Annotated in this window: 46 protein-coding genes and 1 pseudogene; 28 read left to right on the forward strand and 19 right to left on the reverse strand. The window is 62.6% G+C overall.

Features of this window, described 5'->3' with window-relative positions:
• Positions 1–277: 277 nt before the first annotated feature.
• The 6 genes from NKH57_RS20200 to NKH57_RS20225 all read right to left on the reverse strand — a co-directional run bounded on the left by NKH57_RS20200 (position 278) and on the right by NKH57_RS20225 (position 7939).
• Positions 278–1297 (reverse strand): zinc-binding alcohol dehydrogenase family protein, encoded by a 1020-nt coding sequence (locus tag NKH57_RS20200; RefSeq protein ID WP_352946583.1) that lies wholly within the window; start codon positions 1295–1297, stop codon positions 278–280.
• Positions 1298–1365: 68 nt separating this feature from the next.
• A complete protein-coding gene (locus tag NKH57_RS20205) occupies positions 1366–2331 on the reverse strand; it encodes an ABC transporter permease (RefSeq protein WP_352608746.1) in 966 nt (321 codons plus the stop codon).
• The gene (locus tag NKH57_RS20210; RefSeq protein WP_352608745.1) at positions 2328–3881 is read right to left on the reverse strand and encodes a sugar ABC transporter ATP-binding protein; all 1554 of its coding nucleotides are present in this window, start codon (positions 3879–3881) and stop codon (positions 2328–2330) included. Before NKH57_RS20210 ends, NKH57_RS20205 begins: the two co-directional genes overlap by 4 nt.
• A gap of 170 nt (positions 3882–4051) precedes the next feature.
• Positions 4052–5044, reverse strand: a complete 993-nt coding sequence (locus NKH57_RS20215; RefSeq protein ID WP_023760801.1) for an ABC transporter substrate-binding protein — start codon at positions 5042–5044, stop codon at positions 4052–4054.
• 329 nt (positions 5045–5373) lie between these two features.
• On the reverse strand, positions 5374–6372 hold the full coding sequence (locus tag NKH57_RS20220) for an aldo/keto reductase (RefSeq protein ID WP_352946588.1): 999 nt from the start codon (positions 6370–6372) through the stop codon (positions 5374–5376).
• A gap of 61 nt (positions 6373–6433) precedes the next feature.
• Positions 6434–7939: a UxaA family hydrolase gene (locus NKH57_RS20225; RefSeq protein ID WP_352608743.1), complete on the reverse strand. Its 1506-nt coding sequence runs from the start codon at positions 7937–7939 to the stop codon at positions 6434–6436.
• A 229-nt stretch (positions 7940–8168) separates the two neighbouring features.
• Between NKH57_RS20225 and NKH57_RS20230 the strand changes: the two genes are divergently transcribed.
• From NKH57_RS20230 to gnd, 6 genes are all read left to right on the forward strand, one after another.
• The gene (locus NKH57_RS20230) at positions 8169–9071 is read left to right on the forward strand and encodes a GntR family transcriptional regulator (RefSeq protein ID WP_352946592.1); all 903 of its coding nucleotides are present in this window, start codon (positions 8169–8171) and stop codon (positions 9069–9071) included.
• Between the two features lie 149 nt (positions 9072–9220).
• Entirely contained in the window at positions 9221–9577 is a 357-nt protein-coding gene (locus tag NKH57_RS20235; RefSeq protein WP_352946656.1) for a DUF2946 family protein, read from the forward strand.
• 97 nt (positions 9578–9674) lie between these two features.
• Positions 9675–10214: a copper chaperone PCu(A)C gene (locus tag NKH57_RS20240; protein WP_352946595.1), complete on the forward strand. Its 540-nt coding sequence runs from the start codon at positions 9675–9677 to the stop codon at positions 10212–10214.
• A 39-nt stretch (positions 10215–10253) separates the two neighbouring features.
• Positions 10254–10772, forward strand: coding sequence for a YcnI family copper-binding membrane protein (locus NKH57_RS20245; protein ID WP_352946598.1), 519 nt, complete (start codon positions 10254–10256; stop codon positions 10770–10772).
• Positions 10773–10826: 54 nt separating this feature from the next.
• Positions 10827–12458, forward strand: a complete 1632-nt coding sequence (locus NKH57_RS20250; protein WP_352946601.1) for a copper resistance CopC/CopD family protein — start codon at positions 10827–10829, stop codon at positions 12456–12458.
• Positions 12459–12600: 142 nt separating this feature from the next.
• Positions 12601–14028 (forward strand): NADP-dependent phosphogluconate dehydrogenase, encoded by a 1428-nt coding sequence (gnd, locus tag NKH57_RS20255; RefSeq protein ID WP_352946604.1) that lies wholly within the window; start codon positions 12601–12603, stop codon positions 14026–14028.
• 9 nt (positions 14029–14037) lie between these two features.
• Here the strand turns inward: gnd and NKH57_RS20260 are convergent, their stop codons facing one another.
• Positions 14038–15093: a LacI family transcriptional regulator gene (locus NKH57_RS20260; protein ID WP_352946607.1), complete on the reverse strand. Its 1056-nt coding sequence runs from the start codon at positions 15091–15093 to the stop codon at positions 14038–14040.
• A gap of 394 nt (positions 15094–15487) precedes the next feature.
• Here NKH57_RS20260 and NKH57_RS20265 point away from each other — a divergent pair, with 394 nt between their 5' ends.
• The 7 genes from NKH57_RS20265 (at position 15488) to mgrA (ending at position 22837) form a co-directional block, all read left to right on the forward strand.
• Positions 15488–16726, forward strand: coding sequence for an ABC transporter substrate-binding protein (locus NKH57_RS20265; protein WP_023760792.1), 1239 nt, complete (start codon positions 15488–15490; stop codon positions 16724–16726).
• A 76-nt stretch (positions 16727–16802) separates the two neighbouring features.
• Positions 16803–17690, forward strand: coding sequence for a carbohydrate ABC transporter permease (locus NKH57_RS20270; protein ID WP_023760791.1), 888 nt, complete (start codon positions 16803–16805; stop codon positions 17688–17690).
• Positions 17687–18625, forward strand: a complete 939-nt coding sequence (locus NKH57_RS20275) for a carbohydrate ABC transporter permease (protein ID WP_031260681.1) — start codon at positions 17687–17689, stop codon at positions 18623–18625. Before NKH57_RS20270 ends, NKH57_RS20275 begins: the two co-directional genes overlap by 4 nt.
• 5 nt (positions 18626–18630) lie before the next feature.
• Positions 18631–19728 (forward strand): ABC transporter ATP-binding protein, encoded by a 1098-nt coding sequence (locus tag NKH57_RS20280; protein WP_352599374.1) that lies wholly within the window; start codon positions 18631–18633, stop codon positions 19726–19728.
• 48 nt (positions 19729–19776) lie between these two features.
• Positions 19777–20523: a sugar phosphate isomerase/epimerase family protein gene (locus tag NKH57_RS20285; protein ID WP_352946612.1), complete on the forward strand. Its 747-nt coding sequence runs from the start codon at positions 19777–19779 to the stop codon at positions 20521–20523.
• A gap of 11 nt (positions 20524–20534) precedes the next feature.
• Positions 20535–21677, forward strand: coding sequence for a Gfo/Idh/MocA family protein (locus NKH57_RS20290; protein ID WP_352599378.1), 1143 nt, complete (start codon positions 20535–20537; stop codon positions 21675–21677).
• Between the two features lie 113 nt (positions 21678–21790).
• Positions 21791–22837 carry an L-glyceraldehyde 3-phosphate reductase gene (gene mgrA / locus NKH57_RS20295; protein ID WP_352725044.1) on the forward strand — a complete coding sequence of 349 codons (1047 nt, stop codon included), beginning with the start codon at positions 21791–21793 and terminating at the stop codon, positions 22835–22837.
• Positions 22838–22914: 77 nt separating this feature from the next.
• On the opposite strand, the gene NKH57_RS20300 is transcribed toward mgrA, so the two are convergent.
• Entirely contained in the window at positions 22915–24015 is a 1101-nt protein-coding gene (locus NKH57_RS20300) for a S1 family serine peptidase (protein ID WP_352725046.1), read from the reverse strand.
• A 349-nt stretch (positions 24016–24364) separates the two neighbouring features.
• On the opposite strand from NKH57_RS20300, the gene NKH57_RS20305 reads away from it, so the two are divergent.
• Both NKH57_RS20305 and NKH57_RS20310 read left to right on the forward strand, forming a co-directional pair.
• On the forward strand, positions 24365–25459 hold the full coding sequence (locus tag NKH57_RS20305) for a trypsin-like serine peptidase (RefSeq protein ID WP_023760785.1): 1095 nt from the start codon (positions 24365–24367) through the stop codon (positions 25457–25459).
• A 145-nt stretch (positions 25460–25604) separates the two neighbouring features.
• The gene (locus NKH57_RS20310) at positions 25605–27437 is read left to right on the forward strand and encodes an MORN repeat-containing protein (RefSeq protein WP_352946617.1); all 1833 of its coding nucleotides are present in this window, start codon (positions 25605–25607) and stop codon (positions 27435–27437) included.
• A 150-nt stretch (positions 27438–27587) separates the two neighbouring features.
• Here the strand turns inward: NKH57_RS20310 and amrB are convergent.
• From amrB to NKH57_RS20335, 5 genes and pseudogenes are all read right to left on the reverse strand, one after another.
• Positions 27588–29431: pseudogene (gene amrB / locus NKH57_RS20315) on the reverse strand (AmmeMemoRadiSam system protein B); the annotation flags it as partial.
• Positions 29432–29455: 24 nt separating this feature from the next.
• Positions 29456–32482: a hypothetical protein gene (locus NKH57_RS20320; protein ID WP_352946620.1), complete on the reverse strand. Its 3027-nt coding sequence runs from the start codon at positions 32480–32482 to the stop codon at positions 29456–29458.
• A gap of 2 nt (positions 32483–32484) precedes the next feature.
• Positions 32485–33186: a DUF4760 domain-containing protein gene (locus tag NKH57_RS20325; RefSeq protein ID WP_352946623.1), complete on the reverse strand. Its 702-nt coding sequence runs from the start codon at positions 33184–33186 to the stop codon at positions 32485–32487.
• Positions 33183–33530, reverse strand: a complete 348-nt coding sequence (locus NKH57_RS20330; RefSeq protein WP_245266778.1) for a hypothetical protein — start codon at positions 33528–33530, stop codon at positions 33183–33185. Before NKH57_RS20330 ends, NKH57_RS20325 begins: the two co-directional genes overlap by 4 nt.
• Before the next feature lie 141 nt (positions 33531–33671).
• Positions 33672–35876: a caspase family protein gene (locus NKH57_RS20335; protein WP_352946626.1), complete on the reverse strand. Its 2205-nt coding sequence runs from the start codon at positions 35874–35876 to the stop codon at positions 33672–33674.
• 264 nt (positions 35877–36140) lie between these two features.
• Here NKH57_RS20335 and NKH57_RS20340 point away from each other — a divergent pair, with 264 nt between their 5' ends.
• Positions 36141–36545: a Fur family transcriptional regulator gene (locus NKH57_RS20340; protein ID WP_023760778.1), complete on the forward strand. Its 405-nt coding sequence runs from the start codon at positions 36141–36143 to the stop codon at positions 36543–36545.
• Between the two features lie 32 nt (positions 36546–36577).
• On the opposite strand, the gene polA is transcribed toward NKH57_RS20340, so the two are convergent.
• Complete coding sequence (gene polA / locus NKH57_RS20345) at positions 36578–39535, reverse strand: DNA polymerase I (protein WP_352946659.1); 2958 nt, start codon at positions 39533–39535, stop codon at positions 36578–36580.
• A 410-nt stretch (positions 39536–39945) separates the two neighbouring features.
• Between polA and NKH57_RS20350 the strand changes: the two genes are divergently transcribed.
• The 5 genes from NKH57_RS20350 to NKH57_RS20370 all read left to right on the forward strand — a co-directional run bounded on the left by NKH57_RS20350 (position 39946) and on the right by NKH57_RS20370 (position 45846).
• Positions 39946–41331 (forward strand): M20/M25/M40 family metallo-hydrolase, encoded by a 1386-nt coding sequence (locus tag NKH57_RS20350; protein ID WP_352946629.1) that lies wholly within the window; start codon positions 39946–39948, stop codon positions 41329–41331.
• A 147-nt stretch (positions 41332–41478) separates the two neighbouring features.
• Positions 41479–42099: a ribonuclease D gene (locus tag NKH57_RS20355; RefSeq protein ID WP_352946632.1), complete on the forward strand. Its 621-nt coding sequence runs from the start codon at positions 41479–41481 to the stop codon at positions 42097–42099.
• Between the two features lie 96 nt (positions 42100–42195).
• Positions 42196–42396 (forward strand): hypothetical protein, encoded by a 201-nt coding sequence (locus NKH57_RS20360; protein WP_023760775.1) that lies wholly within the window; start codon positions 42196–42198, stop codon positions 42394–42396.
• Positions 42397–42766: 370 nt separating this feature from the next.
• Positions 42767–45043, forward strand: a complete 2277-nt coding sequence (locus NKH57_RS20365; protein WP_352946634.1) for a transglycosylase domain-containing protein — start codon at positions 42767–42769, stop codon at positions 45041–45043.
• A 50-nt stretch (positions 45044–45093) separates the two neighbouring features.
• The gene (locus tag NKH57_RS20370; RefSeq protein ID WP_023760772.1) at positions 45094–45846 is read left to right on the forward strand and encodes an SDR family NAD(P)-dependent oxidoreductase; all 753 of its coding nucleotides are present in this window, start codon (positions 45094–45096) and stop codon (positions 45844–45846) included.
• Positions 45847–45859: 13 nt separating this feature from the next.
• Here NKH57_RS20370 and NKH57_RS20375 read toward each other — a convergent pair whose 3' ends face one another.
• On the reverse strand, positions 45860–46780 hold the full coding sequence (locus NKH57_RS20375) for a zinc-binding dehydrogenase (RefSeq protein ID WP_352946637.1): 921 nt from the start codon (positions 46778–46780) through the stop codon (positions 45860–45862).
• Between the two features lie 117 nt (positions 46781–46897).
• Between NKH57_RS20375 and NKH57_RS20380 the strand changes: the two genes are divergently transcribed.
• On the forward strand, positions 46898–47698 hold the full coding sequence (locus NKH57_RS20380) for an AraC family transcriptional regulator (protein ID WP_352946639.1): 801 nt from the start codon (positions 46898–46900) through the stop codon (positions 47696–47698).
• Here the strand turns inward: NKH57_RS20380 and NKH57_RS20385 are convergent.
• Positions 47695–49479 (reverse strand): cation:proton antiporter domain-containing protein, encoded by a 1785-nt coding sequence (locus NKH57_RS20385; protein WP_352946642.1) that lies wholly within the window; start codon positions 49477–49479, stop codon positions 47695–47697. The genes NKH57_RS20380 and NKH57_RS20385 overlap by 4 nt on opposite strands.
• A gap of 225 nt (positions 49480–49704) precedes the next feature.
• Positions 49705–50154, reverse strand: coding sequence for a baeRF12 domain-containing protein (locus NKH57_RS20390; RefSeq protein WP_023760768.1), 450 nt, complete (start codon positions 50152–50154; stop codon positions 49705–49707).
• Between the two features lie 415 nt (positions 50155–50569).
• Between NKH57_RS20390 and cysG the strand changes: the two genes are divergently transcribed.
• From cysG to NKH57_RS20415, 5 genes are all read left to right on the forward strand, one after another.
• Positions 50570–52021 carry a siroheme synthase CysG gene (gene cysG, locus NKH57_RS20395; protein ID WP_352946644.1) on the forward strand — a complete coding sequence of 484 codons (1452 nt, stop codon included), beginning with the start codon at positions 50570–50572 and terminating at the stop codon, positions 52019–52021.
• On the forward strand, positions 52018–52323 hold the full coding sequence (locus NKH57_RS20400; protein ID WP_352946646.1) for a DUF2849 domain-containing protein: 306 nt from the start codon (positions 52018–52020) through the stop codon (positions 52321–52323). Before cysG ends, NKH57_RS20400 begins: the two co-directional genes overlap by 4 nt.
• 42 nt (positions 52324–52365) lie before the next feature.
• A complete protein-coding gene (locus NKH57_RS20405) occupies positions 52366–54036 on the forward strand; it encodes a nitrite/sulfite reductase (protein ID WP_352725078.1) in 1671 nt (556 codons plus the stop codon).
• The gene (locus tag NKH57_RS20410) at positions 54011–54775 is read left to right on the forward strand and encodes a phosphoadenylyl-sulfate reductase (RefSeq protein ID WP_352946648.1); all 765 of its coding nucleotides are present in this window, start codon (positions 54011–54013) and stop codon (positions 54773–54775) included. The genes NKH57_RS20405 and NKH57_RS20410 overlap by 26 nt, the downstream gene beginning before the upstream one ends.
• A 167-nt stretch (positions 54776–54942) precedes the next feature.
• Positions 54943–55476 (forward strand): DUF934 domain-containing protein, encoded by a 534-nt coding sequence (locus tag NKH57_RS20415; protein ID WP_023760763.1) that lies wholly within the window; start codon positions 54943–54945, stop codon positions 55474–55476.
• A gap of 23 nt (positions 55477–55499) precedes the next feature.
• Here the strand turns inward: NKH57_RS20415 and NKH57_RS20420 are convergent, their stop codons facing one another.
• Complete coding sequence (locus tag NKH57_RS20420) at positions 55500–55772, reverse strand: hypothetical protein (protein WP_023760762.1); 273 nt, start codon at positions 55770–55772, stop codon at positions 55500–55502.
• Positions 55773–55886: 114 nt separating this feature from the next.
• On the opposite strand from NKH57_RS20420, the gene NKH57_RS20425 reads away from it, so the two are divergent.
• On the forward strand, positions 55887–56507 hold the full coding sequence (locus tag NKH57_RS20425) for a DJ-1/PfpI family protein (RefSeq protein WP_136618515.1): 621 nt from the start codon (positions 55887–55889) through the stop codon (positions 56505–56507).
• Between the two features lie 131 nt (positions 56508–56638).
• On the opposite strand, the gene NKH57_RS20430 is transcribed toward NKH57_RS20425, so the two are convergent.
• A complete protein-coding gene (locus tag NKH57_RS20430) occupies positions 56639–57661 on the reverse strand; it encodes a fatty acid desaturase (RefSeq protein WP_352599417.1) in 1023 nt (340 codons plus the stop codon).
• Positions 57662–57671 lie beyond the last annotated feature (10 nt).

Raw genomic sequence — 57671 nt, forward strand, 5'->3', positions numbered from 1 at the left:
CCCATCGCCAGCAAGATGCGAAGAGCCAGATGGAACAGAGACTTCCTCTTCCAGCTCTTTACTCATATGCGATAGCCCTGCCCTCCGGAGGGAGAGGAAGGGAGCCCGCTGGCGGCGGGAGAAGGAGGAGTCTGGTTGAGGAGCGTTGCCTGCAATAGGCTCGCAGCTTCCTCTACCCCGTCGATCGGGGGAGAGGTGGCTCGGCGAAGCCGAGACGGAGTGGGGGTCGATCTGCGCTGGGCGCCGTCAATTCGGGCCGGGTTCACCGCCTGCTAAGTTATGCTCCCACCTCGATCACGGCCTTGATCAGTCCTGATTTCTCATGCGCCCAGCGGGCGAGATCGCGCGGCGTGGCCGCGAGCGTGGTGCGGTGGGTGACCAGCTTGGCCAGCGGCACGGCGCCGTTGCTGATCGAGGCGGCGACATGGTCGAAGTCGGCGCGCAAGGCGTTGCGGCTGCCGATCAGCGTCATTTCGCGCTTGTGGAATTCCGGATCGGAAAAGCTGATGTCGTCCTTGACGACGCTGACCAGCACCAATGTTCCGCCATGCGCGACATGGGCGAAGGCCGACTGCACGGACTGGGTGTTGCCGGTGGCGTCGAAGACCACATCGAAACCTTCGCCTGATGTCGCCTCCTTGATCATGTCGGGCACCGCGCCGCGCGAACCGTCGAGGGTCTGGAACCCAAGCTCATTCTCGGCGAAGGCGAGCCTTTCACTGCTCATGTCGAGCAGTGCCACGTCGAGGCCGGCGATGCGGGCGAAGATGGCGGTGCCGAGCCCGATCGGGCCGGCGCCGATGACCAGCGTGCGTCCACCCGGATCGGCCCGTGCACGCCGCACGGCATGCGCGCCGATGGCCAGGAATTCGACGGCAGCGGCGTCGGCCAGCGACAGGCCGTTGGCCGGATAGAGATTTTGTGCCGGAACCAGGATGCGTTCGCACATGGCGCCGTCGCGATGCACGCCGAGCACCTCGATGCTGACGCAGCAATTCGGCTTGCCGTGCCGGCAGGCTATGCACCTGCCGCAAGAAAGATAGGGGTTGATGACGACCGGTTCGCCAACGGCCAGTTCGACACCTTCCCCGGGCTCCACCACGGTACCCGATACTTCATGGCCCATGATGCGGGGATAGGCGAGGAACGGGTGCTTGCCCTCGAAGATGTGATAGTCGGTGCCGCAGATGCCGACATGGCTGACGGACACCAGCGCCCAGCCGGGAGGCGGCGCGCGGGGGGCCGGACGGTCTTCCAGGATAAGATCGCCGGGCGAACGGCAGACGACGGCCTTCATGCTTCAATCCAGTCTGTAATGAATCGCCGGCCCGTCGATCGTGACGGGCCGGCAATTGATCGAGGGGTTTACTTGCCGCGGCGGCGCAGCCCGTCGAAGTAGACGATGATGATGATGAGCGCGCCGGTGATGATGCGCTGCCAGAACGAGTTGACGTTGAGCAGGTTGGCGCCATTGTTGATGGTGGCCAGGATAAAGGCGCCAAGCAGCGGTCCGTGCACCGAGCCGACGGCACCGAACAGCGAGGTGCCGCCGATGACCGACGAGGCGATCGCCTGCAACTCCCAGCCCTCAGCCTGGGTCGGGTTACCGATGCCGATGCGGGCGGCCAGCAGCACGCCAACGAAAGCCGCGCAGAGGCCGGACAGCGTGTAGGCCATGTAGATGGTTCGCTGGACATTGACGCCGGACAGGCGCGAGGCCTCGGCGTTGGAGCCGACCGAGAACAGATACCGGCCCCAGCGGCTGTGATGCAGGAAGATATAGGCCGGAATGCCGACCAGGATCACCATCCAGAACAGGTTGGGTATGCCGATGAAGGAACTGCGCGAGAACGCGGTGAAGGTGTCGCTGTTGATGTTGATCGAATTGCCGTTGGTCATCAAAAGGCCGATGCCGCGCAGCGAGGTCAGCGTCGCCAACGTGATGATGAACGGTGGCAAGCCCATCTTGACGATGCCGAAGCCGTGAAACATGCCGATGGCAACACCGACCAGCAGCGTCACCAGAATGGCGAGCCAGATCGGGAAGCCGGCATTGATCATCATGGCTACGACCACGGTGGCGAAGCCGACCACGGCGCCGACGGACAGGTCGATGCCGCCGGTGATGATGACGAAAGTCTGGCCGACCGCCATAATGGCGATCATCGAACCCTGCCGCAGCAGGTTGGCGATGTTGTTGGAAGAGGCGAAGCTCGGCGTCGCGACCGACAGGACGATCCAGAGCAGAACCAGCAACGCCAGAAGCGTCAGCCCGAACAGGACATTGTAGTTCCGTTTTGGCTTTTCGACAGCAATCGCCTCGGTGCTCATATCTGTCCTCCCTGCTTTTCTTGTTTCTCGGCGAGCGCCTGCGTGAGAATGTCCTCGTGGCTGGCGCCGCGAAAACCATGAGTCGCCACCAGTTTGCCGCGCCGGAACACATGCAGCGTGTCGGCCAGTTCGTAGACTTCCGGCAGATAGGACGAGATCAGGATGATGCCGGCGCCTTTCGACAGCAGCGCGCCGAACAATCGGTAGATCTCGGCCTTGGTGCCGACATCGACGCCGACCGTCGGTTCGTCGAAGATGAACAGCTTGGCGCCGTGCGCCAGCCATTTGCCGATGACGATCTTCTGCTGGTTGCCGCCCGACAGGCTGGACGCCAGAGCGCCGCGCGTCGGTGTCTTGATGCGCAGATCGGCGATCTGGCGATCGGCCTGCGTCTTTTCCTGCGCACTCGAGATCAGCAGATTGTTCGAGATGCGCTTGTAGATCGGCAGGTTGAGATTGAGGCCGACCGGCAGGTTGAGGCAGAGGCCCTGGTCGCGGCGGCTTTCCGGCGCCAGCGCCATGCCGAGCTTGATCGCGTCATGCTCGGATTTGACCTGAACCTCCTTGCCTTCCCAGAGAATCTGGCCGGCCGATTTGCGGTGGCGGCCATAAAGTGTCGTGACGAACTCGCTGCGCCCGGCGCCGATCAGGCCATAGAGCCCGACGATCTCGCCGGCGCGAACCGTCATCGAGACATTTTCAAACCCTTTGCCGGACAGGTTCCGCGCTTCGATGATCGCGGCGCCCGGCGTGAAATGCTCCTTGTGGTAGACCTGCTCGATAGAGCGGTTGATCATCATCTTGACCAGCTCGGCATCGTTGGTCTCGGCGATGTTGCGGGTGCCGACCAGCATGCCGTCGCGCAGCACGGAAACACGATCGGCGAGTTCGAACACTTCCTCCATGCGGTGGCTGATGTAGATGATCGTCACGCCTTCGCCCTTCAGCCGGCGGATCAGGGTGAAAAGCTGGTCGGCCTCCTTGCGGGTGAGATAGGCGGTCGGCTCGTCGAAGATCAGGAATTTGGTACCGCGCACGGTGGCGCGGGCCGCCGCTATCAGCTGTTGTTGGCCGATTGTCAGGTCGCCCAGCGTGACATGCGCCGGCAGGTCGAAGCCGAGATCGTCGATGATCTTCTGCGCTTGCCTGACCATGGAGCGCTGCTGCAGGATGCCGAAGCGCGAATTTTCTTCGCCGAGGAACATGTTGGCGGCGACGGTCAGGTGACGGCACAGCACGACCTCCTGGTGCACGGCATTGATGCCGAGCGCCATCGCCTCATGCGGCGTCGCCAGGGCAGCCGGCTGGCCTTCCCAGATGACCTCTCCGGAGGTGCGCGGCATGACGCCGGTCAAAAGCTTGATGAGGGTCGACTTGCCGGCGCCGTTCTCGCCGACGATGGCGTGGATCTCGCCAGACTTGAAGGCGAGGTTGACCGGCTTGAGCGCGTGGGTGCCGGGATAACGCTTCTCCAGCCCGCGCAATTCGAGGATGGTCCTGCCAGGCTCCAGCACAGGGGCCGGATGCAGTTCCTGCGCCGTCGATGTCATGACAATCCTCCCAGATTGGCCTCCCAGATTGGCCTCACGATTGGCACGCGGCGAGGCAAGGATATGCCGCGAAGACAGCCTAGCTCAGGCTCGTGGATTGCCAAGCCGTTTGTGCCGGCAGCGAATGTTTCCGGGGCGCGAGGCCCCGGAAACGATTTGGATGCGAAGGCTTAGAGCTTCGGATTGAGCAGCGCGTCGATCTTGGGGTCCTTCATGTTGTCCTTGGTCACCAGATTGGCGCCGGTGTCGACATTGGCCTCGACCTTTTCGCCCTTCGAGGCGGCGAGTGCGGTCTTGATGCCGTCATAACCCATCCGGTACGGATCCTGGACGACGAGGGCGGAAATGACGCCGTCGTTGAGGAACTTGATCAGCTTCTCGTCGCTGTCGAAGCCGACCAGCGCCAGCTTGCCGCCAAGGTTGTTTTCGGCGACAGCCTGACCGACGCCCTGCGCCATGATCAGGTTGGAGGCGAAGATGCCCTTGAGATTCGGGTTGGCGGTGATCAGGTCGGTGGCGATGTTGAGGCCGGTGGTGGCCTGGCCGTCGGCATATTTGTCGGCGACCAGCTTCAGGCCCGGATATTTGGCGGCCAGCTGTTCGGTGAAGCCCTGCTTGCGCTGTTCGAGCGAGCCGGCGCCCGGTGCGTTGGTGATCAGGGCGACGTCGCCCTCGATCTTACCGCCGTTGGCGGCGCCGATAGCGGCTGCAAGGCCGTCGGCAGCAACGCGGCCGCCCTGCACATTGTCGGTGGTCAGGAACGATGTGAAGGCCTTGGAGTCGGCGCCGGAGTCGATGCCGATAACCTTGACCTTGGCAGCGGCTTCATCGATCGGCTTGCCAAGCGCCTTGAACTCGGTCGGCGCAATGACGATGGCCCCCGGGTTGCTGGCAACGGCGTTCTCGAGGATCGAGACTTGGCCGTTGACGTCGGTTTCAGCCTGGGCGCCAAGTTCCGGCACGTTGACGCCGAGATCCTTGCCGGCCTTGCGGGCGCCGGCCAGAACGATCTGCCAGTAGAAGGACGTGGTGTCCTTGACGATGATCGGAATGGTCACATCCGCCGCCGAAACCGGCGCCGAATGCATGACGCCGGTGAGCATCGAAGCTGCTGCCAGCGCCATGACAGCGCGGCGGTTGAGAATGCTGGTCACGAATTTCATGAGGTTCCTCCCTAAGTCGCCCGGTGAACGTTACGGAAGCTCCGTTCGGATAGGCGTAGCCCAAACAGAACTTTATCAATAAAAAACAGTTGCCATGTTTTGATAGTGCATCGAACCGGCCGATGCAAGCGGTGTTTGACCAGTTCTCGGGAAGCCTGGCAGAGGCAGAGCCACCGCACTGCTTTCCCTCGCCGTCATCGAATGCTCCCGTTTCCATTCCGTGAGCGTATGGAATATTAATTCCACCCGTTCGTCAATATGGAATGTTCATTCTCATATAAATTGCAAGGGTGTGAAACCGGATCGCCGTTCACCGAGCGGATCGCGTTTCACGCCAGCTCCTGCACGAGGGTATGGGGGCGATATCTGGCGTATTCCGTCTCCGGCACGTCGATGTCGAGCAATTCGAGGTTGCGGGTCAGGTTCGCCAGTTTGGCGGTACCGGTCAGCACGGTAGCGACCATTGGTTCATGCAGCGGGAACTGGAACGCGGCCGCGGCCAGCGGATAACCGCCCTCGGCTGCGATCCTTTCCATCGCACCGACGCGATCGAGCACGTCATGGCTGGCAGGGCGGTAATCGAAATGCGCGCCTTGCACCGGCCCGGTCGCCAGGATGCCGGAGTTGAAGACGCCGCCGATGACCAAGGAGGTCTGTTGCGCACGGCACAGCGGCAGCAATTCCGCTTCGGCGCTTCGGTCGAGCAGGGAATAGCGGCTGGCGAGCAGGATGCAATCGAGCGGCGCCCGGCGCATCACGTCGAGACAGATCTGCACCTCGTTGACGCCGAGCCCATAGGCGGAAATGACACCTGTTCTCTTCAGCTCTTCGAGCGCCTTGAGGCCGCCATCCATCAGATCGCGAAAGTGCAGCTTGGTCTTCTCGGCGCCATGCGTGTAGGCGCCGATATCGTGGACGAACAGGATGTCGATCTTGTTCAGGCCAAGCCGCGCATAGCTGAACTCGACCGAGCGCATGACGCCGTCATAGGAATAGTCGTAGTCGAGCGCGAAGGGCAGTGGATCGACATAGGAGTGATCGGGAACATGATCATCCGGCACTGGGCGGAACAGCCGGCCGACCTTGGTCGACAACACATAGGAATCGCGCGGCTTGTAGCGCAGGAAGTCGCCGAAGCGTCGCTCCGACAGGCCGAAACCATAGAAGGGTGCGGTGTCGAAATAGCGCAGGCCGGCTTCCCAGACGCCTTGCAGCGTCTCCATCGCGGCTTCGCGCGGACAGGCGCGGTAGAGGCCGCCGAGCGCTGCGCCGCCAAAGCTGACCTCGGTGACCTCGAGCGCGGTGCGACCGATGCGGCGCTTGTTCATGTGAAAACCTCCCCGTTCCCGACCATTGTCCGGCCTGGCCATCTTCAGATATCAGTGGAAACTAAAGCGTCGCGCCTAGGTGCCAGGGCACGAACTCGTTGTCGCCGTAGCCGAAATCCTCGCTCTTGGTCTTGCGGCCGGAAGCCGTCTCGACAATCAGTTCGAAGATCTCGCGGCCCATGCCGGCGATGGTCTTTTCACCGGAGGCAATGACGCCGCAATTGACGTCCATGTCCTCTTCCATCTGATGATACATGGTCGAGTTGGTGGCGACCTTGATCGACGGTGTCGGCCGGCAACCGAAGCAGGAGCCGCGGCCCGTGGTGAAGACGATGATGTTGGCGCCGCCCGCCACCTGGCCGGTCGCCGAGACCGGGTCGTAGCCGGGGGTGTCCATGAACACCAAGCCGCTGCCGGTGACCTTTTCGGCATAGCCGAAGACACCATTGAGCGGCGTCTGGCCGCCCTTGGCGACCGCGCCGAGCGATTTCTCCAGGATGGTGGTGAGGCCGCCGCGCTTGTTGCCGGGCGAGGGGTTGTTGTCGATCGAGGCGCCGTGCTTGGCGACGTGATCTTCCCACCACTTCACGAAGCCGTCGAGCTTCTGCGCGATCTCCGGCGTTGCCGCGCGATAGGCTAGCAGATGTTCGGCGCCGTATATTTCCGTGGTCTCGGAGAGGATGCCGATGCCGCCAACGCCGGCCAGGATATCGACGGCAGCACCCAGCGCCGGATTGGCTGTAATGCCCGACATGCCGTCGGAGCCGCCGCATTGCAGGCCGACGACGATCTCGCTGACCGGGATCGGCTCACGCTTCAATTGGCCGACTTCCTCGGCAATCTCAGCCAGCACGCCCATCGCCTTTTCGACCGATTTGCGCGAACCGCCGGCGTCCTGGATGTTGAAATGGCGTTTGCCGGCAGCGACGCCCTTCTGGCCATAGAGCGTGAGCTGGTTGACCTCGCAACCGAGGCCGACCATCAGCACGCCGCCGAAATTCGGGTGGCGGGCATAACCGGCAAGCGTGCGGTGCAGCACCATCATGCCGTCGCCGGTGGCGCTCATGCCGCAGCCTTGGCCGTGAACGATCGGTACGAAGCCGTCAATGCCGGGATATTTCGGCAGCAGGGTTCGGTTGGCGGTGTCGGCGATCGAATGGCAGACGGTGGCCGAGCAATTGACGCTGGCGACGATGCCGATGAAGTTGCGCGTGCCTGCGCGGCCATCGGCGCGGCGATAGCCCATGAAGGTGCGGGCGCGGTCCGCTTCCGTCGCGTGCTCGGCCTCGCTTGGCGGCACGACCGGCAAGCGGCCCGATTCGAAAACCAGATTATGCGAATGAACGTGCTCGCCGGCTGCAATATCCTGTGTCGCACGGCCGATCGCCTGCGCGTATTTGACCACGGCCTCGCCGGCGGCGATCGGCTTGATCGCCACCTTGTGGCCAGGTTCGATCAGAGCAGCGGCGACGGCGCCGCCCGGCAGCACGGTGCCGATCTCGATGCGGCCGTTAGCGACGGCGACATTGTCGGCGGGGGACAGGAGGATGCAGTTGGAGGCGTTCACGGGCGGTTTCCTGGGTGATCCTGGGGTGCGCGGGCGGATTGACACGCGCTTGTTTAGATATAATGTCTTTTATCGTGAAAAAACAATTTTGCGTCAATTGTTTTTTCGCTGGGGAGTTCCGCATGTCCATCGGCGTTCAGGAAAGCGAATTTCGCTTTCAGGGGTCATGGGAACGTCATATTGCGCTTCCGGCCGACGGCCGCAAGCGACGGCGTGCAACGGGTCAGGGATGTCGAAGAGCAACAACGTCTATAAGGATGCCTACAACCGCTGCCTGCGGCTGCTCGACGAGACGCGCAGCCTGCCTTCGGAGCCGGAACTGGGCACCTTGCTTGGCGTCAGCCGCACCACCGTACGATCGATTCTTGCGCGCATGGAAGAGACCGGGCTGATCGCCTGGAACAAACGTGCCAAGACGGTGCTGCGCGAACCGCGTCCCGATGATTTCTTCCCCGAGGAAGAAACCGACACGCTGGCCGAGATCATCGAGCGGTCGTTCATGCGGCGCCTGCTTGCCGGCGGAGCCGAAGCCGGCATGCAGATCAATGAACTCGAACTGGCGCGCGAGATCGGCGTCGGCACCACCAGCGTGCGCGAGTTCCTGATCCGCTTCTCGCGCTTCGGCCTGATCGAGAAGCGCCGCAACAGCCACTGGGTGCTTAAGGGTTTCACGCGCGCTTTCGCGCTGGAGTTGACCGAAATCCGTGAGATGTTCGAGCTGCGCTCGGCGGCAGCCTTCGCCGCTCTGCCGCAGGACAGCGCTGTCTGGGTCAATCTCGAACGTCTGGAAGACGAACATCGTCGGCTGGCAAGCGAGATCGCCACCCGCTTCAACGAGTTCTCCGAACTGGACGAGCGCTTCCACCGGCTCATCCACCGGGCGTCGCATAACCGCTTCATCGTGGATTTCTACGATGTCATCGCCATGATCTTCCACTACCACTACCAATGGAACAAGACGCGAGAACGCGAACGCAACGAAGTCGCGATCAATGAGCATCTGGTCTATATAGAGGCGCTGAAATCACGCGACCTCGGCAAGGTCGACGCCGCCTGCCGCAAGCACCTGAAGTCGGCGCGCCAGACCTTGCTGACCTCGATCCCCGAAATGCGGTCGCCCCAAAAATCATAAGGCGCGTCGCATCTGAAGGGCTGCGACGCGCTTCCTGCCGCGTTGCCGCAGCATCGAATTGGCGATTTTCCACCCGACGGCCTCGTGCTAGGAATGTTGCATTGCTGCGAAGAGGCAGGGTTTTGGGCGTATCGAGGAGACGGTGGAGCATACCGGTCGCGCTTGTCGCGGCCTATCTGCTGTTGCTCCAGTCGACGCTCGGCGCTTTCGCCATCGGAAACGTGCCGAATGCGTCACAACTCGATGCCTTTGGCAACGTCATCTGCACCCATGGGGGTGCCACCCAGCTTCCCGGCGGCAACCAGCCGCCGTCCCATCAGCCGGCATGCTGCGTGCTCGGCTGCGGCATGTTTTCGCCGGCCTTTGCGCCGCCGCCCGATGCCGGGCTTGCGCTGGACAGTCGTTCCTTTGAAACGGTAGCCTTTGTCTTCCGGGCGGCCATCCATCTCGACTTCGTGCGTGAGCGCTCGCCGTCGAACCCGCGCGCGCCGCCGCTGACGGTCTGAGCCTGCTTGCCCGCCGGAACCTTTCGTGGGCGTACCCATCCAAAGATCAAACTGCTCGCGACCGGCAACGGCGCGACCATCACTTCATGGAGCAACCATGTTCAATTTCTTTCCTGACGCCGCGCGTCTTAAGCCCGGCACCATTCTACGCAGCATCGAAGAAGGTGTCGGCATTGCCATGCTGGCTTTTGCGCTGCTGTTCGTCGGCGCCCATACTGTCGTCGCGCATGAGTTCAAGGTCGGCGATATCGAGATCGGCCATCCCTGGTCGCGCGCCACACCGGCCGGCGCCAAGGTCGCCGGCGGCTATTTCACGATCACCAACAATGGCAGCGCGCCGGATCGGCTGGTGTCGATTTCCTCCGATATCTCTGAAAAGGCCGAGCTGCATGAAATGGGCGTCAAGGACGGCGTCATGACCATGCGACCGGTTGCCGGCGGCCTGGAAATTCCGGCCGGCGGCAAGGTGGCATTGGCGCCTGGCGGCTATCATCTGATGTTCTTCGGCTTGAAGCGGCAACCCAAGCAGGGCGAAAAGTTTTCCGCCACGCTGACCTTCGAGAAGGCCGGCGCCGTCAGCATCGATTTCGCCGTCGAAGGCATCGGTGGTGGCGCCACGGACGATCACGCCAATTGATCCGGCCAGCTTCGCCAGTTTGAAATCAGAGGGACCATCATGAACAAGTATCTTTTGTCCGCCGCAGCACTTTTCGTGCTCGGGACAAATGCCGCTTTCGCGCATATCACGCTCGAAACCCAGGAGGCGGCCGTCGGCTCGACCTATAAGGCAATCTTACGCGTGCCGCATGGTTGCGACGGCAAGGCGACGACTGCTCTACGCGTGCAGATCCCGGAAGGGGTGATCGCGGTGAAGCCGATGCCGAAACCCGGCTGGACGCTGCAGACCAAGAAGGGCAAGTACGACAAATCCTACCAGCTCTATGGTCAGGCGGTGACCGATGGGGTCAAGGAAGTCGACTGGAGCGGCGGCAGCCTGCCGGATGAATTCTACGACGAGTTCGTCTTCCGTGCGACGCTGACGGCGGATCTACCGGTGGGCCAGGAGCTTTACTTCCCGGTGGTGCAGGAATGCGACGGCGCCGCTGATCGCTGGATCGAAATCCCCGCAGCCGGCCAGGATGAAGACGCACTCGAAAACCCGGCGCCCGGCATCAAACTGCTGCCGAAGAAATGATCTTTTCGAGCGGCGCGCTCGCAAGAGCGCGCCGCTATCTTTTGTGGCGGTGACATGAGCACGACGTCCTACCTGCAAACGGCTTCCATGGCCGGCCACCGTGCCGGCCGGCTGGTCGTCGGCCTGCTGGCCCTGATCGTGTTTCTCGCCATCATGGCAAATCAGGCTTTCGCCCATGCCGCGCTGATCAAGACAGACCCGGCCGATGGCGCGGTGCTGGAACAGGGGCCGGCACAGTTCTCGCTGACCTTCAGCGAGCCGGTCTCGCCGCTGGTGCTGACCCTGGTGAAACCCGACGGCACGCCGGTTCCGCTGACCGCCTTCCGTCTCAACGACCAGACGGTCGAAATCGACAACCCGCAGGAGCTCGCACCTGGCACGCACGTCTTGAGCTGGCGCGTCATTTCCGCCGACGGCCATCCGGTCGGTGGCTCCCTGCTGTTTTCCATCGGTGCGCCAAGTGCGCCGCCGGCGGTGTCTGAAGCCGTCGACTGGTCGCTGCGATCGGCGATCTGGATCGGCAAGGTCTTTCTCTACATCGGGCTCTTGCTCGGCGTCGGCGGCGCCTTTGCCCTTGCCTGGCTGGCCCGGGATGCCCACGCCGGACAGCGCTTCATTGCGGCTGTAATCCTGTGCGGGTTGGTCGCGGCGCCTTTGTCGCTCGGCTTGCAGGGGCTCGATGCGCTCGGGGCACCGCTCTCCCATCTGGCGCAGCCGGTCATCTGGCGGATCGGGCTCGGCACCAGCTTCGGCTGGACAGTGCTGGTCGCGCTGATCGCGCTGGGGCTCGGCCTGCTGTCGCTGGCCGGACCGCGCGTGGCCGCCAGGCCATTTGCCATGGCCGGCCTGGCCGGGGTGGGTGTCGCACTTGCCGCCAGCGGCCATGCCAGTGCCGCCGAGCCGCAATGGTTGACGCGGCCAATGGTGTTCCTGCACGGCGTTGGCATTGCCTTCTGGGCCGGCGCGCTGGTGCCGCTCGGCCTGGCGCTGAAGGGGCAATCGGCGGAGGCCGCGCCATTCCTGCGTGCGTTTTCTAGGCTGATCGTGCCGGTAGTGGCCGCGCTAGCGGCTGCCGGTGTCGTGCTTGCCGTCATCCAGGTGCAAACGCCCTCGGCGCTGATCAACACGGCCTATGGCTGGCTGCTGTTGGTCAAGCTCGGGCTGCTGGTCTTTCTCTTCACGCTCGCCGCCGTCAATCGCTGGAAACTCACTGCGGCGGCCGAGACCGGATCGACGCAGGTGCAACGCAGGCTCTCCCACTCGATCGGCGTCGAACTGCTGATCGTGCTGGCTATCTTCGGCGTGGCCGCGGGCTGGCGTTTCACGCCGCCGCCACGGGCACTGGCGATCGCTGCGGCGCAACCGGCCTCGGTTCACATCCATGCGCTGCAAGCGATGGCCGATCTCAGCATCACGCCCGGCCATGCCGGACCAGTTGTCGCCTCGATGATCATCATGACCGGCGATTTCGGACCGTTCGACGCCAAGGAGGTGACGCTGGTGCTGTCGAAGCCCGATTCCGGCATCGAGCCGCTGAAGCGCGCGGCGACCAAGCCCGGCGACGGCAGCTGGCGCGTCGACAATCTCGTCATCCCGGTGCCCGGCCGATGGACGGTGCGCATCGACATTCTGGTGTCGGACTTCGAGGTGGTGAAGATCGAGGCGCCAATCGACATCAGGCCCTGAACGCCAGACGCTCTCAAGGCCAAACTCATCATGGTCTGCTGCAACACAATTCGGCAAGGCGGTTGACGCGACCCGAAAGGCCCGTCAATCATCCCGACAAAATTGCGGGCTGCAATCAACAAACCCGAAGGGTAGGAAAACGATGGAAAAAGCCGAAATCGGCCTGATCGGCCTTGGCACGATGGGCTCCAACCTGGCGCTCAACATCGCCGAGCACGGGCATCGTATCGCCGTCTTCAACCGCACCAGGGCGCGCACCGACGCTTTCGTCGAGAATGCCGGCGCGCTCAGGAGTAGGGTTGTGCCCTGCTACAGCCTGGAAGAGCTTGCCGCCGCGATCCGGCCGCCGCGCCCGATCATCATCATGGTGCTGGCCGGCAAGCCGGTCGACGAACAGATCGCCGCCTTGCGCGGCGTGCTGTCGGCCAACGACATCGTCATTGATGCCGGCAACGCCAATTTCCGCGACACGATGCGGCGCTTCTCGGAGCTTTCCGGCTCGGGTCTCACCTTCATCGGCATGGGCGTGTCCGGCGGCGAGGAGGGCGCGCGCCACGGACCGTCGATCATGGTCGGCGGTACTGAGGACTCCTGGAAACGGGCCGAGAAGGTGCTGACCGCGATCTCCGCCAAGTTCAAGGACGAACCCTGCGCGGCATGGCTCGGCACCGACGGCGCTGGCCATTTCGTCAAGACCATCCACAATGGCATCGAATATGCCGACATGCAGATGATCGCCGAGATCTACGGCATCCTGCGTGACGGCTTAGGCATGGGACCGAAGGACATCGGTACGGTGTTTTCCAACTGGAACAAGGGCCGGCTCAATTCCTACCTGATCGAGATCACCGCCAAGGTGCTGGCTGCTGATGATCCCAAGACCGGCAAGCCGGTGGTCGACATCATCCTCGACCGCGCCGGCCAGAAGGGCACCGGCAAATGGTCGGTCATCGAGGCACAGCAGCTCGGCATTCCGGCGACCGCGATCGAGGCGGCGGTGGCAGCACGCGTGCTGTCGTCTATCAAGGACGAGCGGCTGGCGGCGGAAAAGGCCTATGGCAATATCGGCGTGACCAGGATTTCCGGTGACAGGGATGCCTTGTTGAAAGACCTCGAACTGGCGCTGTTCGCCGGCAAGATATCAGCCTATGCGCAAGGTTTCGCTGTGATGAGCGGCGCCTCCAAGGAATTCAACTGGAACCTGCCGATGCCGACCATCGCCAAGATCTGGCGCGCCGGCTGCATCATCCGCTCGCAGATGCTCGACACCATGGCGGAAGCCTTCAGCAATGGCGGCGCCTCGACCAATCTTCTGATGGCGCCGGCCTTCATCTCATTGATGCAGGAGGCGCATCCCTCGCTGCGTCGTGTCGTGGCACGGGCATCGGAGGCCGGTTCGCCGGTGCCGGCGCTGTCTTCGGCACTTGCCTATTTCGACAGTTACCGCCAGGGCCGCGGCACCTCGAACCTGATCCAGGCTCAGCGCGACTTCTTCGGCGCGCACGGTTTTGAACGCATCGACGATGCGGGCGCGTTCCACGGGCCGTGGGGCAGCGGAGCGGCTGGCTAGCATCGCGGGTTAGGCGGGCACTGGCGAGCTGAACGCCTGGACGTCGCCGGCGACGACAAGGCTCTGCAAAGAGCCTGGTGCGGCGCCGCCAATCAAGCCGAGCACCGAGCGGGCAAGTTCGGAGCCAGCCAGCCGGAAATTCTCGTTGACGACCAGCAATTCCCTTCGGAACAGGTGCAGCAGGTCCGACGACTGCTTCGATACGACATCGACATCGCGGCCGAGCTTGAGACCGGCATCTTCGATGCCGGCGACAATGGCCAGCGTCGCCGCGGCGGCGCTGCTGACGAAGCCGTCCGGCCTGACATCACGGCGCATCACCTGAGCCGTCCTCATCCTGATCTGCTCGATCGTATGATCGATGGAAACGGTGTTGAACGGAATTTCGCTGGCGCCGACCTCGCTCAGCGCATCGGCGAAGCCGTTCAACGTATGGCCATAGTAGGTCAGTCCGGGCGGTGGCGACAGAAGTGCCAGCCTTCGCCGACCAATGCTCGCCAACCGGCGCACGGCCGCACTCGCGAACGCATGGTTGTCGAAGTCATGGTAGGGGTGGACGAGGCCCATGTCGGTGCGGCCATGCGTGGCAAAGGGCATGCCGTGCTCCAGCATGTAGCGGGCGCGTGGATCGTTGGGCTGGGTGCGTGAGATGATGACGCCGTCGGCCGAGCCGGTCTCGACCAGATAGCGGATCGGCTCCATCGGATCCTGCGAGCGCGAATAGGGCGTAACGATCAGGTGATAGGGCGTTTCGGCGAGCACTTCCGAAACGCCGTAGATGATATCCGAGACGAAGCTCATGATCTCGCGATCGGTGTTGAGCACAAGGCTGATGACATTGGTCCGGCCGGTGCGCAGGCGCACGCCAGCGCGGTTCGGCCGATAGCCGATCTGCTTGGCAACGAGTTGGACGCGGCGCCTGGTTTCGGCGCCGATTTCCGGGGCATCCTTCAGGGCGCGCGACACGGTGGTGACGCCGAGCCCGGTCATGAAGGCAAGCGTTTTCAGCGTCGGTCGCCCCTGCGCCGACGCTTCCTCGTTCTTTTCCGTACGCCGTCTGTCCATTCGTCCCGCCCGTCAGGCGCATAGCAGCCGTAGGCCGGGCGGGCAATCGTCGTCATTGCGATATGGTATGCGTTCCAGCCCGGCGGGGCTTCAGTATACTGAAACGTTACAGATTGCCAATGTCGAGATGCCGACCACTCGTGGCGAGGTAGACGCCCGCTTTGCGAAACCCACTGGAAATCCAGAAGAAATCGCCCTCGTCATCCGTTTTGCCGGCTCTTACGCACCATTTTGGCATTTTGCATTGCAGCAAGCCATGTTGCAGCGCACATGCTCATGCGAATTTGTTCGCCACTCGAAAAAATGTGGAACTCGCTTGGTTCATGGGGTTGCGCAGGCCGCGCAATTCCCGTATCGAAAATCTGTAACGTTTCAGATTCTGGGAGGAACCGAAATGCGCTATAAACTTTTGACCGCTGCGCTGGCGGCGACAGCCGCACTGCAGTTCGCTGGTCCGGCCGCCGCAACCGACCTGGAGGTCACCCATTGGTGGACTTCAGGTGGTGAGGCCGCGGCTGTCGCCGAGTTGGCCAAGGCTTTCGACGCCACCGGCAATCACTGGGTCGACGGCGCCATCGCCGGCTCCGGCGGCACGGCGCGGCCGATCATGATCAGCCGCATCACCGGTGGCGATCCGATGGGTGCCACCCAGTTCAATCATGGCCGGCAGGCTGAAGAACTGGTTCAGGCCGGCCTGATGCGCGACCTCACCGATGTCGCAACCAAGGGCAAGTGGACGGAAGTCGTGCGGCCGAAGAGCCTGCTCGACAGCTGCACCATCGACGGCAAGATTTATTGCGTGCCGGTCAACATCCATTCCTGGCAGTGGCTGTGGCTGTCGAACGAGGCCTTCGAGAAGGCCGGCGTGCCATTGCCGAAGGACTGGAATGAATTCGTTGCGGCAGCGCCCGCGCTGGAGAAGGCGGGCATCATCCCGCTCGCCGTCGGCGGACAGGCCTGGCAATCCTCAGGCGCCTTCGACGTGCTTTTGGCAGCGGTCGGTGGCACAGACACTTTCCTCAAGGTCTACAAGGACAAGGACGCGACATTTGCCGCCGGGCCCGAAGTAGCCAAGGTCTTCAAGGCTGCGGACGATGCCCGCAAGATGGCGAAGAACACCAATGTGCAGGACTGGAACCAAGCGACCAACCTCGTCATCACCGGCAAGGCAGGCGGCCAGATCATGGGCGACTGGGCACAGGGTGAGTTCCAGGTTGCCGGCAAGACCGCAGGCAAGGACTATACGTGTCTGCCAGGGCTGGGGCTGAACGAAGTCATCGCCACAGGCGGCGACGCGTTCTACTTCCCGCTGCTGAAGGATGCCGATAAGTCCAAGGCGCAGGAGGTGCTGGCCGAAACGCTGCTCGATCCCAAGACGCAGGTTGCCTTCAATCTCAAGAAGGGTTCGCTGCCGGTACGCGGCGACGTCGATCTCAATGCTGCGAACGACTGCATGAAGAAAGGCCTCGCGATCCTCGCCAAGGGCGCCGTCATACCATGGACGGACCAACTGCTTTCACAAGACACCCAGAAGCAGAAGGAAGATCTCTTCGCCGAATTTTTCGCCAAGCCGGACTTGACCGTGGAAGAGGCGCAGAAGCGCTTCGCCGCCCTCATCGCTTCGGCGGACTGACGTTGAAGTCCACTCACCTTGCTCCCGGCCGTAACAGGGCCGGGAGCAGACCGTCCTTACCCAGCCGGCTGACGACATGAGCAAGAGCGAACGCCCCAACCCGCTGTTCCGCAACCTCAATGCGAAGGTCGCCTCGATCCCGATGATCCTAACCGCGATGGCGGTTTTCGTCGGCGGTACCGTTTGGACGGTGCTCTACTCCTTCACCAATTCGAAGCTCTTGCCGCGGCTGAATTTTGTCGGGCTTGACCAATATTACCGGCTGTGGGCGACGCCGCGCTGGCTGATCTCGATCGAGAATCTGTTGATCTACGGCGCGATTTCGCTGGTGTTCTCACTGGTCGTCGGCTTCCTCCTTGCAGCGCTGCTCGACCAGAAGATACGCTTCGAGGACACGTTCCGGACCATCTTCCTCTATCCCTTTGCGCTCTCGTTCATCGTCACCGGCCTTGTCTGGCAGTGGCTGCTCAACCCGGACTTCGGCATCCAGCATGTGGTGCGGGGGTTGGGTTGGGAGAGCTTCAGCTTCGACCCGCTCTACAATTCCAGTATCGTCATCTACGGCATATCGATCGCGGCACTGTGGCAAGGCACCGGGCTCATCATGTGCCTGATGCTGGCCGGCCTGCGTGGCATCGACGAGGACATCTGGAAAGCCGCGCGGGTGGATGGGATACCGATGTGGAAAACCTATCTGTTCATCGTCATCCCGATGATGCGGCCGGTCTTCATCACCACGCTCGTCATCATCGCGTCCGGCATCGTGAAGGTCTATGACCTCGTCGTGGCCCAGACCAGCGGCGGCCCGGGCATCGCTTCCGAAGTGCCCGCCAAATACGTCTATGACTACATGTTCTTCGCCCAGAACCTCGGCCAGGGTTTTGCCGCCTCGACCATGATGCTGCTTTCGGTGGTGATCGTCATCGTGCCTTGGGCCTATCTCGAATTCGGGCGGCGCAAATGAACATTGCAAACACCACCGCTGAGACAAGCGTTGCCGCCGGCGCGCGCCAGGACATCATCGGCCCCTACGGCCCGAAGCCGCGCCGCATGATTTCGCGCCGCAACATCTTTCTCTACGGCACATTGTTTGTCATGGCGGCCTACTACCTGTTGCCGCTCTATGTGATGGTCGTCACCTCGCTCAAGGGCATGCCGGAGATCCGGCTCGGCAACATCTTTTCGCCGCCACTCGAGATCACCTTCGAGCCTTGGGTCAAGGCGTGGTCGACCGCCTGCACCGGCCTCAACTGCGACGGGCTTTCGCGCGGCTTCTGGAATTCGGTGCGCATCACCGTGCCGTCGGTGCTGCTGTCGATCGCCATCGCCTCGGTGAACGGTTACGCGCTGGCCAACTGGCGCTTCAAGGGCGCCGACACATTTTTCGTCATCCTGATCGTCGGCGCCTTCATCCCTTATCAGGTGATGATCTATCCGATCGTCATCATCCTGCGCGAGATCGGCCTCTATGGGAGTCTCAGCGGGCTGGTGATCGTCCATTCCATTTTCGGCATGCCGATCCTGACGCTGCTTTTCCGAAATTATTTTGCCTCGATGCCGGAAGAGCTGTTCAGGGCGGCGCGCGTCGACGGGGCAGGCTTCTGGGGCATCTTCCTGCGGATCATGCTGCCGATGTCGCTGCCGATCTTCGTCGTGGCCATCATCCTGCAGGTGACCGGCATCTGGAACGACTTCCTGTTTGGCGTCGTCTACACCCGCCCCGATACCTATCCGATGACGGTGCAGCTCAACAACATCGTCAACTCGGTGCAAGGCGTGAAGGAGTACAATGTCAACATGGCCGCCACCATCCTCACCGGGCTCGTGCCGCTCGTCGTCTACTTCATTTCCGGTAAGCTTTTCGTGCGGGGCATCGCCGCCGGCGCGGTGAAGGGATGACGGCGATGACGGCAGCCAACGGCACCAGCGTTTCTATCCAGGACCTGTCGCTGAATTTCGGTGTGGTGACTGTCCTGGAGACGCTCAATCTCGACGTCGCCGAGGGCGAGTTCATCGTGCTGCTCGGGCCTTCCGGCTGCGGCAAGTCGACCTTGCTCAACTGCATAGCCGGCCTGCTCGACGTTTCCGAAGGCCGCATCTTCATCAAGGGCAAGAATGTCACCTGGGAAGAGCCCAAGGACCGCGGCATCGGCATGGTCTTCCAGTCCTACGCGCTCTACCCGCAAATGACGGTAGAGAAGAACCTGTCCTTCGGCCTGCGTGTCGCCGGCACGCCGAAAGACGAGATCGCCAAGCGCATCGCACGGGCCGCCGAAATCCTGCAGATCGAGCCGCTGCTGCAGCGCAAACCGGCGGCGCTCTCCGGCGGCCAGCGCCAGCGCGTGGCGATCGGACGGGCGCTGGTGCGCGATGTCGATGTTTTCCTGTTCGACGAGCCGCTCTCCAACCTCGATGCCAAGCTGCGGGCCGAGTTGCGCGTCGAGATCAAGCTGCTGCATCGCAAGTTGCAGAACACCATGATCTACGTCACCCACGACCAGATCGAGGCGATGACGCTGGCCGACCGTATCGCGGTGATGAAGGGCGGCGTCATCCAGCAGCTTGATGCGCCGCAGACCATCTATAACAGGCCGGTCAACCGCTTCGTCGCCGGCTTCCTCGGCTCGCCGGCGATGAACTTCATCAACGGCCGTCTTGAAGACGCCGACGGCGGTTGGCGGTTCGTGGCCGACTCTCTCGAGATACCACTCGGCACTTATGACTTTGCCGGTCCTCCAGCCGCCGGCCCCGCCGTATTCGGTATCAGGCCCGAGCATGTCAGCCTCAACAGCGGCACGGGCTGGCCGTTCTCGACCGCCGCCAATGTCGAGGTGGTCGAACCGATGGGCTCCGACACGCTGGTCTGGCTGAAGCTTGCCCAGCAGAATTTCAGCGTCAGGGTGACCTCGGAACGCACGCCGAACAACGATGAGGCGGTAACGATCGGCTTCGATCCGATGCGGGCCTCGCTTTTCGACGCCGCAACCGGCAACCGCATCTAGCTCTCGACAACCATCCTTCCAGCGACAATCCCAAAACGGACAGAGACGATGAACTGGTCATTCCAACTCTACAGCGCCCGCAATTTCCAGCCCTGGGAAGGTGTGCTCGCCACGCTCGGCAAGCTCGGCTACACCCAGGTCGAAGGCTTTGGCGGCGTCTATGATGATCCCAAGGCCTTTCGCGCTGAACTCGACAAGAACGGGCTCGCCATGCCGACGGGACATTTCTCGATCGACGCGCTCGAGAACGATTTCGACGGCGTGCGCAAGATTGCAGACGCGCTTGGCATCAAACTGCTCATCTGCCCTTTCCTGATGCCCGACCAGCGGCCATCCGATACGGCCGGCTGGCGCGGCTTCGGTGAGCGGCTGGCCAAGGTCGGCGACGCCGCGAAGAAGGCCGGCTACGGCTTTGCCTGGCACAACCATGATTTCGAATTCAAGAAGCTCGCCGACGGCTCGGTGCCGCAGGATCACATTCTGTCGGCGGCACCCGACATAAGCTGGGAGATGGACGTCGCCTGGGTGGTGCGCGGTGGCGATGATCCGCTGCCCTGGATCGATAAGCACGGCAAGCGCATCAGCGCCGTCCATGTCAAGGACATGGCCAAGCCGGGCGAGGGGCTGGATGAGGATGGCTGGTCGGATGTCGGCCATGGCATCATCGACTGGGCCGGCCTGATCAAGGTGCTGCGCGCCAAGACTGCCGCCCAATATTACGTCATGGAACAGGACAACCCCAACGACATCGAGCGCTTCGCCCGCCGCTCCATCGCAGCCGTCAAGACCTACTAGGAGCAATCAGCATGGCAAAGAAACTTGGCATCGGCGTCATCGGCTGCGGCAACATCTCGAAGGCGTATTTTTCACTGGCGCCGCTGTTTCGCGGCATTGAGATGCGCGCTTGCGCCGACATCAACATGGATGCGGCGAAGGCGCGGGCGAAGGAGTTCAAGCTGCGCGCCGAGACCGTCGACGGGCTGCTGAAGGCTGATGACATCGACATCATCGTCAACCTGACCATCCCGGCGGTGCACTACGAGGTGTCGAAGCAGATCCTCGACGCCGGTAAGCACGTCTATTCGGAAAAGCCGTTCGTGCTGTCGGTCGAGGAAGGACTCGACCTGAAGAAACGCGCCGAGGCGAAAGGCCTTCGCATCGGCTCGGCTCCCGACACATTCCTGGGCGGCGCGCATCAACTGGTCCGCGACTTGATCGACACCGGCAAGCTCGGCAAGATTACCAGCGGCACCTGTCACGTCATGGGCCACGGCATGGAGCACTGGCACCCCAATCCCGATTTCTTCTTCCAGCCAGGCGCAGGTCCGGTGCTCGACATCGGACCGTACTACATCACCAATCTGATCCAGCTGATCGGACCGGTGAAGCAGGTCGCTGCCTTCGCAACGACGCCGGCCAAGGAACGCACGATCAGTTCAAAGCCGCGCGCGGGTGAAAGGATTCCGGTCAACACGCCGACGACCATCCATGGCCTGCTGGAGTTCGAAAACGGTGCCGTGGTGACGCTCAACACCAGCTGGGACGTTTGGGCTCACGGCCATGCGCCGATGGAACTCTACGGTGAAGGGGGTACGGTGTTCGTGCCTGATCCAAACTTCTTCGGTGGCGACGTGCGCTTCACTAACTCGGCCAAGCCGGTCAAGAAGGTGCCGAAATGGTCGCATCCGTTCGGCGTTCCCAACGAAATGCATTCGCAAGGCATGATGGCCAATTACCGCACATCAGGCCTCGCCGACATGGCGGTGGCGATCGCGGAAGGCAGGCCGCACCGCTGCTCGATGGAACTGGCGCTGCATGCCGTCGATGTGATGACCGGCCTGCTGCGCTCCGGCGAAACCGGCAAGTTCGTCGCCATGCAGACCACCTGCGAACGGCCGGCCGCACTTGGCGTCAAGGAAGCGAAAGAGCTCTTGGCAAAGAAGAAGTAGGCAGCGCACCTCAACCCTCTCCCCGTTCCGACGGGGAGAGGGTAAGGGTGAGAGCGAAGCCTGCTCGCTGCGTTGCCGCGATGCCTGGCTTGCTTCCGTTTGAGGATTTTCCGATGCCCTACATGCCCGCCGAAACCCGCTACGAGAAAATGATCTACAATCGCTGCGGCCGCTCCGGCCTGAAGCTGCCGGCGATCTCGCTGGGGCTATGGCACAATTTCGGCAACGACACGCCGCACCGCACGAAGCAGGCGATCGCGCGCAAGGCCTTCGACCTGGGCATCACGCATTTCGACCTCGCCAACAATTACGGCCCGCCGCCCGGCTCGGCCGAGACCGCTTTCGGTGAAATACTGCGCACCGATTTCGCCGTCTACCGCGACGAGCTAATCATCTCGACCAAGGCCGGCTATGAGATGTGGGCCGGCCCTTACGGCGAATGGGGCGGGCGTAAATATGTGCTGGCCAGCCTCGACCAGAGCCTGAAGCGGATGGGACTCGACTATGTCGACATCTTCTATTCGCATCGTTTCGACCCGGATACGCCGCTGGAAGAAACCATGGGCGCGCTCGACCATGCCGTGCGCTCGGGCAAGGCACTCTATGCCGGCATCTCGTCCTACAATTCGCAGCGCACGCGCGAGGCCGCCGATATTTTGAAGCAGCTTGGCACGCCTTGCGTCATCCACCAGCCGAGCTATTCGATGCTGAACCGTTGGGTGGAGGACGACGGCCTGCTCGATACGCTCGAAGGGCTCGGCGTCGGTTCGATCGTATTCTCGCCGCTGGCGCAAGGCATGCTCACCAACAAATATCTTGGCGGTATTCCTAATGGCAGCCGCGCCTCTCAGGGAAAGTCGCTGAAGACAGCCTTCATCAACGACAAGACCATCGCCAGCATCAAGGCGCTCGACGCCATCGCCGGCAAGCGCGGGCAGACGCTGGCGCAGATGGCGCTGGCCTGGGTGCTGCGAAAGGGCAAGGTGACCTCGGCGTTGATCGGCGCCAGCCGGCCGGAGCAGGTCGAGGACTGTGTAGGCGCGCTCAAGGTGCTCGACTTCAGCGACGCCGAACTCGCCGAGATCGATACTTATGCGCGCGAATCCGACATCAATCTGTGGGCGGCTTCGGCCGAGCGCAAAGGTCCGTCGAGGAAGTAAACCCGCTCGATAAGCCGGCAAAACAAAAACGACGGGAACTCCCGCCGTTTTTCATGTGAACGCGAGATAGCCGTGGTTCAGGGCGTCTTCGGCTTCTGAGCCGTGCCCAGTCCCGCCTTGGGTTTTGCAGGCGCCGCCGGAGCAGAAGTTTTCATTTTGGCCTCGATCCAGCCGGTGTAATTGGCCAGCCGGGTGTAGATGCCATAGGCGTCCTTGTGGCCGCAGGCCGCACTGCCGTCCGCCGGGCCTTCGCCCCAGCTGACGACGCCGACCTGGACCGGGCCGCCGGTGCCGGTCATGAACAGCGGGCCGCCGCTGTCGCCGTTGCAGGCATCGCGCACGCCGCTGGTGGTGCCGGCGCAGATCATGTTGCCGGTCAGTGGGTCGGTCATGTCGGCGGCGATCGCATTGGCGGCCGCATCGATGCCTTTTTCCGAATAGCGCATACGGTGGGACAGATCGCCAAGTGCTGCCTTCAGGTCATGCGCATAGATGGCCTTGATGCCGCTGTTGCAGGCGGTGTTGGGCTCCAGATCGAGGTCGGCAACCATCAGTGTCGTCGGGAAGGTGCCATCCTGCATCTTGCCCCAGCCGGTGACCGTCGTCTTGCCGGTATCGGGCGTTGCGTCATGGGTGACCTTGATGGTCGGCGCATCGGCCGGTTCAGCAAGCCGGAGCAGGCCGAGGTCGTTGTCGAGAGTCTGCTCGCTGTAGCCTTCGTTGACGATAACCTCCACCACCTTGTGGCGTTTACCCTCGCTTAGATCGGTGGCGCCGGTCAGCACGGTGACGCTCTCCGGCGAAATCGGCCGGCCCTCGTCGTTGAGACAGTGTGCCGCCGTCAGCACCCATTGCGGTGCGATCAGGCTTCCGCCGCAGAACTGGGCATTGGCCTGCGAGACCGGGTTCTCGTCCAGCCTGTCGGTGGTGAGCAGCGCCACCTGAAATGGATAGGCGCCCTTTTCTGCCTGGTTGCCGCCATAGACGCGGTCGGCGCCGTCGGGGTTCTCCGCCGCGGCCTTCGCTCTTGCATCGGTCACCCTCTTCATTGGCGAAACCGCCGCTTCGGGCTTGGCGGCAGCTTCGTCCGCCTGCGTGGAGTTGGCGCCCGCAAGGGCGGCAGCGATGCCGAGCAACGACGCGGCGGCGATCGGCTTGAACCGATGGATAATGTGCACCTGAAATCCTCCTGAGACACGTTCCCGAACGAGCCAGCCCCGGTGCATGATCAACGAAACAGTCGCCGGCAAGCAGGCGTTGCTTCGCGGACCGCGTTCCCGTGCGGAACCCACTCAAAACCCTATAGCCCCCCACGGGCTACGTGGAAGCGATTTGTCATTCCAATGTTGTATTAATTTAGGCAATATATCTGTGCGGGGTGTCTTTGGCGGGGCCTTCGATAGACCGAATGGGGTGATGATCAGGTTCAGGCGCCGGTAATCAGGCCCGTTTTTCGGCTTCACCACGATCTCGACAATATTTCTATATCTTGATCCAGTCCTTGCTGACTTTTGGGAGAGTCTCACCATGACAAAACTGACAAACGTACTTATTGCGTCCGCATTGCTTTCCACCGCAATGTGGGCGGTACCGGTTTTCGCCGCCGATCCTGGCTCGGCCAGTGCCGGCAATGGCGAAAGCATGCGAGACGTGACTTCAGGCAACTACAAGCCAGGGCGGGCAAAGCCAATCGCGCCGCCGAAGCTGACTGACGAGGACAGCCGCGCCGCGCCGCTTGCTGACGAAGCAACGGCTGTCAAATCCTATGGCATCGTCGGACGGTCCGCCGATGGCAAGGAGATCAAGATCGAGCCGAGCGAAGCGCTGAGGGATCTTATCATCAAGGAACTGAATGCTCCGGCCAATGGAAAAGACGGGGCTGAGCGGAAGACCGAGGATCCGGATCTCGGCGAAGGCGAAGCCGGCCGCCAGGTTTTCGGCACCGACGATCGCGAGCAGGTCAAGAACACCAAGACCTATCCGTTCTCGGCGATAGGCTATCTCGAAGCCAAGTCGGCGAAGACGGGCAGTTATGGCAGCTGTTCGGCAACGCTGATCGGCCCGCGCACGGTGCTCACGGCGGCGCACTGCCTCTATAGCCATGAGGACAAGGACTGGCTCTCCGAGTATCTGTTCGTGCCAGGGCTCAATGGCAGCACCGCCGATGACGCACCATTCGGCGCCTTCGCCTTTGAAAGCGCCTATGTGCTGCAAGGCTTCATCGACAACTACCAGGGCTATTATGGCTCCGTGATCCCGTGGGATCTTGGCATCATCACGCTGAAGGAGGATGTCGGCACCAACCTCGGCTGGCTGGGCTACGCCAACTATGACGATCTCGGCGACTTCACCGCCAACCTCGTCGGCTATCCCGGCGACAAGCCAATGGGTACGATGTGGAAGGCAAACTGCGAAGTGCAAGCCGAGAACATCGCCCCGGAATATTTCCAGTATGACTGCGACACGTTCCCGGGATCGAGCGGCAGCTCAGTTTATGCCTATGACAACAATTCCAAGCAGCGCATCATCACCGGCGTCAATGTGGCGGAAAGCCCCGACGCGAACACAGCCGTTCGCTTGAACGCTGCCAACATCCAGTGGATCAACAGCCTGTACAAATAATCGCTGCGCATTCGCAGTGGAAAGGCGGCGGAGCAATCCCGCCGCCTTTTGCTTGGCGGCACTTCCGCTGCGGTTCTCTTGCACGAGGCTGGTTCGCCGACTACGCTTGAACGGCCAAGAGGTAGGCATCCAAAGGGGTTTTGGGATGGCGCGGGTGAAGGTAGTGTTGGCGATCGCGGCCGCGTCGATGCTGGTCGCATTGATGCTTTCGCCAGCCTTCGCCGATCCGGCCGCCGCACCAGCCGCTGGCGTCTGGGCGGAACGGGTGCAGATCCTCTACCAGGCAGACACGCGCTCCGTGCTGCGCAGGACGGTCCGGGTGTGGGATTTCCATCCGGAAAAGGGACTCGACTTCGTCTGGGAGCCGGCGGCGGGCCAGTCGCCTGACCGGACGATTGCCGAAGACGGCACCATCAACGGCAGGGGTAGGCTGGTGTGGCGGGTGCGTGGCTCGGCCAGCTATGATCCCAAAACCATCTATTCCAGCTATTTCGGTGACATCAGGCAAGGCCGCTTCGACGGGCAGGGCCGGCTCGAGCTGCGTTCGGGCGAGGTTTTCGATGGACATTGGCTCGCCGGAGAACTCAACGGCAATGGCGTCCATCTCGATGTGGAGGGCAACCGCTACGAAGGTCAGTTCGTTGCCGGCGTGCCGAATGGCGAGGGGCGGCTCCTGTCAAAGACGGGGGAGATTTTTGCCGGCTCATTTGTCGACGGGTTGAAGGATGGCAAGGGCCGCACCCGGCTGGCCGGAGGCACCGCCTACGATTCGCAATGGGCAAGGGGCAAGGAGGTCGGCGGCTCGCGCCCCGACGTGCTGGCCGACGCCAAGGTGGGCGGACTCCTCAAGGCGCAGACCGGCGGCGGCGATGCCGGCAAGGTCGAGATCGGCGTGGCCGTCGACCAGCGCATGACCCAGCAATCCGACATGCAATACCAGCATCTGGTGCGCGACGAGGACATCGCGATCTATCCGCAATCCGATCAGTACAATGACAGCTGGAGCGGCACCGGCCAGGTCGCCACCGGCAATGTCTATCAAGGCATGGATTGGGAGGACTCGCCGGCCTTTGCCGAAGTTGATCTCAAGACGTCCGATCAGTCCAAGGTCAAGCTCGACAGCCTGGAGATGAGGGTTGCCGCCAGCGATGCCTATCGCAAGCCGATGCTGTCGATATCGGAGCATTTCGGCTGCGTCGGCTTCAGGCCGGATTTCTCGATCGTCAACAATGGCTGGGGCGACGCTAAGGACATGAAGATGTCGATCCAGTTCACCGCGGTCGATGACGAGGGCAATCCGACCGGTGATCCCAGCCGCATGTTTACAAAGGACGTCGGCAGTTTCGGCGACGGGGTCGACGTGTCGGTAAAGAGCGTGCTCACGGAGGCCGGCGTCGATACGGCCAGCCTGGAGACAGGGCGTTTTCCCTGTCCTTCGGTAGACAGTCTCAATGTCTGCCGCAGCCGGCTGACCAACAAGATCAAATTCGGCGAGGTCGCTGACTATCTCGACAATGTCGAACAGGCGATGACGCTGAATGCGATCGGCAAGTTCGACTATTCCTGGGCGGACGACGAAGGTCATGTCTACCAGCAGAGCGAGCCGTTCCGCACCTCCATCACCATGGCGGTCTTTGAGACACCGGAATCAATGGCCGAATGCGGTGATGGCGGTGGCGGTACGCCGGAAGCCATGCGCTACCAGAACATCGAGTTTCCGATCGGCAAGTATGACTACACAATCGCCATGCCGGTGCGCGGCAACAAGAAGATCAGCGCCTATACGGCGCGGCTGAAGATGTGGTCGTCAATGTCGTCGATCCACAGGTTCAGCATCGCCGCGCATTTCGCCGACGGCAGCGTGCGCGAGAGCAAGCCCGTAACCTTCTTCTATTTCCGCCCGAAGCAGTCGCTGTTCGAGACCAAGACCGAGCCGGCGGCCTGCTACTTGCCGCGCGATATGGTCGGCTGCGGCTAGGGTGCCTTGATATTCAGATGATGCCGGCCTGCAAACGGCAGCTTCCTGCGCTTCCGGTGCTCGCGTACAAAAAGTACGCTCCGCTCCGGTTCTCGGAACCTACCGTTTTCGACTCGGCCTGACCTGAATCTCAACACACCCTGGAAGCGTTCATTTTCTGCCCATCTCGAAATAGTTGGGCAGCGGGATGAGCCTGGTGAAGATCGTGCCCTGGGCAAAGACGCGCAGTTCCAGCATCGATCCCGATGACCGTTCGGCGCGCTGGTCGAACAGGAAATTGCCGAGCGAATAGACCTCCGCCACATCGCCGCCGGCAAGCGGGACGATCGCCTCACTCGACACATGCGGATGACCGCCGACGATGACTGAAGCGCCGCGCAGGCGCATCTGGTCGGCAAGCATGTCTTCCCGCTTCGACGGTGCGGTCTTGTATTCGCGGCCCCAGTGGACGAAGGCGACCACTGGCCGCTCGGCATCCTCGTGAAGCAGCCGGTCGAGCAGGGCAGGGATGAGCAGGTCGGTGTTCTTCGAACCGTTGGTGTCGATGTCGGTCAGGCCAACCAGGTCGATATCGGCAAGCGCCAGCGTCTCGCCCTGCCCGAAATGCGGAATGCCGGCTTCATCCAGGGCGCGCAGCGTCTCGGCGTAGCCCGACGGACCGAGATCGTAGGCGTGGTTGTTGGCGAGACCGACGCCGGCGACATGCAGCCTCTTCAGCATGTCCACAGCCAGGCCCTCCGGCATTGCCAGCGTCATGTCGTCGATCGCTTCCGGAACGTTTGGCAGGATGACACCTTCGAGATTGATGATCAACGGCCGCGATCCGGTCAGCGCCAGAACGTTGCCGACGATGCGGTCGGCTACACCGTCACGAACCAGGATCTTCTTCATGGCGCGGCCGAAATTCACGTCGCCTGCGAGATAGTAGATCCTGTCCTTTGGCCGTGTCGGATTGTTGAAGCCAGGACCGAAGGCGCCGAACAGCGCAACGACATAGCTGGTGGTCCGCTCGACATAGTCCGACGTGTGTTCCTGCGAATTCTCATTGGCGACGACCACCGGTTGGGCGCCGAACAGCTCGCGCTGCAGCCTGGTCTGGATATAGAGCGCGCCGACGGAATCGGCATGATCGGGCTGGCGAAGTGCTGCTATGCCGTCGAGCGAACCGGCGGCCAGCATGTTCAGGGACTGCTGGTCGAAGCGCCTGGAGTCATGCTGCGGCAGATAGTGCGAGAAGTCGGTGGACTCGACGATGAGCGTGTCCTGGTCGACGATCGGCTTCAGCGCCTCGGCCAGTCTGTCCCAGTCGCCTCGTCGTGCCTTGACAGACATCGCCACGGGAACGATTTTCGCTTCCGGGAAATAGTGATGCAGGAACGGCAGCATGGCGCGTACGCCATGCTCCTTGTCGAACAGGCACGACTCTTCGACCATGTCGCTGTTCGTCTCAAGCCGCCGCACGGCGTCGGTGTCGGCCGCGACCGGGCCAAGCACGGTGTCGAAGCCGCGCAGCGTGGTGGCGTAGAGCTTGTGCGTCTTGTGGAAATGGTCCGGCGACAGGATGATGATCCGTTTGTAGCGGAAACCGGACGCCGCCCGGAACCCCAGCGCCACCAGGTCGGCGGCCAGCAGATGGTGCGGCACCGTGATGCCGGTCAGCCGCTGGTTGGACGGCTCGACATCGGCGACGTTGGCGATGGCCTCCTTGAACAGCGAGGCGTCGTCGTAGAAGGGCGGAAAGTTCTCGGTACCCGGCGGGCAGACGACAGGTGCGGCGAAGGTGGGGAGGGGCAGGAGAGTGATGGCGAAGATCAGCAGGATGCTGGCCGGCGCGCAGGCACCCCCCTCTGTCCTGCCGGACATCTCCCCCGCAAGGGGGGAGATTGGCAGCTTCCGCCTCGCGAGTTTTCTTGCAGCGCTGCAGATCAGCGTAAGCAGCCCTGACAGCCGATCTCCCCCCTTGCGGGGGAGATGTCCGGCAGGACAGAGGGGGGTGCCTTGGCGCAGACCTCGCTCCCTCATGGCTCGGCGAGCACAATGTTCTCCACGCCGCCGACGTAGTAGAACGGCTTCTGCTTCGAGGACGTCAGCCGCACCACCTCGCGAGAAATATAATCGGCAAGGCCGAACAGCGTGACGCCGCCGTCCGAAGTCCTGGCCTTTCCGCGCAAGCCTTCGAGGATCGAATAGGTGAAGACGCCGTGGCCGAGCTCGGGCAGTTCGGCGGCGGTGTTGTTGGCGGCGGTGGCCGAGAACACGACAATGCGCGCATCCTGCGCGTCCTTTTCCAGGCGCGGGTTGAAGGCGTTGGCGGCATGGCAGGTGTCGAGCAGCATGAAGCGCATGCCCTTGGCGCGCTCTACCGATTTCTGGATGTCCGACCAGTCGACAAGCGAGGAACGTTTCCAGCGCTCGGCATCCTGTTTGCGGCCGTTAGTCGGGATGAAATAGTAATCCTCATCGATGTTGATGCCGTGGCCGGCGACGAAGATGATGGTGGTGTCGTGCTCGCGGGGCCTATCGAGGAAGTCGGCGAGCTGGTCGTCGATCGTGTCGGAGTCGGGCTCCATGATGCCGTCGGCACTGGCGACTGCATAAGTCTGTCTGGCCTTGTCGGAGTTCTCGTCGAGTGCGTCGCGGTTGACCAGAACCAGCGTTTCCATGGATGAAAACAGCGGCGCTGATTTCTGGGAGATCACCTTGAGAAACTCGGTGGCATCATCGACGGGGTAGCGCAGGTCGCAGGCATGGCCCGAACAGGCGTCGGTCAGGAACGGATATTTGTCGACCCCAATGACCGCTACATAGAGCTTGCCTTTGGCCTCGGTCTTCTCGGTCTTCCTCGCCAGTGCCGTCACGCTGCGTTCGGTCAGATAGCCATATTCGTTGGTGCCGGTGATGCGGATGGTGTTCTTGCCGTTCTCGACCGGTATCTCGACAGTGGTGCTGTTGCCGTCCACCGAGCGCGCGGTGACATCGCCGACATTGCGACTGTTCGACAGGATCGAGAAGCCGGCGACATCGGTTCCAGCTTCCTTGGCGCCTGATATCTCGACGGCGACGTAGCCGTCGCGGACCTTGCTCTGGTCTTCCGCCAGACGGATGCCGAACTCCGGCGGCTTGCGCTGCAAAAGCTTCTGCAACTCGTTGTCGACGCCGGGCCGCATCTCCTCGACCGCCTGTTTGGCGCTGCGCAGGATAATTGCCCGGCGCACCATCTCGGGGCTCCAAAGATATTTCTTCAACTGCCCGGCGCGGATGAAGCGGCCTTCACGGTCGCGGCCCTGGTTAACCTGCCAGCCGATCAGCTTGTCGCCCTCGTCGGAGGAATAATAGTAGCCCTGCGGCATCCAGACGATCCATTGCGAACCGGCGAAGAACATCGAGACGATCAGTTCGTGCGTCTTCAGGTTCCAAAGCCTCAGCGTCTGGTCGGCGCTGCCGGTCACCAGCAGGCCAGCCTTCTCCGAGGCGACCATGGCATTGATATCGGCCGTATGGCCGGTGTACTCGCCCGACACTTTCGCGGTCGCGGTTCTGTACTCGATCAGCGTGCCGTCATTGCCGCCGGTGATCAGGCCAAGACCTTTGCCGATCAGCGTGTAGGCGGAATGGACAAAGCCGTTGGTGGCGTCGTTTTCGATGCTGCGCACCAGCTTGCCGCCATTGGCAATCTCCAGCACAGCGTTTTCCAGTGCGTCCTTGCCGCCCGTCGCGGCACGCAGCGACCACTGGCCGTCGACAAGGGCGGCGCGGTCGAACGAGCTTGGCTCCGTCAGCGGCTGCGGGTCCTCGAAGAAGCGTTCGGTGGTCGGCAGCACCAATTTGTTGTCCAGCGCGCCCTGCTGTTCGGGACAGGCCACGCGCTCGGGGCAAGGGTTGGCGTTGCCCCAGGCGACGACGTCGTTCGCCGCGTCGATGCCGACGGCGGTTACAGGTTCGCCCACTCCCTGCAGCAGTGCCTTGCGTTCGCCGTTCGCGGGATCCCAGACCTGGATGGCGTGGCGCGTGCCGCCGGCGGTTGCGACCAGCGAACCATCGGCGTTGGCGCCGCTGGCATAGACAGTGCCGTCATGGCCGGTATAGTCGAGCACCTTTTCGCCGGTGTCGGTGTTCCAGACGATGGAGCGGTGTGTGTCGGCGCAGCGGTAGCCGCAGGAGGCGATCAGCCGCGCATCCTTGGCGAAAGTCAGCGAACCGATGAAGAAATCCTGAGTCGGCATGGCGCGTGCCAGCGTGCCATCGGTCGCGCGCCAGAGCTGGACCTGCCCGTCCTTGCTGCCGGTGGCGAACAAGGCCCCGTCGGGCGAAACGGCCAGCGCCATCACGCTGATGTCCCGCAGCGGCTCGGCTACGTCGGGCAATTGGATCTCCTCGCCGTTCACGACGTCCCACAGCCGGATACCATTGTCGGTGGTCGTCGCGGCCAGTCGGGTTCCACCGGCGGCGAAGGCGAGCTTGTCGATGTGCCAGGAATCGGCGTCGAGCTTCTTGTCCAGTGACCAGCCGGTCGCGGATTTGTCGTCAAAGCGCCAGAGATAGACGATGCCGTCGGCGCCACCGGCAGCCAGCGTCTTGCCATCGGGAGAGAAGGCGAGATCATAGGTCGCGTAATCGGCGGCCTTGAGTACAGCCTTGATCTTGCCGGTGGCAAAGTCGAACAGCCTGATATCGCCATAGGGCGGCTTGTCGCCAAGGCTGGCGCCGAAATAGCCGCCTGCGGCAATCGTCTTGCCGTCGGGCGAGACCGCGATCGCGAAGATCTTGCCGTCGCTGCCATTGCCGAGATAGCCGCGGATAGTGCGCAGCGTCACGCCACTCCGCCAGTCCCAGATGCGCATGGTTTTGTCACTGGATGCCGAGACGATGTCTTCGCCATCGGGTGTGAAGGTGAGATCGGTGACTTGCGCGCTATGGCCGCCAGTGTCGAGGTCGAGGTGGAAATCCGGTGCGTCCTCGGCACGGGCAACCGAAGTCCCGATCAATGCTCCGCCCAGAGCCAGCCAGCGGCAGGCGCGCATCAGGCGGAGGTCGATTTTTCCCATCGCTATTTGACTTCGTCCGCAGGCGGCGCATTGCGCACATAGGTCTCGATTGCCGAGGCAAAAGCGGGTGAACCCGCCTTGCGCTGCTTGTCGACATAGCCGGCAAAATAGCTCCAGAACGAGACGGCATAGTCGCGGAAGTACGCATCGGTCACCTTGCGCGAACACAGGTCGCCGTCGACGCAGGAGGATAGGCGGTTGAGGAAATAGACGATGCGGTCGAAATTCTCGCTGAAATCGGCGAGCGGCATGTCGCCGCCGGCGGCGGTCATGGCTTCGATGCCGATCCGCTGCCGGAACACCTGCTCCTCGGTAGGCGAGGGGTTGGCGCTGAGCAAATTGTCATATTTGGCATTGAGGGCCGTTAGACGATCTTTCAGCGCGCGCTGCGCCTGCTGGTAGTCTTTGTTTTCCCAAAGTTCGACCAGCGACATGGTCTGCTCGACGCGCTTCTGCTCCTGGTTGGCCAGGAACTGATAGACCGAGAACATCAAGGTGAAGATGATGGCGATACGCACCGCCATGCCCGACCAGGCATAGGCCAGCATGCGCCAGTCGCGGTCGGTGAAGGGATTGCTCTCCTTCTTGATCTCATGGCTGCTCGGCCACGGGAAACCTTCCGTGGTTTCCGGCAGTGGCGATTTCGCGGCAAGCGCCTTTGCGGGCGCTGCTGTTTGCCTGGTGTTGCCCGCCGGTTTCTTCATCCGCAGCTGTCCAGTTCGATGGTGGCGGAGGGATCCAGCACGATGCCCGGCGCCTCCAGCTTCTTTTTCAGGCATTCCAGCTGCAGGCGCGAAATCATGAACTGCACGTCGGGCTCCATCGCTCCCCTGTTCGGTGACGGCAAGGCTTCGACGACGCCGCGCGAGGCACAGTTGCTGAGATCGACGACAATGGCACCGCTGGCACTTTTGGCGATCTGGTCATATTGATCGAGAAAACACGTCGCCAGCTCCGAATTGGTGACGATCTGCTTGACGCACAGGCCGCATGCCTCGTCCGCAGAGGCATTGGCGATCAGCAACAGGCCGCCGGCAAGGCCGGTCACTGTTCCACACCAGGAAAACATAGAATTCCTCACAATCGGTCCTGTCCGTTTCATCCGGCCGTCATGCACCAAGGCTGGGGGCGGGAATGTTCTCATATCGCGTCGATGGCGCAAGGGCTGGCCGTCGCCTCCGCCATCGGCTCAACCGCGCGGCACCGTCTCCATCGGGAAGATCATCACAGCGCCTTTCGGCCCGCCCTTGTCGGCAAGCCGCATCACCGAGCGAGTTGCAGGCGCCATGCCGAGATCGGTCAGCATGTCGGAGAAGCTGGCGGAGCCCATTCCGCGTGTCGCAGAGGCGACGCCGTCCTGTGCCAGGAAACTCAGGTCCTGCTCCTCGCTCTCCGGCGGCGCCTCGGTCAGAACCGCAATCATCCGTTCCATGCCGAAGCTGGTGTCGGTGAAGGCGAGCAGTCCCTCCTCTAGCGTGGCCTGAGGGGCGAGGCGCTCGGCAACGATGTGGGTGATCGAATAATCGCTGCCGACATAGAGCACGTTGATATCGACCAGAAGGTCCGAGCTGTTCTTGGCCAGCACATGCACTTCGTCGCCCGGCGAGACGCGCGGCACCACTGAAGCCTGGAGCGGTTCCAGACCATCCTTGTCACGGCGTTTGACCTGGAACTGGACGTCGACGTCCTCGGGCTTGTAATCGGAGGCCGCCGCCAGCCGTGAAAGCCCGGTGGCACGGAAGATGGTGCGCAGGTTCCTGGTCGTTGCATCGACCAGCTTCTGCCGGTCGTCCATGTGGATGATGATCAGCGGCGGCTTGCTGTCCTCCTTCAGGGTCACATCGCCCGACGCCGGCAGGAACCACAGCGCCGGCTTGTCAGTCGCATCCTTGTCGGCGCCGGTAAGAGCATTCTCGCGTAGCACCGCAAGGCGGAGCTCGGCGCCTTTGCCGGGCTCTACCACCTCGATGTTGAAACCCGTCTCCTTGGCTGTGGCCAGTTCGTCGAGAACCGAATTGACAAGCGCGGTCTCCGTCTCAAGTCCCTTGGCCACGGCAGGCCGCGCGACGACGAGCTTGTAGTCGACGGCGATCTCCGCCACCCGCGCATAGGCGTTGGCCGGAATGTCGGCGACCTTGAGCGCCGGCTTCTTGTCGAACTCGACCGGCTTGACGCGGCTTTCCAGGTTCTTTGCCGACCGAACTTCCAAAAATCCGATCGCGTCGGAAAGCGGGGACAGCGCCGAAGGCAGGATGGCGAGCTTGCTGCCGGGGGTGAGTCGGTGCAGCAGCCCGGCGCCGATCGTCGCCTCGCCGTCCTTGATGACGACAGGCCACTGCATGACCGCGTCGGTCCTGTCGGTGCCGAACACACGGGCATCCAGTTCGCCTTCGAACAGCGGCGTTGGCCGGGTGCGGCTGTCGGCCGAATATTGCTGCAGCACGGCCTGGCCGAGTTGGCGGTAGGTGACGTTGGGATTCTCGGCCAGTTTCGACAGGATGGTGAAGGTGAACAGGCCAAAGCGCGGGGCGTCCGTTGCGCCTTTGGGCAGCGGCATTTCCGGGGTCGTCTCCACCGTCTGCGCGGCGTAGAAGGCGACCAGCTTGCCCTTGGCGATTGGTTCGCCGCCGGTTGGGGTCAGGTTGAAGGCAGGCTTGCGCGTGCCTTTGTCGTCGATGCCACGCGAGCCAGCGGCCGATGTCACCTCGTCGTAGGCCTTGATCGCAGCCGCCCGTTCAGCCTTATTGCCGCCGACCAGGTCGGCAAACTCGACCTTGCGTTCCAGCTCGTCGTCGACCTCGACGGCCCGTGTCGCGGTGCCGGAGTGGCAGCAGTCGAACACGACCCAGACGAAGGCGCCCTTGTTTCGAATGGCGTCGAGTGCCGCGCCGATCTCGTTGTCGACCAGCGCATTCGGCACGCCGGCATCGCGGTTGATCCATTTGTCGATGTCGACGGGCAGGAAGATCTCGTCGAGCCTGTCGGTCTCGTCGCCCTTGACCATCTGCGGCTGCTGGGCGCCGTGACCGGACAGGTGCAGATAGACGAAATCGTCGCGCTGAACCTTGGCGGCAAGGTCGGCCAGAGCGGCCTTGATCGCCGCATGGGTCGGCAGGCCACTGGCGCCGGGGACATCCTTGGCGAGCAGCGTGACATTCTCGGGCGCGAACCGCACTGGGTCGGGCACGTTCTTCAGAAGATATTCGCGGACGAGCCCGGCATCGTTCTTCGGACCGACCAGCCAGTTCCTCTGCGGCAGAGCAGGATATTCGGTGCAGGCGACCAGCAGCGCATGGTATGTGCGCGATGCGGCCATGGTCCGGAACGACACCATGCCGGCCATCGTCAGCGCGGACGTGCCGACCAGCAGCGTCCGCCGCGTCAATTTGATCATGATTGCTTCCCCAAGCCCGATCGAATTCCCAAGTGACGCTATCCTTGCCGAGGATTTTGTCAGTATTTTGAATGTTGCATCGGAGAGCAACCCGCCTGTTATCCTGCTCCGATCGACAAGGCGCGGTTCTCGGCAGCCTTCCGGCGCAGAGATGCTGGAAACAGTAGCAAAAATGCCTGTTCGTCGCTATCTGGGTGGGACAGGGGTCGTTTGCGCGCGGAAATGATGCGCGAGCGACGCAAGACGCGAGTTGGATCAAGGACCATGGCGGCAAGGGATGTGCTGACGAAGAACCAGCTGTGCGTGCTTGAGAAGCTTGAGGCTGCCAGTGGCCCGCTCAGTGCCTACACCTTGCTCGACCAGTTGCGCGAGCGCGGTTTCCGCGCGCCGCTGCAGGTCTATCGGGCCCTCGACACACTGGTGAAGTCCGGTTTTGTGCATCGGCTCGAAAGCATCAACTCCTTCGTCGCTTGCGTCGAGCCGCATGATCACAGCCACTCGATGACCGCCTTCGCAATCTGCGACACATGCGGGCAAGTGACCGAAATGTCCGACCACGATGTCGGTCACCAACTGGACGAATGGGTGCGCTCCACCGGCTTCGCCGCCAAGAAGGCGGTGATCGAATTCCGCGGGACGTGTGCCAAGTGCCTGGCCGAAGCTGCTTGAAGGCTGGTCAGCCGTGAAGCATTTTCAAGAATCTAATGTGCCTCGTCCCAGTTGTTCGCCGCCCGCGCGTCGACATGCAGCGGCACCGACATCGACACCGCCGGCATCGCCGCATTCTCCATGACGTGACGGACAACCGGGATCGTTGCCTCGACTTCGGCTTCGACCGTCTCGAAGATCAGTTCGTCATGCACCTGCAACAGCATGCGAGCCGAAAGGCCTGCTTTTACCAGCGCCTCCTCCATGCGGATCATGGCACGGCGGATGATGTCGGCGGCGGTTCCTTGCAGGCGGGCGTTGATCGAGGCGCGCTCGTTGAAGGCGCGGAGGGAGGGATTGGACGATCTTATGTCCGGGTAATGGATGCAGCGCCCGAAGATCGTTTCGACAAAGCCGTGCTCGCGGGCATAGGCCTTGGTCTCTTCGATATAGTCGCGAATGCCCGGGAAGCGCTCAAAATATTTCTTGATGTAGTTGCCGGCTTCCTCGCGCGGGATCGACAGCTGGTTGGCGAGGCCGAAGGCCGAAATGCCGTAGATGATGCCGAAATTGATCGCCTTGGCGCGGCGGCGGACTTCCGAAGGCATGCCTTCGACCGGCACGTTGAACATTTCCGACGCGGTGATGGCGTGGATATCGGCGCCGTCGGCGAAGGCCTGCCGCAGTTGCGGTATTTCGGCGACATGGGCGAGGACCCGCAGCTCGATCTGGCTGTAGTCGGCCGAGACCAGCCGATGGCTCTTGTCGGTGATGAAGGCGGTCCTGATCTTTCGGCCTTCGGCGGTGCGCACCGGGATGTTCTGCAGGTTCGGATCGGAGGATGACAGGCGCCCCGTCGTCGTCGCAGCCAGCGCGTAGGAAGTGTGGACGCGTTTGGTGTCGGGGTGGATGAAGCCTGGCAGCGCATCGGTATATGTCGATTTCAGCTTGGTCAGCTGGCGCCAGTCGACGATCTTGCGCGGCAGTTCATGGCCTTCGGCAGCGAGGTCTTCGAGAAGCTGCGCCGAGGTCGACCACTGGCCGGTCTTGGTCTTGGAGCCGCCGGGCAGGCCCATGCGGCCGAACAGGATGTCGCCGAGCTGTTTTGGTGAACCGATGTTGATGCGCTCGCCGATGAGCTGATAGATTTCCTCTTCGAGGCGAGCGGCGCCCTGCGCCAGTTCGCCCGACAGTCGCGACAGGATCTGACGGTCGACCGAGATGCCGCGCTGCTCCATGCGTGCCAGCACCGGCACCAGCGGCCGTTCCAGCCGCTCATAGACCGATACAAGCCCCTTGGCGGCAAGCCGCGGCTTAAGCACCAGCCAGAGCCGCAGTGTCACATCGGCGTCTTCTGCGGCGTGAGCGGTCGCCTTGCCGATGTCGACCTGATCGAAACCGACGGAGCCCTTGCCCGAACCGGTCACGTCCTTGAGCTGGAGCGGAGTGTGACCGAGCCATTTCTCTGCAAGCGAGTCCATGCCGTGACCATGCGGGGTGCCGGCGTCGAGCACGTAGGAGATCAGCATGGTGTCGTCGAAAGGCGCGACATCGATGCCATAACGGCTCATGACGACGAGATCGTATTTCAGGTTCTGCGCGATCTTGAGAACCGACTTGTCCTCGAGCAGCGGTTTTAGCACGGCCAGTGCCTCGCGAACGGAGATCTGGTTTTCGAGCATCCCGCCGCCGAGCAGGTCACCGTTGCCGCTCTTGTGGGCAAAGGGAATGTATGCTGCGCGGCCGGGCGCCGTGGCGATGGACATGCCGATCAACTCGGCCTGCATCGGATCGGCCGACGTCGCCCTGACGTCGAAAGCGACACGGCCGGTCTCCATGGCCTCCGCGATCCAGGCTTTCAGGGCCGGGACATCGCGGATGCAGTGATAGGCTGACGTATCGATCTTGCGGGTGGCCGCGCTCTCCAGCCGCAATGCGGCGAGCAGAGAAGGGGTGTCGCCTTGTTTTGACGTTTCTGTCGTTGCCGCTCCGCCGGCCTGGCCAGGCTCGGCGCCGGACTCGGCTCGGGCAACAGCTGGCACTCCGGCCCCGACATCCGGGCCATGGGCATAATCGGCGCGCTCAACTGTCACCGCGACGGCCTGGACGTCACCTGCCTCGGTGCCGGTCGCTTCCGCCACGCGGCGGGTGAGCGAGGTGAATTCCATGGTCTTGAGGAAGCCGATCAGTTTTGGGCCGTCCGGCGGGTGCAGCACGAAGTCGTCCAGCCCCGCGGCCACCGGCACGTCGTTCATCAACGTCACCAACTGACGCGAAACACGTGCCTTGTCGGCGTTGGCGATGATCGATTCGCGCCTCTTGTCCTGCTTGATCTCGCCGGCGCGGGCGAGCAGGGTGTCGAGGTCGCCGAACTGCTCCAGCAGCTGTGCTGCCGTCTTCGGCCCGATGCCGGGCACACCAGGCACATTGTCGACCGAATCTCCGGTCAGCGCCTGCAGGTCGACCATTTTTTCCGGCGGTACGCCCCATTTCTCGATGACCTCGGGAATGCCGATCTGGCGGTCCTTCATCGGGTCGTACATACCGACCGTGTCGCCGACCAGCTGCATCAGGTCTTTGTCGGAGGAGATGATGGTGGTGTCGCCTCCGGCCTCGCAGGCGAGCCTGGCATAGGTGGCGATCAGATCGTCGGCCTCATAGCCTTCGGTTTCTATGCAAGGCAGGTTGAACGCCCTGGTTGCCTGGCGGATCAGGCCGAATTGCGGGATCAGGTCTTCCGGTGGCGCCGAACGGTTGGCCTTATATTCGGGGTAGAGGTCATTGCGAAAGGTTTTCGACGAATAGTCAAAAATGACGGCGAAATGCGTCGGCACAATGCCTACATCGGTGTTACGGGCGTCGAGGACCAGCTTCCACAGCATGTTGCAGAAGCCGGAAACGGCGCCGACCGGCAGGCCGTCGGATTTGCGGGTCAGCGGCGGTAGCGCGTGATAGGCACGAAAGATGTAGCCGGAGCCGTCGACAAGGAAGAGATGATCGCCTTTTTTCATGTCGGCAGGGATAGCGCGGCGCGGCGGCTTGGTCCATGCCAAAGGCGGCTTCAGATACCGGTTCCGGCAACACCCTGACAGACCCGCTCCGGCCCAATCACGGCCATGTTACAAAACTGTAATCTTCGTGCCCTTGAATCGCCATGTTCAAAGACACAGATACAGCGCATCGGCAATTTTCGCCGAGTCCGGAGCAAGGCCCGTCCCCCGCCTATCCCGGACAACTGCGGCAGCCTATCCCCCCTCTCCGGGCTGCCGCAACGTTTCGAGTAGAAGGCCGCCGTGGCTCCCCCTCCACCACGGCGGTCTTTTTTTACCTCGGACAGACATTTGCAGCCCGTGGTCCAATGGGCTTTTCGTTTTCCTGTCCTGCCTTTACGGTTCCGGTTCTGAATCGAAAGGCTTCACACATGTCTGCAGTTTCCCCCGTCCTCGACCGTCTCGACATGAATCTCGACCAGAGTCTCGAACGCCTGTTCGGCCTGCTCAGGATCAAGTCGATCTCCACTGATCCGGCCTATGCCGCCGACTGCCGCAAGGCGGCGGAATGGCTGGTGGCGGAGCTCAAGCTGATCGGCTTCGACGCCAGCGTGCGCGACACGCCCGGACACCCGATGGTGGTTGCGCACCACGACGGTCCGGCTGATACACCGCATGTGCTGTTCTATGGCCACTATGACGTGCAGCCGGTCGACCCGATCGAACTGTGGGAAAGCGATCCGTTCGCGCCGGCGATCAAGGAGGTCGGACCGGATCAAAAAGTGATCACCGGACGCGGCTCGGCCGACGACAAGGGCCAGTTGATGACCTTTGTCGAGGCTTGCCGCGCCTGGAAGCAGGTGCACGGCAATCTGCCCTGCCGCATCACCATCCTGTTCGAAGGCGAGGAGGAGTCCGGCTCGCCGTCGCTGAAGCCGTTCCTCGAGGCCAATGCCGACGAGCTCAAGGCCGATTTCGCGCTGGTCTGCGATACCGGCATGTGGGACCGTGACACACCGTCGATCTGCGTCGGATTGCGCGGGCTGGTCGGCGAGGAGATCACGGTGAAGGCCGCCGACCGCGACCTGCATTCCGGCCTCTATGGCGGCGCTGCCGCCAATCCTATCCGCATCCTGGCCAGGTTACTGGCAGATATCCACGACAAGGACGGTCATATCACCATTCCCGGTTTCTATGACGGCGTCGAGGAAACGCCGTCGCAGATCCTGAAATCATGGGAGACGCTTGGCGAGACGGCCGAGACGTTCCTCGGGCCCGTCGGCCTGTCGATCCCGTCGGGCGAAAAGGGTCGCTCGGTGCTGGAATTGACCTGGGCGCGTCCGACGGCCGAGTTCAACGGCATTATCGGCGGCTACACTAGCAAGGGCTTTAAGACGGTGATCGCGGCGGAAGCCTCGGCGAAGGTATCGTTTCGCCTTGTCCATAAACAAGACCCGAAGAAAATCCGCGCCGCGTTCCAGAAGTTTGTCCAGGAGCGCATCCCCGCCGACTGTTCGGTCGAATTCCACCCGCATGGCGGCTCGCCGGCAATCCAGCTTTCCTATGACTCGCCGTTCCTGGCCAAGGCCAAGAATGCGCTGTCCGACGAATGGCCGAAGCCAGCAGTGACGACGGGCAGCGGTGGCTCGATCCCGGTGGTCGGCGATTTTCAAACCTATCTCGGCATGGAATCGCTGCTGGTCGGGTTCGGCCTCGACGACGACCGCATTCATTCGCCCAACGAGAAATACGAGCTCAGCTCCTTCCATAAGGGCCAGCGCTCGTGGGCGCGGATTCTCGATGCGCTGACACGCTGAGTGGCGAGAAAATCACGCTGACGGCATGAAAATCAACTTTCTGTTGATTTTTCAGCGGATTGCGGCGAGGACGAGCCAACATCATAGCTCTCGGCGTCCTATGCCGTTAAAGGACGCCTGAGACTGTAGGTTCGACCGGAGAACACAATGGCCGACATCCGTTTCCACAAGAATGACCTGTCCGATCTATCGCACTACAATGTCGGCGCGGTGGCTATCGATACCGAGACGCTCGGGCTCAACCCGCATCGTGATCGGTTGTGCGTGGTGCAAATTTCGCCCGGCGACGGCTCGGCCGACGTCATCCAGATCGCGCCCGCCCAGAAGAAGGCGCCGAACCTCGTCAGCCTGCTGAGGAGCCGCGGCATAACCAAGCTCTTCCACTACGGCCGTTTCGACATCGCGGTGCTCTACAACGCGTTCGGCGTGATGCCCGAGCCGGTTTTCTGCACCAAGATCGCCTCGCGGCTGACCCGCACCTACACCGACAGGCACGGGCTGAAGGATATCTGTTTCGAACTTCTCGGCGTCGGCCTGTCAAAGGCGCAACAATCATCGGACTGGGCGGCCGAAACGCTGTCGCCCGAACAGCTCGAATATGCGGCATCCGATGTGCTGTATCTGCACCGCTTGCGCGATGTGCTGGCCGAGCGGCTGGCGCGAGATGGGCGGACAAAGGAGGCCGATGCCTGCTTTCGCTTCCTGCCGACGCGCGCCAAACTCGATCTGATGGGCTGGGACGAAGAGGATATCTTCGCCCATAGCTGACGGTAGTCGCGGACATCTGCCGATGGCCGGGTTTGGAACCGGAAGCAAGGCTGCCGCGTTTGTCGGCTCATCGTCGCCGGTTCAAAGGGGATGACATTGACGGACAGAAAGCCGATAGCGACCGCGCCGACCGATGGCTCCAAGATCTCAATCACGTGGAAGGACAGCGACGGCGTCATCAACGAATCCATCGCTCAATACCGCGATGACGGCTGGTGGGTCTACACAGACAGTCATACGCAAAAGAAGGTTGAGCCGACCAGCTGGCGGCCTGCCGCGAGCGAAGACGACGATTAGAGCAGTTCACCGTTTCATGGAAACCGGCGAGCTGCTTGAACTCTTTGTTTGATGCAATCCCCTAGGGAAAGCGCCGCGCGCTTTCCTGGAAAACCGCTTGGCGTCTTTTATCGTGAGCAGACCAAACCGAAAGGGGTCGAGCTCAAGATCGACAACAAAGGTATTTCGGTCCAGCAGAATTGACGGCATTGGGCCGGCGCCGACCTTCGCCTGCTGCCGCACGCAGCCGGCGCTGATGCGCGATTCAACACGATCCGCGTGCAATTGAATCCATATTGCCTCGATTTTTCTCGACTTAACCCGCCCTTAAATCGCCGCATCTACTCTTCAACCCGAATGCCATAGGCATCGGGGATATCAAGCACAGCTCATGGCGAACCGCAGAGATAGCCGCATCGAACCCAGTTTCGAGGGGCCGCCGCAGGCGCGATCCTCGGCGGGTCTTTCGGTGAATGAGGAGGATCGCGTCGTGCCGAGCAATCGCAAAGCCTCCGCAAAGCGCAAGCCGGCCAAAGGAAAATCGTCGCGAGCCAAGCGCGGCGGAAGCCGGCGCGGCCTGTTCGGGGTGCTCGGCCGGCTGTTCTACTGGTGCTTCGTGCTTGCCATCTGGGGCGGCATCGCGGTGGCCGGCACCGTCGTCTACTACGGCGCCAAGATGCCGGCGGCGACGACATGGTCGATCCCCGACCGCGCGCCTAATATCAAGATCGTCTCGGCGGATGGCCAACTGCTCGCCAATCGCGGCATGAGCGGGGGCGAAGCCGTCGGCCTGCACGAAATGTCGCCCTATATCCCCGAGGCCGTCATCGCCATCGAGGACCGCCGCTTCTATTCGCATTTCGGCATCGACCCGATCGGCCTGTCGCGTGCGATGGTGACCAACCTCATTGGCGGGCATTTCTCACAGGGCGGCTCGACCCTGACCCAGCAATTGGCGAAGAACCTGTTCCTGACTCCCGATCGCACGCTGGAACGCAAGGTGCAGGAGGTGCTGCTGGCGCTTTGGCTGGAGCACAAGCATACCAAGGACCAGATCCTCGAAATGTACCTCAACCGGGTTTATTTCGGTTCCGGCGCCTATGGCGTCGAAGCGGCCTCGCGGCGTTATTTCGGCAAGAGCGCGCGCGATGTCACCTTGTCTGAAGCCGCATTGCTTGCCGGCCTGTTGAAAGCGCCGTCGCGGCTGTCGCCGGCACGCGATCCGAAGGCTGCCGAGGAGCGCTCGCAACTGGTGCTTGCCGCCATGCGCGACGAGGGCAAGATCAGCGCCAAGGAGCTGACTTCGGCGATGAGCGCGCCGGCAACGCGCGCGCCGTCCTACTGGACCGGGTCGGAGAACTACGTCGCCGACACCATCATGGAAGAACTTCCCGACCTGATAGGCGACGTGCGCAGCGATATCGTCATCGACAGCACCGTCGACCTGAACCTGCAGAAGCTCGCCGAACAATCTATCCGCAGGCTGATCGACGAAAGCGGCAAGAAGCTCAACGTCAGCCAGGGTGCGCTGGTGTCGATCGACGATTCCGGCGCGGTGCGCGCCATGGTCGGCGGCTACGACTATTCGACCAGCCAGTTCGATCGCGCATCCGAGGCGCGCCGCCAGCCGGGCTCGGCATTCAAGCCGTTCGTCTATATGGCCGCCCTTGAAGCCGGCCGAACACCCGACAGTGTGCGCAACGACGCACCGATCAGGATCGGCAACTGGACCCCCGACAATTACCACGGCAAATATTTCGGCAAGGTGACGCTGGCAACCGCATTGGCTAAATCGCTGAATTCGGTCGCCGCCCAATTGACCATGGAGGTCGGGCCGGGCGCCGTTGTCGAGGCGGCGCACCGCATGGGCATCCAGTCCGACCTGCAGTCCAACACCTCGATCGCGCTGGGCACGTCGGAGGTGACGCCTCTGGAACTGACATCGGCCTATGTCCCCTTTGCCAATGGCGGCTACAAGCCTGACATCCATTTCATCCGCCGCGTGACGACCACCGAGGGCAAGGTGCTTTATGACAGCGGGGGCGAGAGTGCGCCGCGAGTCGTCAAGCCAGAGATCGTCGGCATGATGAACTCGATGATGACGGGTACGGTCGAGATCGGTACCGCCCGGAAAGCGGCTTTCGCCTGGCCATCGGCCGGCAAGACCGGCACCAGCCAGAATTCGCGCGATGCCTGGTTCGTCGGCTACACTGCCAACCTCACCACGGGTGTGTGGTTCGGCAATGATGATGGCAGCCCGATGAAGAAAGTCACCGGCGGCGCGCTGCCAGCGCAGGCCTGGCACGAATTCATGGTCGCAGCCCACGAGGGCGTGCCGGTGCGGCCGCTGCCCGGCACCTGGAAATCGACGCCGGCCAACACCATCGTGCCCGATGAGATACCGTCGGCGAACAACACCCCGCCGGCGCCGGTTCCTTCCGCGCCGGTCGGCCAGCAGGCGCCGCAGATGCGGCCAGCCGCGCCGGTCGCCCAGCAGCCAGCGCCGGTCCGCGCGGCCCGTCCCGCCCAGACCGTCGATGCCGATGGCTTGTCCATGCCGGAAGACGACGGCGCCACCGCATCGATCAAGCACCCGGTGCCACCAGGCGAAGTTGGCGGTCCGCGCAAGAAGCGGCAGACCTCGATCCTCGATCTCCTTGGCGGCTGAGCGGCAACTCGCCGCTCGCCTCCGCGACGCGGTTCGGCTACACCTCCCAAATGACTGAACTCGACTCCAGAAAGACCATCGTGCTGACCGGCGCCAGCCGCGGCATCGGCCACGCCACGGTCAAGCGTTTTTCGCGCGAAGGCTGGCGCGTCATCACCTGCTCGCGCCAGGCCTTCGCCGAGGACTGCCCGTGGCCGGCCGGGCCTGAGGACCACATCAAGGTCGACCTTGCCGATCAGGAGGATGTCGGCATCGCCGTCTCGGAAATCCGCCACCGGCTGGAAGAGCATGGCGGCCAGTTGCACGCGCTGGTCAACAATGCCGGCATTTCGCCGAAGCTCAAGGACGGCAACAGCCGGATGGACTCGATCGACACGCCGATGCATGTCTGGCGCGACGTGTTCCAGGTCAATTTCTTCGCGCCGATCATGCTGGCTCGCGGCCTGTTCAAGGAATTGGCGGCGGCCAAGGGCTCGATCGTCAATGTTACCTCGATCGCCGGAACCCGCGTGCATCCCTTCGCCGGCACCGCCTATGCGACATCGAAGGCAGCACTTGGCTCGCTAACACGGGAGATGGCACATGATTTCGGCCCGCACGGCATCCGTGTCAACGCCATCGCGCCGGGCGAGATCGACACCGCGATCCTGTCGCCGGGCACGGACAGGATCGTCGAGACCATTCCGCTCAGACGTCTTGGCACCACTGCGGAAGTCGCCGACATCATCTTCTTCCTGTGCTCGCAGCAAGCGTCCTACGTCACGGGCTCGGAAATCCACATCAATGGCGGCCAGCACGTGTGACAAAACAGGGTGCTCATCCTGTTATGGTGAGAACGGCCTTGCCGCTGAAGCTGCGCTGTCGCAGTGCGTCCAGGGCGTGAGCAATGTCTGTCCACGGGATGGTAAGGGCCACGCGCGTTTCGAGCCGGCCAGCCACGACCAGAGCGAGCAGCGAGGCGATGTCCGCGCCAATGCCTGGACCTGACGTATAGTACGCAAAGGTTTGAAGCCTCGCGCCCTCATGATCCGGAACGAACTGGCGGAACCCGACCGGCGTGAGTTCGCCGCTGCTCGAACCGAACATGACGATGGTCCCGCCAGGTGCGACGCGTTCGATGGCGTGTGCGAGGCTTTCGCCGCCCACCGACTCGGTGATCAGCGAAAACGGCCCCTCAGCCAACTCGATCGACACGACCACATGCATAGCTCCCAAGCCGCGCAGATCGTCTGCGTGCCGGGCGGCGGCGATCGCAGTCACCGAGGCACCTTGCTCGCGGGCGATCTGGATCTGGAAACGGCCGACCGCACCGCTTGCACCGGTGACCAGGACCTGCTGGCCGGCCAGGTCGCCGCCATGGCGCAAAGTCCTCAGCGCCGTCGTGCCTGCGACCGGAAGCGTGGCTGCGGACACGAAGCTGACCTCATCCGGCAGGACCGCGAGGCGGTCGGTTGGGACGGCGACCCGTTCGGCCCATCCGGCCTGGTCGACCAGAGCCGCAACCCGGGCGCCCACGGCTGGCCCGGAGCCATCGGCTGCTGCCCGTTCGACAATCCCGACGATGTCCTGACCCGGGATCCAGCCGTTCGAACGGATGGCAAGCAGGCGCAGTTCGCCACGGTTCAACGAGCTCGCATGGACCGAGACAAGCGCCTCGTTCGGGGTCGGTTGAGGCTCGGCAAGCTCCGCGATCCTCAGTCCGGTCGCGCTGTCGGAAGAGATGACGAGGGCGAGCATGGTTCATACCTCATGGCTGCGTGGTGGACGCACCGCTCATTCGCAAGTGGACCCTATCGATTTTTGCCTTTGAATAATTTAGATATGAAGGCAATTGATCGCTAAAAGCCGTCAACCATGAAGCAGCCTCTCAGCTACCCTTGGCTCGATTTCGATGTGGATGACCCTTCCGCGCCAGCGATTGCCGTGCGCGTCGACGTCCCCGAGACCAGAGCGGAAGTGCCCGCACATCGGCACCGCAAAGGCCAACTCGTCTTCGCGCTCGGAGGCGGTATCACATGCCACGTCCCAAGCGGCCTGTGGATGGTGCCGCCTCATTGCGGGGTGTGGATTCCAAGCGGCATGGAGCACAGCAATGTCGCGACCGCCAATGCCCGGATTTTTTTCGTCTACATAGAGCCGGGAGCCGCCCATCTGCCGGAACGCTGCTGCACGTTTTCGATCTCGCCGCTGCTGCGCGAACTGATCATCGAGCTGTCCGATGGTGCGCAGGACGATCAGGCGAGGGATGAGCTTTTGACCAGGACCCTGCTTACCGAGCTGCCGCGTATGCCTGTCCAGCAGTTGCATCTGCCGATCTCATCCAGGCCGCGCTTGAAGCGGGTCGCCGAAGCGTTGGCGCAGGACCCTGCCGACCGCAGCACACTGGCAGAATGGGCCAATCGCGTTGCGCTCAGCGAGAGCAGTCTCGCCCGTCTCGTGGTGAAGGAGACGGGGCTGAGCTTCGGGCGCTGGCGCCAGCAATTGCACTTGATCGTCGCAATACGGGAATTGGCTTCGGGTGCAAGCGTGCAGCAGGTTTCGGGCGATCTCGGCTACGGGTCGGTCACGGCCTTCATCACCATGTTCAAGAAGGCGCTTGGGAAGCCGCCGGCAAAATATCTAAGCAGTGTCTTGCAGCATGGCGGCGCGGCTTAGGCAGTGGACGGTTCAGCCGCCTCCGGCTTGTGGCCAAGCACCTCTTCGACAATGCCCCGCGCGATCTCGCGCTCGCCCATGATCACCGTATCGGCGCCGAGCCCCTTGAGATGCTCGATCTCGGCGTCGGAATGGGCGCGGGCAATGACGTTGATGCCGGGATTGGCAGCGCGTGCCCTGAGGACGATCTGTCCGGCCTCGAAGGCATTGGGGATGGCTAGGATCAGTCGATTCGCCCCTTCGGGATTGGCGGCGGCGAACACTTCGACGTTGGCCGCATTGCCGGAGACGGTTTCTATGCCGTCGGCTTTCAGTCTGGCCAGTGTCTTGTCGGCATCCTCGACGACGAGGAAGGGCAGGGCGGCCTGTTTCAGCGCCGCACCGACGAGGCTGCCGACGCGGCCATAACCGATCAGGATGGCATGGTTGGTGAGACCTGTCCTGGCCGGCGGCCCGTTTCCTCCTTTCGTCGTGGCTGCAACGGAGGCCAATTGGCCCGGTTCCGTCGCCGGACCGACCGGCTTTGCCTCGACCGGCGGTGCCGTCCTGGCGGCGCGCCGCTCCAGCCATGGCTTCATCCAGTCGATGGCCAGGAACATCAACGGATTGAGGACGATCGACAGGATGGCGCCGGCGAGGATGAGGTCGCGGCCTTGTTCGGGCAATAATTTCAGCCCGACGCCGAGTTCTGCCAGGATGAAGGAGAATTCGCCGATCTGGGCAAGGCTTGCCGAGATCATCAGGGCGGTGGCCAAGGGATAGCCGAAGGCAACGACAATGATGAACGCCGCTAAAGATTTGCCGATGACGATGATGGCCAGCGTCGCCAGGATTGGCCAGCCATTGCTGGTCAGGCTGAACGGGTCGAACAGCATGCCAACCGAGACGAAGAACAGCACCGAAAAGGCATCGCGCAGCGGCAGCGATTCTTCCGCCGCGCGGTGGCTGAGCTCGGATTCGCTCATGATCATGCCGGCGAAGAAGGCTCCCAAAGCCAGCGAGACCCCGAACAGCTTGGCCGCGCCGAAGGCGACACCGAGCGCTATTGCGAGCACGGCCAGCCGGAACAATTCGCGCGATCCGGTGTGGGCGACGTAGTGCAGGATCCAGGGGATGACCCGACGGCCGACCACCAGCATGACGACGACGAAAGCAGCAACCTTGGCCAGCGTGATGCCGACGACGCCCCAGATGCCGTAGTTGTCCGGTAGCGACAGCAAGCCGCTTGCATGGGCGTCCGCCTGCTCCTGGCCGCCGAGCACGCCGGCGAGCGCCGGCAGCAGCACCAGCGCCAGCACCATGGCCAAATCCTCGACGATCAGCCAGCCGACGGCGATGCGGCCGCGCTCCGTCTCGATCAGACGGCGTTCCTGCAAGGCGCGTAGCAGCACCACGGTCGAGGCGACCGAGAGCGCCAGGCCGAAAACCAGCCCTGCGCCCATCGACCAGCCGAGCATCCAGGCAAGGCCGGCGCCGAGCGCTGTTGCAAAGCCGATCTGGACGATCGCGCCGGGCACGGCGATGGCGCGCACCGACAACAGATCCTTCAGCGAGAAGTGCAGCCCGACGCCGAACATTAGCAAGATGACGCCGATTTCGGCCAGTTCGTTGGCAAGGCTGGCATCGGCGACGAAACCGGGCGTGTTCGGCCCGACCAGCACGCCGGCTACGAGATAACCGACCAGCGGCGGAATGCGGAAGCGGTTGGCGAGAGCGCCGAAGACGAAAGCCAGCCCCAGACCGGCGACGATGGTAGCGATAAGGGGCGTGTCATGCGGCATTGTCTATGGAGCGCCTTTCAAAAACCAGCGATATCGGATGGACACCGGCCGAAGCCGCCGCCTGTTCGCAATATGGCGGATCGGGTGTTGGCGAGGCAACCCGCAAATCCATGACATCGACGCTGCGGCCGCAAAGGCTTGACCGGCGGCTGAGGAAGCCGCCGGCCCCAATTTGAATTTCCTCGATGGTATTCCGCCTCGGTCCGGCGCAATTGCTCACAGCGATCAGGCTGCCTGCAGCAAGGCCTCGATTTCGAATAGGGCGTGGTTGGTCAGTGTCTTGGGAATTTCGGCGGTCACTTTGTCCGCGACTTCCTTGTGCAGCTTCTTGCGCATTGTCCCAAGCACCATCGGTGGTGCGACAAGCACGATCTCCTTGAACTGGCCGCTGTGCGCGAGCTTGTAGAGCCGGTCAGCAATGTCGTCGGCGAAACGCTCCTTGCCGATGCGGTGCCAGTCCGTTTCCTCGACCGCGCTGCGGTGTACGGAGGGACCATCATTGTATCGGCCCGGGCTATCACTGCCTTGCTCGCGGGTGGGCGGGTTGTTCTGTTCGATTTCCTGCACGACTTCGAGGTTCGGATATTTGCTGTCGCCGGCATTCCTCAGGAAAAGCGCTTTTTCGCCATCGGCCACCAAAACCCAGATGCCATGCTTCAGGTTGATCGTGCTCATGACAAGGCTCCTCTTTGGGTCGCCCCGGCATCTTGCGATGTGCCGCGGCCGGGTTTCGCGATCTGACGCGATGGGCCTTTGGGAACGCGTCTCTCAGGGGTAATGTTCCCGCCAGCATCCCTATAAACTTGGACATCCGGGCATCCAGCGCCGGCGGCTTTAATCTACTAAACTGGTAGAATTTAGAAAAACCTGATTTGCGGCACTGCTCGCCGGGTGCTAATACGGCTGGAAATCAAGGCCTGCGACAGGTGCTTGAATCCGCATCACCTGCCGATGAGGAATATTTTTCTCTTGGCCGAGATGCATTCAGAAAAGCGATTGCATCCCGACAGGCGATGCGCCAGTGCGTTCCTTCTGATTGCTCGCGCTCGCGCGTAAAACTGCAAGCCTGTTCAGGATTCCGCTCGCGCCCATGCCGCACATTGCTCCCAAACTCAATGCCTTCCCCGTCTTCATGCGGGTCGAGGGCCAAGCCGTGGCCATCGTCGGCGGCGGCGAAGAGGCATTGGCCAAGGCAAGACTGATCGGACAGTCGAGTGCGGTTTTGCGCGTCATCGCGGAACATGCCGAGCCCGATCTCTTGACCTTCATCGCTCAGACCGGCACCCACCATTTTGCCGCCGCTTACGACGCGTCGCAGCTCGAAGGTGCGGTCATGGTATTTGCCGCCAGCGGCAATGAGGAACTCGATCGCCGCGTGGCCACGGATGCGCGCCGGCTCGGCATTCCGGTCAACGCCGTCGACCGGCCTGCGCTTTGCGATTTCTTCACCCCCGCGCTGGTCAACCGCGCGCCGGTCGCCATTGCCATCGGCACGGAAGGTGCAGGCCCGGTGCTTGCCCAAATGCTGCGAAGCCGCATCGACCGCATGCTGTCGCCGGCGCTTGGGCCGCTGGCAACGCTCGCGGCGTCGTTTCGCGGAGCCGCCGAAAAGCTGCTGCCGAGAGGCAACGCCCGCCGCCGCTTCTGGAATGATTTCTTTGCTGGTGCTCCTGCCCGTGCGGCTGAGGCGGGCGAGCTTTCGCAGGCGCATGACGCTGCTGTCCATCTTCTGCTGTCGGATGCGCCGGCCTGCGGCCACATCGCCCTGGTCGGCGCCGGTCCGGGCGCCGAGGATCTTCTGACTTTGCGTGCCCATCGCCTGCTGATGGAAGCCGATGTCATCGTCCATGACGCGCTGGTGCCGGAGGCGGTCGTTGCCATGGGTCGCCGCGATGCCGAGCGTCTGCCGGTCGGAAAACGCAAGGGCTGCCACACCAAGAGCCAGGCGCAGATCAATGCACTGCTGGTCGAACTCGGCCGTGAAGGCAAGCGCGTCGTGCGGCTGAAGTCGGGCGATCCGCTCGTGTTCGGCCGGGCCGGCGAGGAGATGGCAGCGCTTCGCGATGCCGGCATCGCCTATGAGGTGGTTCCGGGCGTCACCGCGGCATTCGCCGCCGCAGCCGATTTCGAATTGCCGCTGACGTTGCGCGGTGTTTCCTCGTCAATGGTGTTCACCACCGGCCACGACCTCAAGGGCAATTCGCTACCCGACTGGGCCAAGCTCGCCATTTCGGGCGCCACCGTCGCCGTCTATATGGGCCGCTCGGTGGCGGCCGAAGTTGCCGGCCGGCTGATCGAGGCCGGTCTGTCGCCGGATACGGCGGTAGCAGTGGTCGAGAATGCAAGCCTTGCCAACCGGCGCCGGTTCCACGGCACGCTTGCCGACCTGCCGTCGCTGGAAGCGCGCGCCGATCTTTCCGGCCCGGTCATGACCATCATCGGCGACGCGGTCGCCGGCGCCAACTTTGACCGGTCCGAGGCGCTCGCGGCACGCAGACATGAAGGTGCGTCCAGTTCGGTCGCCGAAGGAGTTCAGTCATGAAGATTCTGACCGCCAACCGCCTGACCGACGGCATTGCCGTCTGGTACGCCGATGGCGGCTGGGCCGAGACGGTGGACCATGCCGACATTGCCCATGACAAGCTGGCCGAGGATCGCCTCGAGGTGATCGGCGCCAAGGCCTATGCCGCCAACGAAGTGGTCGATGTCAATCTGATCGATGTCGACGTCGTCAACGGCGTCGTCGAGCCGGTGCGGCTTCGCGAAAAGATCCGCGCTGCCGGCCCGACCATCCGCAACGATCTCGGCAAGCAGGCTGCCCGGCAGCGGACGTGGGCAGCTTAACAAGACACCAGGCATGGGCGGACGCGCCCTGAAAGACGAAGCATGTACCGTTACGATGAGTTCGACCACGATTTTGTGCAGGCCCGCGTCGCCGAGTTCAGCGACCAGGTTCAGCGCCGCCTTGCCGGCGAGATCACCGAGGACCAGTTCCGGCCGCTCAGGCTGATGAACGGCGTCTATCTTCAGCTGCACGCCTATATGCTGCGCATCGCGGTGCCCTATGGCACGCTGAACGGCAAGCAGTTGCGTATGCTCGGCCACATCGCTCGCAAATACGACAAGGGCTACGGCCATTTCACCACGCGCCAGAACATCCAGTTCAACTGGCCGGCGCTGTCGGACATTCCGGCCATCCTGGCCGATCTTGCAAGCGTCGAGATGCATGCCATCCAGACCAGCGGCAATTGCATTCGCAATGTCACCGCCGACCATTTCGCCGGCGCCGCGGCCGACGAGGTCGCCGATCCGCGCCCCTATGCGGAGATACTGCGCCAGTGGTCTTCGGTGCATCCGGAATTCTCGTTCCTGCCGCGCAAGTTCAAGATCGCGGTGACCGGGGCCGAGCGCGACCGCGCCGCCATCCAGACCCACGACATCGGCCTGCACCTGAAGAAAAACGCCGCCGGCGAACTCGGTTTCGCCGTCTATATCGGCGGCGGTCAGGGCCGCACGCCGATGGTCGCCCGGAAGATCCGCGACTTCCTGCCGGAAGCCGACCTTCTGTCCTACTGCACGGCGATCCTGCGCGTTTACAACCTCTATGGCCGCCGCGACAACAAGTACAAGGCGCGCATCAAGATCCTCGTCCACGAGACCGGCGTCGAGGAAATCACCCGCCAGGTCGAGGCCGAGTGGCGGGAGTTGAGGGATGCCGACCTGAAGCTGCCGGAAGCCGATATCCGCGCCATCCAAGCCTATTTCGCGCCGCCGGCGCTCACCGACCGGCCGGAAGGCGACCAGGCGGTCAAGCTGGCGCGACTGGATTCCAAGGGGTTCTCGGAGTGGCTCGACCAGAATGTCGTGACGCACCGCCATCCCGACTACGCGGCGGTGACGATCTCGCTCAAGGGTATCGGCGAGGTGCCCGGCGACGCTTCGGACAGCCAGATGGAAGCGGTCGCCGACATCGCCGAAAAATATGCTTTCGACGAACTGCGTGTCAGCCATGAGCAGAATCTGATCCTGCCGCATGTGGCACGCGCCGACCTCAAGGCGGTCTATGATGCGCTGGTCGGCATTGGCCTGGCGACGGCCAATTCCAACCTGATATCGGACATCATCGCTTGCCCTGGCCTCGACTATTGTGCGCTGGCCACGGCGCGCTCGATCCCGATCGCACAGGAAATCTCGCGCCGCTTCGCTTCGTTGGAGCGACAGCGCGAGATCGGCGAACTGAAACTGAAGATCTCCGGCTGCATCAATGCCTGCGGTCATCACCATGTCGGCCACATCGGCATCCTCGGCGTCGAGAAGAAGGGGTCCGAGCTCTACCAGGTTACGCTGGGCGGCTCTGCCGATGAGAACACCTCGGTCGGCGAGATCATCGGCCGCGGCTTCTCGTCGGAAGAAATCACCGACGCCATCGAGCAGATCGTCGAGACGTATCTCGGCCTGCGGCTAGACCCACAAGAGAAATTCATCGACGCCTACCGCCGTGTCGGTCCCGCGCCGTTCAAGGAGGCGCTTTATGCTGGCGAAGCCAAGGCCGCTTGACCGCATAGTCGACGTCGACGATGGCGCCGCCGCCAAGGCGGCGGGACTCGATGCGCTTTACGGTCACCTGAACCCGCTCGAGATCATCGAACGCTCGGCCCGCGACCTGTTTCACGACGAGATCGCTGCGGTGTCGTCGTTCGGCGCGGATTCGGCTGTGCTGCTGCACATGATCGCCAAGATCGATCGGGCGTTGCCTGTCATCTTCCTCGACACCGGCAAGCATTTCGAGGAAACGCTCGGCTATCGCGACGCGCTTGCCGCCGATTTCGGGCTGACCAATATAAGGGTGATCAAGCCCGAGGAAGCGGCGCTCGAACGGATCGATCCGACGGGCAATCTGCATCAGAGCAACACCGATGCCTGCTGCGACGTACGCAAGGTCGAGCCGCTGGCGCGTGGCGTTGCACCTTTCCGCGCCTGGTTCACCGGCCGCAAGCGCTTCCAGGCCGCGACACGGGCAGCGCTTCCGGTGTTCGAGGCCGTCGGTCCGCGCATCCGTATCAACCCGCTGGCGCACTGGACGACATCGGACCAGGCCGACTATATGCGCGCGCATGCGCTGCGCGAAAATCCGCTGGTTGCTTATGGCTATCTGTCGATCGGCTGCTTTCCATGCACGCAGCCGGTGCAGCCGGGCGAGGACGCGCGCAGCGGCCGCTGGGCTGGCCATGCCAAGACCGAGTGCGGCATTCACCTGTCGGGGCTGGAAGTGTCGCTGACCGACGCATCGCTTTAGGGTATGTTGATATTCAGGTAAGACCGGCCTGCAAAAGGCGGTTTCCTGCGCTTCCGGTGCTCACGTACTTCAAGTACGCTCCGCTCCGGTTCTCGGAAGCCGCCATTTCGGCATCGCCTGACCTGAACTCAACGCACCTTAAGCTTCCTTGAATCTTAGGAATTTTGATGACTGAACCGACGACACCGGAGATCCGGCTCTGGACCCCTGAGGGTTTTCGCGAGGATGAGTGGGCTCATGCCGAAAACGCGGACGCGCTTTCCGGCAATGGCCGCTTCATCCTGCCGCTGCAGGCGTTTCTCGATCTCGAGCCGGAGGTGCGCCGCTCGGCCAAGGAACGGCTCGGCGTCGTGCTGCAGCCGGGCGATCAACTCGAGAAGATCGCCGACCTGCTCGACCAACTCTCTCTGGTGGCACTGGCCTTCCCGGCCTTCAGCGATGGCCGCTCGTTCTCCAAGGGCGAGTTGCTGCGCAGCCGTTATGGTTTCGAAGGCGCTGTGCGGGCCACCGGGCAGGTGCTGGTCGACCAGTTGCCGCATATGCTGCGACTCGGCTTCGATGAGTTCGAAATTTCGAATCCGGTGCTGTTGAAGCGGCTGGAGGAGGGCCGCACCGGCGGGTTGGGGCTTTACTACCAGCCAGCCGCCGTGCCGGAGCCGAAGGGGTCGAAATATTCCTGGCGGCGCGCTCGCAACAGCTGACGCAACGGCAATTCCCGACGTCTTTACATCGGCTCCGATCGGGCTTCTCTGCGACTATCCGTACGGAAATATCCGCCGGGTGCGAGGAGGAGAGCATGGTTTTCGACTATGTCATTGCCGGCGGCGGTTCCGCCTGATCCGTGCCCGGCAGGCGTCATTGCGCTGTTGCCGGGCCGGCCATCGCCGAAAAGGCGGCGGATATGATCAAGGCGGCTGCCTGAAATTCTGGTCGAACCAACAATGCCGTTTTCGCTTTCTGCGAACGGTACTGCGGCGATGCTGATCACGATAGACATCAACTGGTCTTACCAATTGTGCGATTTACGCTTTCCCTTCCGCCGTCCTGACCTTAGGATAGGACCATTATTTCGTGATCCGAAATAAACATGGCCACAAGGGAGGAACCGGGAATGGCTGGCAAGAAGATACTGATGCTCGTTGGCGAGTTCAGCGAGGAATATGAGATTTTCGTGTTTGAACAGGCAATGCATGCGGTTGGCCATACGGTCCATGTCGTCTGTCCGGACAAGAAGGCGGGCGACATATTGAAAACGTCGCTGCACGACTTCGAGGGCCACCAGACCTACACCGAAAAGCTCGGCCACGATTACATTCTCAACAAGACGTTCTCCGAGGTGGACCCAGCCGGATACGATGCCGTCTATGCGGCGGGTGGGCGTGGCCCGGAATACATCCGCATCGACAAGCGGGTGCAGGCGCTGGTGCGGCATTTCCACGAGGCCGGCAAGCCGATCTTCACCATCTGCCATGGCGTGCAGATACTGATCGCTGTCGACGGTGTGGTGCGGGGCCGGGAAGTTGCCGCGCTGCATTATTGCGAGCCGGAAGTGACGCTCGCTGGCGGTATCTATATCGATGTCGCGCCGACCGGCGCCCATGTCGACGGCAATCTCGTTTCGGCCAAGGGTTGGCCGGGCCTCTCCAACTTCATCCGCGAATGCCTGAAGGTGCTGGGCACGGAGATCCGCCATGGCGAGATACTGATGCGCGACGAGCGCCAGGCGGCCTGATCCGGAATTTCTAAGGCTGCCGCGCGAACAGCGCGGCGGTCGTTCTATTTTTTGTTTTGGCGCAATTCCCCGGGGAAAGTGGCAATGCGCTTTTCCCGGGAAAACCCGTTTCACACTTTTCCCGGAATTGCTTAGGCCGCCGCCCGTGCCTCGTGGAACGACACCAGTTTCCGGCGATTCTCGTCCCACAGCGCCAGTTTGACGCATTGCAGGCTTTCGAGCAGCGTGACGCGGCCGATGCCGCGCAGTTCCGGATAATCCCGCAGCACTTCCTGCAGCCGGTAGCACGGAACCTTGGCCGAGAGGTGGTGGACGTGATGGACGCCGATATTGCCGGTTAACCAGTTCAGCACCGGCGGCAGATCGTAGTAGGATGAGCCATGCAGGGCGGCGTGCTGGAATTCCCAGTCGGCGTCCTTTGCCCATTCCGTTTCCTCGAATTGATGCTGGACGTAGAACAGCCAGATGCCCGCCGAACCGGCGAGGATGACGATCGGCAGATGGACCACCAGGAACGCGCCAGGGCCGACGAACCAGATGAGGAGGGCTGCAGCAATCGCGATGCCAAGATTGGTGGTCATCGACGACACCCAAGGCGTCAGGCCGCCTCGCATCATGCCGACAGGCAGCCTCTGCTCGAAGATGAACAGCCAGATCGGCCCGAGCCCGAACATCACCAGCGGGTGGCGATAGAGACGATAGGCAAGGCGGCCTCGCCATGACATCTGCCGGTATTCGGCAACGGTGAGCGTCCTGATGTCGCCCATGCCGCGTTCGTCAAGATTGCCGGCGGTGGCATGGTGCGTCGCGTGAGCGCGCCGCCAGCAGTCGTAGGGCGTCAGCGTCAGAATGCCGAGCGCGCGGCCGATCCAGTCGTCCGCATAGCGATTGGCAAAGAAGGAGCCGTGACCGCAATCGTGCTGGATCATGAAGATGCGCACCAGAAACCCGGCCGCGGGAAGGATCAGCATCAGACCCCACCAATGGCCATAGGCGTAGGACGCCGAGGACAGTCCCCAGAGAATGGCGAATGGAATGAGTGTGATGGCGAGTTCGACAGCGCTGCGCCGCCTGTCAGGCTTCTTGTAGCGAGCGAGAATTTTCAGCCAGGCGCGCTTGCTGTTAGCGACCGCCTCAGGGGAAATCATGTTCATCACGAAGCAT

The sequence above is a fragment of the Mesorhizobium sp. M1050 genome (assembly GCF_040318715.1).
Lineage (GTDB): Bacteria > Pseudomonadota > Alphaproteobacteria > Rhizobiales > Rhizobiaceae > Mesorhizobium.

Excerpts from the sequence above, each read along its gene's own strand:
- NKH57_RS20390 (WP_023760768.1), bottom strand. The coding sequence starts at position 50,154 with ATGAGCACGATCAACCTGAAGCATGGCATCTGGGTTTTGGTGGCCGAT.
- NKH57_RS20265 (WP_023760792.1), top strand. The coding sequence starts at position 15,488 with ATGCGCTATAAACTTTTGACCGCTGCGCTGGCGGCGACAGCCGCACTG.
- NKH57_RS20310 (WP_352946617.1), top strand. The coding sequence starts at position 25,605 with ATGGCGCGGGTGAAGGTAGTGTTGGCGATCGCGGCCGCGTCGATGCTG.
- NKH57_RS20280 (WP_352599374.1), top strand. The coding sequence starts at position 18,631 with ATGACGGCAGCCAACGGCACCAGCGTTTCTATCCAGGACCTGTCGCTG.
- NKH57_RS20375 (WP_352946637.1), bottom strand. The coding sequence starts at position 46,780 with ATGCTCGCCCTCGTCATCTCTTCCGACAGCGCGACCGGACTGAGGATC.
- NKH57_RS20215 (WP_023760801.1), bottom strand. The coding sequence starts at position 5,044 with ATGAAATTCGTGACCAGCATTCTCAACCGCCGCGCTGTCATGGCGCTG.
- mgrA (WP_352725044.1), top strand. The coding sequence starts at position 21,791 with ATGCCCTACATGCCCGCCGAAACCCGCTACGAGAAAATGATCTACAAT.
- NKH57_RS20325 (WP_352946623.1), bottom strand. The coding sequence starts at position 33,186 with ATGAAGAAACCGGCGGGCAACACCAGGCAAACAGCAGCGCCCGCAAAG.
- NKH57_RS20350 (WP_352946629.1), top strand. The coding sequence starts at position 39,946 with ATGTCTGCAGTTTCCCCCGTCCTCGACCGTCTCGACATGAATCTCGAC.
- NKH57_RS20320 (WP_352946620.1), bottom strand. The coding sequence starts at position 32,482 with ATGGGAAAAATCGACCTCCGCCTGATGCGCGCCTGCCGCTGGCTGGCT.
- NKH57_RS20425 (WP_136618515.1), top strand. The coding sequence starts at position 55,887 with ATGGCTGGCAAGAAGATACTGATGCTCGTTGGCGAGTTCAGCGAGGAA.
- NKH57_RS20380 (WP_352946639.1), top strand. The coding sequence starts at position 46,898 with ATGAAGCAGCCTCTCAGCTACCCTTGGCTCGATTTCGATGTGGATGAC.
- NKH57_RS20285 (WP_352946612.1), top strand. The coding sequence starts at position 19,777 with ATGAACTGGTCATTCCAACTCTACAGCGCCCGCAATTTCCAGCCCTGG.
- NKH57_RS20210 (WP_352608745.1), bottom strand. The coding sequence starts at position 3,881 with ATGACATCGACGGCGCAGGAACTGCATCCGGCCCCTGTGCTGGAGCCT.
- NKH57_RS20430 (WP_352599417.1), bottom strand. The coding sequence starts at position 57,661 with ATGAACATGATTTCCCCTGAGGCGGTCGCTAACAGCAAGCGCGCCTGG.
- NKH57_RS20270 (WP_023760791.1), top strand. The coding sequence starts at position 16,803 with ATGAGCAAGAGCGAACGCCCCAACCCGCTGTTCCGCAACCTCAATGCG.
- NKH57_RS20200 (WP_352946583.1), bottom strand. The coding sequence starts at position 1,297 with ATGAAGGCCGTCGTCTGCCGTTCGCCCGGCGATCTTATCCTGGAAGAC.
- NKH57_RS20240 (WP_352946595.1), top strand. The coding sequence starts at position 9,675 with ATGTTCAATTTCTTTCCTGACGCCGCGCGTCTTAAGCCCGGCACCATT.
- NKH57_RS20260 (WP_352946607.1), bottom strand. The coding sequence starts at position 15,093 with ATGGACAGACGGCGTACGGAAAAGAACGAGGAAGCGTCGGCGCAGGGG.
- NKH57_RS20415 (WP_023760763.1), top strand. The coding sequence starts at position 54,943 with ATGACTGAACCGACGACACCGGAGATCCGGCTCTGGACCCCTGAGGGT.
- NKH57_RS20385 (WP_352946642.1), bottom strand. The coding sequence starts at position 49,479 with ATGCCGCATGACACGCCCCTTATCGCTACCATCGTCGCCGGTCTGGGG.
- NKH57_RS20370 (WP_023760772.1), top strand. The coding sequence starts at position 45,094 with ATGACTGAACTCGACTCCAGAAAGACCATCGTGCTGACCGGCGCCAGC.
- polA (WP_352946659.1), bottom strand. The coding sequence starts at position 39,535 with ATGAAAAAAGGCGATCATCTCTTCCTTGTCGACGGCTCCGGCTACATC.
- NKH57_RS20410 (WP_352946648.1), top strand. The coding sequence starts at position 54,011 with ATGCTGGCGAAGCCAAGGCCGCTTGACCGCATAGTCGACGTCGACGAT.
- gnd (WP_352946604.1), top strand. The coding sequence starts at position 12,601 with ATGGAAAAAGCCGAAATCGGCCTGATCGGCCTTGGCACGATGGGCTCC.
- NKH57_RS20355 (WP_352946632.1), top strand. The coding sequence starts at position 41,479 with ATGGCCGACATCCGTTTCCACAAGAATGACCTGTCCGATCTATCGCAC.
- NKH57_RS20335 (WP_352946626.1), bottom strand. The coding sequence starts at position 35,876 with ATGATCAAATTGACGCGGCGGACGCTGCTGGTCGGCACGTCCGCGCTG.
- NKH57_RS20400 (WP_352946646.1), top strand. The coding sequence starts at position 52,018 with ATGAAGATTCTGACCGCCAACCGCCTGACCGACGGCATTGCCGTCTGG.
- NKH57_RS20365 (WP_352946634.1), top strand. The coding sequence starts at position 42,767 with ATGGCGAACCGCAGAGATAGCCGCATCGAACCCAGTTTCGAGGGGCCG.
- NKH57_RS20420 (WP_023760762.1), bottom strand. The coding sequence starts at position 55,772 with ATGTCTATCGTGATCAGCATCGCCGCAGTACCGTTCGCAGAAAGCGAA.
- NKH57_RS20290 (WP_352599378.1), top strand. The coding sequence starts at position 20,535 with ATGGCAAAGAAACTTGGCATCGGCGTCATCGGCTGCGGCAACATCTCG.
- NKH57_RS20220 (WP_352946588.1), bottom strand. The coding sequence starts at position 6,372 with ATGAACAAGCGCCGCATCGGTCGCACCGCGCTCGAGGTCACCGAGGTC.
- NKH57_RS20340 (WP_023760778.1), top strand. The coding sequence starts at position 36,141 with ATGGCGGCAAGGGATGTGCTGACGAAGAACCAGCTGTGCGTGCTTGAG.
- NKH57_RS20245 (WP_352946598.1), top strand. The coding sequence starts at position 10,254 with ATGAACAAGTATCTTTTGTCCGCCGCAGCACTTTTCGTGCTCGGGACA.
- NKH57_RS20230 (WP_352946592.1), top strand. The coding sequence starts at position 8,169 with ATGTCGAAGAGCAACAACGTCTATAAGGATGCCTACAACCGCTGCCTG.
- NKH57_RS20205 (WP_352608746.1), bottom strand. The coding sequence starts at position 2,331 with ATGAGCACCGAGGCGATTGCTGTCGAAAAGCCAAAACGGAACTACAAT.
- NKH57_RS20405 (WP_352725078.1), top strand. The coding sequence starts at position 52,366 with ATGTACCGTTACGATGAGTTCGACCACGATTTTGTGCAGGCCCGCGTC.
- NKH57_RS20250 (WP_352946601.1), top strand. The coding sequence starts at position 10,827 with ATGAGCACGACGTCCTACCTGCAAACGGCTTCCATGGCCGGCCACCGT.
- cysG (WP_352946644.1), top strand. The coding sequence starts at position 50,570 with ATGCCGCACATTGCTCCCAAACTCAATGCCTTCCCCGTCTTCATGCGG.
- NKH57_RS20275 (WP_031260681.1), top strand. The coding sequence starts at position 17,687 with ATGAACATTGCAAACACCACCGCTGAGACAAGCGTTGCCGCCGGCGCG.
- NKH57_RS20305 (WP_023760785.1), top strand. The coding sequence starts at position 24,365 with ATGACAAAACTGACAAACGTACTTATTGCGTCCGCATTGCTTTCCACC.